The organism is Streptomyces sp. NPDC002958 (genome assembly GCF_055563255.1).
Genome location: NZ_JBVHDS010000015.1, coordinates 1 through 55,349 on the forward strand (window position 1 = coordinate 1; position 55,349 = coordinate 55,349).

50 protein-coding genes, 6 pseudogenes and 1 riboswitch (1 of these 57 running past the window's edge) are annotated in these 55,349 nt (G+C 70.4%); of the genes and pseudogenes, 33 read left to right on the forward strand and 23 right to left on the reverse strand.

What is annotated here, in order from left to right:
• Window positions 1-291 precede the first annotated feature (291 nt).
• Window positions 292-1,254, forward strand: coding sequence for a hypothetical protein (locus ACZ3IC_RS23410; RefSeq protein WP_467418798.1), 963 nt, complete (start codon window positions 292-294; stop codon window positions 1,252-1,254).
• A 316-nt stretch (window positions 1,255-1,570) separates the two neighbouring features.
• Entirely contained in the window at window positions 1,571-2,776 is a 1,206-nt protein-coding gene (locus tag ACZ3IC_RS23415; protein WP_467418800.1) for an FUSC family protein, read from the forward strand.
• A gap of 209 nt (window positions 2,777-2,985) precedes the next feature.
• On the opposite strand, the pseudogene ACZ3IC_RS23420 reads toward ACZ3IC_RS23415, so the two are convergent.
• A pseudogene (locus ACZ3IC_RS23420) lies at window positions 2,986-3,126 on the reverse strand (serine/threonine-protein phosphatase); the annotation flags it as partial.
• Window positions 3,127-3,596: 470 nt separating this feature from the next.
• Between ACZ3IC_RS23420 and ACZ3IC_RS23425 the strand changes: the two are divergent.
• Together ACZ3IC_RS23425 and ACZ3IC_RS23430 are read left to right on the forward strand one after the other, a co-directional pair.
• Window positions 3,597-4,601 (forward strand): alpha/beta fold hydrolase, encoded by a 1,005-nt coding sequence (locus tag ACZ3IC_RS23425; RefSeq protein ID WP_467418802.1) that lies wholly within the window; start codon window positions 3,597-3,599, stop codon window positions 4,599-4,601.
• A gap of 124 nt (window positions 4,602-4,725) precedes the next feature.
• On the forward strand, window positions 4,726-5,022 hold the full coding sequence (locus tag ACZ3IC_RS23430; protein ID WP_467418804.1) for an acetylxylan esterase: 297 nt from the start codon (window positions 4,726-4,728) through the stop codon (window positions 5,020-5,022).
• Here ACZ3IC_RS23430 and ACZ3IC_RS23435 read toward each other — a convergent pair.
• Together ACZ3IC_RS23435 and ACZ3IC_RS23440 are read right to left on the reverse strand one after the other, a co-directional pair.
• The gene (locus ACZ3IC_RS23435) at window positions 5,006-5,407 is read right to left on the reverse strand and encodes a substrate-binding domain-containing protein (RefSeq protein ID WP_467418805.1); all 402 of its coding nucleotides are present in this window, start codon (window positions 5,405-5,407) and stop codon (window positions 5,006-5,008) included. The two genes, ACZ3IC_RS23430 and ACZ3IC_RS23435, sit on opposite strands and share 17 nt — an antisense overlap.
• Window positions 5,408-5,456: 49 nt before the next feature.
• Window positions 5,457-5,648: a DUF6381 family protein gene (locus ACZ3IC_RS23440; RefSeq protein WP_467418807.1), complete on the reverse strand. Its 192-nt coding sequence runs from the start codon at window positions 5,646-5,648 to the stop codon at window positions 5,457-5,459.
• Window positions 5,649-5,780: 132 nt separating this feature from the next.
• On the opposite strand from ACZ3IC_RS23440, the gene ACZ3IC_RS23445 reads away from it, so the two are divergent.
• A complete protein-coding gene (locus ACZ3IC_RS23445; protein WP_467418809.1) occupies window positions 5,781-6,476 on the forward strand; it encodes a ribonuclease H family protein in 696 nt (231 codons plus the stop codon).
• 174 nt (window positions 6,477-6,650) lie between these two features.
• The gene (locus ACZ3IC_RS23450) at window positions 6,651-7,382 is read left to right on the forward strand and encodes a CDP-alcohol phosphatidyltransferase family protein (RefSeq protein ID WP_467418811.1); all 732 of its coding nucleotides are present in this window, start codon (window positions 6,651-6,653) and stop codon (window positions 7,380-7,382) included.
• Here the strand turns inward: ACZ3IC_RS23450 and ACZ3IC_RS23455 are convergent.
• Entirely contained in the window at window positions 7,348-7,797 is a 450-nt protein-coding gene (locus tag ACZ3IC_RS23455) for an FAD synthase family protein (protein ID WP_467418813.1), read from the reverse strand. The genes ACZ3IC_RS23450 and ACZ3IC_RS23455 overlap by 35 nt on opposite strands.
• A gap of 211 nt (window positions 7,798-8,008) precedes the next feature.
• Between ACZ3IC_RS23455 and ACZ3IC_RS23460 the strand changes: the two genes are divergently transcribed.
• Genes ACZ3IC_RS23460 through ACZ3IC_RS23470 form a run of 3 tightly spaced genes read left to right on the forward strand, consistent with a single transcriptional unit; the run spans window position 8,009 to window position 12,200 of the window.
• The gene (locus ACZ3IC_RS23460; protein ID WP_467418814.1) at window positions 8,009-9,274 is read left to right on the forward strand and encodes a glycosyltransferase; all 1,266 of its coding nucleotides are present in this window, start codon (window positions 8,009-8,011) and stop codon (window positions 9,272-9,274) included.
• Window positions 9,271-10,959 carry a P-loop NTPase family protein gene (locus ACZ3IC_RS23465; RefSeq protein WP_467418815.1) on the forward strand — a complete coding sequence of 563 codons (1,689 nt, stop codon included), beginning with the start codon at window positions 9,271-9,273 and terminating at the stop codon, window positions 10,957-10,959. The genes ACZ3IC_RS23460 and ACZ3IC_RS23465 overlap by 4 nt, the downstream gene beginning before the upstream one ends.
• Window positions 10,956-12,200 (forward strand): MATE family efflux transporter, encoded by a 1,245-nt coding sequence (locus tag ACZ3IC_RS23470; protein ID WP_467418817.1) that lies wholly within the window; start codon window positions 10,956-10,958, stop codon window positions 12,198-12,200. The genes ACZ3IC_RS23465 and ACZ3IC_RS23470 overlap by 4 nt, the downstream gene beginning before the upstream one ends.
• Here the strand turns inward: ACZ3IC_RS23470 and ACZ3IC_RS23475 are convergent.
• A complete protein-coding gene (locus tag ACZ3IC_RS23475; RefSeq protein ID WP_467418819.1) occupies window positions 12,169-13,683 on the reverse strand; it encodes a hypothetical protein in 1,515 nt (504 codons plus the stop codon). The two genes, ACZ3IC_RS23470 and ACZ3IC_RS23475, sit on opposite strands and share 32 nt — an antisense overlap.
• A 105-nt stretch (window positions 13,684-13,788) precedes the next feature.
• Between ACZ3IC_RS23475 and ACZ3IC_RS23480 the strand changes: the two genes are divergently transcribed.
• Window positions 13,789-14,949 carry a glycosyltransferase gene (locus tag ACZ3IC_RS23480; RefSeq protein ID WP_467418820.1) on the forward strand — a complete coding sequence of 387 codons (1,161 nt, stop codon included), beginning with the start codon at window positions 13,789-13,791 and terminating at the stop codon, window positions 14,947-14,949.
• 2 nt (window positions 14,950-14,951) lie between these two features.
• Here the strand turns inward: ACZ3IC_RS23480 and ACZ3IC_RS23485 are convergent, their stop codons facing one another.
• From ACZ3IC_RS23485 to gmd, 4 genes are all read right to left on the reverse strand, one after another.
• On the reverse strand, window positions 14,952-15,779 hold the full coding sequence (locus tag ACZ3IC_RS23485; protein ID WP_467418823.1) for a glycosyltransferase family 2 protein: 828 nt from the start codon (window positions 15,777-15,779) through the stop codon (window positions 14,952-14,954).
• Entirely contained in the window at window positions 15,776-16,471 is a 696-nt protein-coding gene (locus ACZ3IC_RS23490) for a hypothetical protein (protein WP_467418825.1), read from the reverse strand. Before ACZ3IC_RS23490 ends, ACZ3IC_RS23485 begins: the two co-directional genes overlap by 4 nt.
• Window positions 16,468-18,726 carry a LamG domain-containing protein gene (locus ACZ3IC_RS23495; protein WP_467418827.1) on the reverse strand — a complete coding sequence of 753 codons (2,259 nt, stop codon included), beginning with the start codon at window positions 18,724-18,726 and terminating at the stop codon, window positions 16,468-16,470. The genes ACZ3IC_RS23490 and ACZ3IC_RS23495 overlap by 4 nt, the downstream gene beginning before the upstream one ends.
• A gap of 304 nt (window positions 18,727-19,030) precedes the next feature.
• Entirely contained in the window at window positions 19,031-20,044 is a 1,014-nt protein-coding gene (gmd, locus tag ACZ3IC_RS23500; RefSeq protein WP_467418830.1) for a GDP-mannose 4,6-dehydratase, read from the reverse strand.
• A 114-nt stretch (window positions 20,045-20,158) separates the two neighbouring features.
• On the opposite strand from gmd, the gene ACZ3IC_RS23505 reads away from it, so the two are divergent.
• Complete coding sequence (locus tag ACZ3IC_RS23505; RefSeq protein ID WP_467418832.1) at window positions 20,159-21,148, forward strand: GDP-L-fucose synthase family protein; 990 nt, start codon at window positions 20,159-20,161, stop codon at window positions 21,146-21,148.
• A 114-nt stretch (window positions 21,149-21,262) separates the two neighbouring features.
• Here the strand turns inward: ACZ3IC_RS23505 and ACZ3IC_RS23510 are convergent, their stop codons facing one another.
• A complete protein-coding gene (locus tag ACZ3IC_RS23510; protein WP_467418833.1) occupies window positions 21,263-22,771 on the reverse strand; it encodes an exopolysaccharide biosynthesis polyprenyl glycosylphosphotransferase in 1,509 nt (502 codons plus the stop codon).
• An 821-nt stretch (window positions 22,772-23,592) separates the two neighbouring features.
• Between ACZ3IC_RS23510 and ACZ3IC_RS23515 the strand changes: the two genes are divergently transcribed.
• From ACZ3IC_RS23515 to ACZ3IC_RS23530, 4 genes are read left to right on the forward strand one after another with little or no spacing between them, the layout of a single operon-like run.
• Window positions 23,593-23,892 (forward strand): DUF1876 domain-containing protein, encoded by a 300-nt coding sequence (locus ACZ3IC_RS23515; protein WP_467418835.1) that lies wholly within the window; start codon window positions 23,593-23,595, stop codon window positions 23,890-23,892.
• A 16-nt stretch (window positions 23,893-23,908) separates the two neighbouring features.
• Window positions 23,909-24,046: a hypothetical protein gene (locus tag ACZ3IC_RS23520; RefSeq protein WP_467418838.1), complete on the forward strand. Its 138-nt coding sequence runs from the start codon at window positions 23,909-23,911 to the stop codon at window positions 24,044-24,046.
• Between the two features lie 3 nt (window positions 24,047-24,049).
• A complete protein-coding gene (locus tag ACZ3IC_RS23525) occupies window positions 24,050-24,289 on the forward strand; it encodes a hypothetical protein (protein WP_467418840.1) in 240 nt (79 codons plus the stop codon).
• Window positions 24,282-25,394: an XdhC family protein gene (locus ACZ3IC_RS23530; protein ID WP_467418842.1), complete on the forward strand. Its 1,113-nt coding sequence runs from the start codon at window positions 24,282-24,284 to the stop codon at window positions 25,392-25,394. Before ACZ3IC_RS23525 ends, ACZ3IC_RS23530 begins: the two co-directional genes overlap by 8 nt.
• Window positions 25,395-25,810: 416 nt before the next feature.
• Here ACZ3IC_RS23530 and ACZ3IC_RS23535 read toward each other — a convergent pair whose 3' ends face one another.
• The 5 genes and pseudogenes from ACZ3IC_RS23535 to ACZ3IC_RS23555 form a co-directional block, all read right to left on the reverse strand.
• The gene (locus ACZ3IC_RS23535; RefSeq protein ID WP_467418845.1) at window positions 25,811-27,514 is read right to left on the reverse strand and encodes an acyl-CoA dehydrogenase family protein; all 1,704 of its coding nucleotides are present in this window, start codon (window positions 27,512-27,514) and stop codon (window positions 25,811-25,813) included.
• A gap of 61 nt (window positions 27,515-27,575) precedes the next feature.
• The gene (locus ACZ3IC_RS23540) at window positions 27,576-28,187 is read right to left on the reverse strand and encodes a TetR/AcrR family transcriptional regulator (protein WP_467418847.1); all 612 of its coding nucleotides are present in this window, start codon (window positions 28,185-28,187) and stop codon (window positions 27,576-27,578) included.
• 277 nt (window positions 28,188-28,464) lie between these two features.
• Window positions 28,465-28,578 (reverse strand): annotated as a pseudogene (locus ACZ3IC_RS23545) (DUF6777 domain-containing protein); the annotation flags it as partial.
• A gap of 40 nt (window positions 28,579-28,618) precedes the next feature.
• Window positions 28,619-29,308, reverse strand: a complete 690-nt coding sequence (locus ACZ3IC_RS23550; protein WP_467418849.1) for an SH3 domain-containing protein — start codon at window positions 29,306-29,308, stop codon at window positions 28,619-28,621.
• 29 nt (window positions 29,309-29,337) lie between these two features.
• A pseudogene (locus ACZ3IC_RS23555) lies at window positions 29,338-29,643 on the reverse strand (ATP-binding cassette domain-containing protein); the annotation flags it as partial.
• 208 nt (window positions 29,644-29,851) lie between these two features.
• Here ACZ3IC_RS23555 and ACZ3IC_RS23560 point away from each other — a divergent pair.
• Window positions 29,852-30,096, forward strand: a pseudogene (locus ACZ3IC_RS23560) (histidinol-phosphatase); the annotation flags it as partial.
• A 127-nt stretch (window positions 30,097-30,223) separates the two neighbouring features.
• Here the strand turns inward: ACZ3IC_RS23560 and pgm are convergent.
• Window positions 30,224-31,864, reverse strand: a complete 1,641-nt coding sequence (pgm, locus tag ACZ3IC_RS23565) for a phosphoglucomutase (alpha-D-glucose-1,6-bisphosphate-dependent) (protein WP_467418851.1) — start codon at window positions 31,862-31,864, stop codon at window positions 30,224-30,226.
• Between the two features lie 246 nt (window positions 31,865-32,110).
• Here pgm and ACZ3IC_RS23570 point away from each other — a divergent pair, with 246 nt between their 5' ends.
• Together ACZ3IC_RS23570 and ACZ3IC_RS23575 are read left to right on the forward strand one after the other, a co-directional pair.
• On the forward strand, window positions 32,111-32,593 hold the full coding sequence (locus tag ACZ3IC_RS23570; RefSeq protein WP_467418854.1) for a GNAT family N-acetyltransferase: 483 nt from the start codon (window positions 32,111-32,113) through the stop codon (window positions 32,591-32,593).
• Window positions 32,594-32,705: 112 nt separating this feature from the next.
• Window positions 32,706-33,023: a cupin domain-containing protein gene (locus tag ACZ3IC_RS23575; protein ID WP_467418856.1), complete on the forward strand. Its 318-nt coding sequence runs from the start codon at window positions 32,706-32,708 to the stop codon at window positions 33,021-33,023.
• Here the strand turns inward: ACZ3IC_RS23575 and ACZ3IC_RS23580 are convergent.
• Entirely contained in the window at window positions 33,013-34,278 is a 1,266-nt protein-coding gene (locus ACZ3IC_RS23580; RefSeq protein ID WP_467418859.1) for an MFS transporter, read from the reverse strand. The two genes, ACZ3IC_RS23575 and ACZ3IC_RS23580, sit on opposite strands and share 11 nt — an antisense overlap.
• An 80-nt stretch (window positions 34,279-34,358) precedes the next feature.
• Here ACZ3IC_RS23580 and ACZ3IC_RS23585 point away from each other — a divergent pair, with 80 nt between their 5' ends.
• Both ACZ3IC_RS23585 and ACZ3IC_RS23590 read left to right on the forward strand, forming a co-directional pair.
• Window positions 34,359-35,234, forward strand: coding sequence for a LysR family transcriptional regulator (locus ACZ3IC_RS23585; RefSeq protein ID WP_467418862.1), 876 nt, complete (start codon window positions 34,359-34,361; stop codon window positions 35,232-35,234).
• Between the two features lie 502 nt (window positions 35,235-35,736).
• Complete coding sequence (locus ACZ3IC_RS23590) at window positions 35,737-36,669, forward strand: carbohydrate kinase family protein (RefSeq protein WP_467418864.1); 933 nt, start codon at window positions 35,737-35,739, stop codon at window positions 36,667-36,669.
• Between the two features lie 295 nt (window positions 36,670-36,964).
• On the opposite strand, the gene ACZ3IC_RS23595 is transcribed toward ACZ3IC_RS23590, so the two are convergent.
• A complete protein-coding gene (locus tag ACZ3IC_RS23595) occupies window positions 36,965-38,260 on the reverse strand; it encodes a hypothetical protein (protein WP_467418866.1) in 1,296 nt (431 codons plus the stop codon).
• 197 nt (window positions 38,261-38,457) lie between these two features.
• Here ACZ3IC_RS23595 and ACZ3IC_RS23600 point away from each other — a divergent pair, with 197 nt between their 5' ends.
• From ACZ3IC_RS23600 to ACZ3IC_RS23635, 8 genes are all read left to right on the forward strand, one after another.
• Window positions 38,458-39,735: a beta-ketoacyl-[acyl-carrier-protein] synthase family protein gene (locus ACZ3IC_RS23600; protein ID WP_467418867.1), complete on the forward strand. Its 1,278-nt coding sequence runs from the start codon at window positions 38,458-38,460 to the stop codon at window positions 39,733-39,735.
• A 13-nt stretch (window positions 39,736-39,748) separates the two neighbouring features.
• Entirely contained in the window at window positions 39,749-41,617 is a 1,869-nt protein-coding gene (locus ACZ3IC_RS23605) for an acyl-CoA dehydrogenase family protein (protein WP_467418869.1), read from the forward strand.
• A gap of 5 nt (window positions 41,618-41,622) precedes the next feature.
• A complete protein-coding gene (locus ACZ3IC_RS23610) occupies window positions 41,623-41,790 on the forward strand; it encodes a hypothetical protein (RefSeq protein ID WP_467418871.1) in 168 nt (55 codons plus the stop codon).
• A gap of 87 nt (window positions 41,791-41,877) precedes the next feature.
• On the forward strand, window positions 41,878-42,156 hold the full coding sequence (locus ACZ3IC_RS23615) for a phosphopantetheine-binding protein (RefSeq protein ID WP_467418872.1): 279 nt from the start codon (window positions 41,878-41,880) through the stop codon (window positions 42,154-42,156).
• Window positions 42,153-43,376 (forward strand): beta-ketoacyl-[acyl-carrier-protein] synthase family protein, encoded by a 1,224-nt coding sequence (locus ACZ3IC_RS23620; protein WP_467418873.1) that lies wholly within the window; start codon window positions 42,153-42,155, stop codon window positions 43,374-43,376. Before ACZ3IC_RS23615 ends, ACZ3IC_RS23620 begins: the two co-directional genes overlap by 4 nt.
• A gap of 76 nt (window positions 43,377-43,452) precedes the next feature.
• Window positions 43,453-43,641, forward strand: a riboswitch (cobalamin riboswitch).
• A 35-nt stretch (window positions 43,642-43,676) separates the two neighbouring features.
• Window positions 43,677-44,744 carry an ABC transporter substrate-binding protein gene (locus ACZ3IC_RS23625; protein ID WP_467418875.1) on the forward strand — a complete coding sequence of 356 codons (1,068 nt, stop codon included), beginning with the start codon at window positions 43,677-43,679 and terminating at the stop codon, window positions 44,742-44,744.
• On the forward strand, window positions 44,741-45,832 hold the full coding sequence (locus tag ACZ3IC_RS23630; protein ID WP_467418877.1) for a FecCD family ABC transporter permease: 1,092 nt from the start codon (window positions 44,741-44,743) through the stop codon (window positions 45,830-45,832). The genes ACZ3IC_RS23625 and ACZ3IC_RS23630 overlap by 4 nt, the downstream gene beginning before the upstream one ends.
• A complete protein-coding gene (locus tag ACZ3IC_RS23635; RefSeq protein WP_467418879.1) occupies window positions 45,829-46,671 on the forward strand; it encodes an ABC transporter ATP-binding protein in 843 nt (280 codons plus the stop codon). Before ACZ3IC_RS23630 ends, ACZ3IC_RS23635 begins: the two co-directional genes overlap by 4 nt.
• Window positions 46,672-46,809: 138 nt before the next feature.
• On the opposite strand, the gene ACZ3IC_RS23640 is transcribed toward ACZ3IC_RS23635, so the two are convergent.
• Window positions 46,810-47,799 (reverse strand): DUF2382 domain-containing protein, encoded by a 990-nt coding sequence (locus ACZ3IC_RS23640; protein ID WP_467418880.1) that lies wholly within the window; start codon window positions 47,797-47,799, stop codon window positions 46,810-46,812.
• A 276-nt stretch (window positions 47,800-48,075) separates the two neighbouring features.
• Here ACZ3IC_RS23640 and ACZ3IC_RS23645 point away from each other — a divergent pair, with 276 nt between their 5' ends.
• Together ACZ3IC_RS23645 and ACZ3IC_RS23650 are read left to right on the forward strand one after the other, a co-directional pair.
• Entirely contained in the window at window positions 48,076-48,474 is a 399-nt protein-coding gene (locus tag ACZ3IC_RS23645; protein ID WP_467418881.1) for a hypothetical protein, read from the forward strand.
• 35 nt (window positions 48,475-48,509) lie between these two features.
• A pseudogene (locus tag ACZ3IC_RS23650) lies at window positions 48,510-49,079 on the forward strand (adenosylcobinamide amidohydrolase); the annotation flags it as partial.
• 205 nt (window positions 49,080-49,284) lie between these two features.
• On the opposite strand, the gene ACZ3IC_RS23655 reads toward ACZ3IC_RS23650, so the two are convergent.
• From ACZ3IC_RS23655 to ACZ3IC_RS23670, 4 genes and pseudogenes are all read right to left on the reverse strand, one after another.
• Window positions 49,285-50,553 (reverse strand): sulfite oxidase, encoded by a 1,269-nt coding sequence (locus ACZ3IC_RS23655; protein WP_467418883.1) that lies wholly within the window; start codon window positions 50,551-50,553, stop codon window positions 49,285-49,287.
• A 43-nt stretch (window positions 50,554-50,596) separates the two neighbouring features.
• A pseudogene (locus tag ACZ3IC_RS23660) lies at window positions 50,597-50,847 on the reverse strand (homoserine O-acetyltransferase); the annotation flags it as partial.
• A gap of 160 nt (window positions 50,848-51,007) precedes the next feature.
• Window positions 51,008-51,913 carry an RNA polymerase sigma factor SigF gene (locus ACZ3IC_RS23665; protein ID WP_467418884.1) on the reverse strand — a complete coding sequence of 302 codons (906 nt, stop codon included), beginning with the start codon at window positions 51,911-51,913 and terminating at the stop codon, window positions 51,008-51,010.
• Between the two features lie 310 nt (window positions 51,914-52,223).
• Window positions 52,224-52,394, reverse strand: coding sequence for a helix-turn-helix domain-containing protein (locus tag ACZ3IC_RS23670; RefSeq protein ID WP_467418885.1), 171 nt, complete (start codon window positions 52,392-52,394; stop codon window positions 52,224-52,226).
• Window positions 52,395-52,771: 377 nt separating this feature from the next.
• Here ACZ3IC_RS23670 and ACZ3IC_RS23675 point away from each other — a divergent pair, with 377 nt between their 5' ends.
• From ACZ3IC_RS23675 to ACZ3IC_RS23685, 3 genes are all read left to right on the forward strand, one after another.
• On the forward strand, window positions 52,772-53,692 hold the full coding sequence (locus ACZ3IC_RS23675; protein ID WP_467418887.1) for an NADP-dependent oxidoreductase: 921 nt from the start codon (window positions 52,772-52,774) through the stop codon (window positions 53,690-53,692).
• Complete coding sequence (locus tag ACZ3IC_RS23680; RefSeq protein ID WP_467418888.1) at window positions 53,689-54,447, forward strand: GNAT family N-acetyltransferase; 759 nt, start codon at window positions 53,689-53,691, stop codon at window positions 54,445-54,447. Before ACZ3IC_RS23675 ends, ACZ3IC_RS23680 begins: the two co-directional genes overlap by 4 nt.
• A gap of 177 nt (window positions 54,448-54,624) precedes the next feature.
• On the forward strand, window positions 54,625-55,349 hold the 5' portion of the coding sequence (locus ACZ3IC_RS23685; RefSeq protein WP_467418889.1) for a PP2C family protein-serine/threonine phosphatase. 490 nt of this gene lie beyond the right edge of the window; only the first 725 of its 1,215 coding nucleotides appear in the window; its start codon is at window positions 54,625-54,627; its stop codon lies beyond the right edge, outside the window.

Consider the following 55,349-nt stretch of genomic DNA (forward strand, 5'->3'; position numbering starts at 1 on the left):
CTGGTCACGCTTCCGACGACGCAGCCAGGCCCGAGCCCGCCGCTCCCACTACAAACACCGAGGCCACATCCTCCAGATGCGGTTGCAGTACTAGCACGGCCAGGGCTGCCAGACAGCGCAGAGAACGTGGACGTTTCATCGGATTTCTCCCTCACGGGGTGGCGGTGCGCCGATGCTGGCAGTCGCGCCCGGGTGAATGGAAGATGATGAAGCTATTCATGCCTGACCATCGAAATCTGTACGGGTCCGAGCCCCGGTGGACGCGGACCCCGAACGGGAATGGGGCATCGCGTGCGACAACCACTCGGCCGACGTGTACTGCTGCTCGGCACCGGCGGCCTGCTGGCGGGTTCTGCTGCGGGCTGCTCCGCAAGTTCCCGGACACAGGTCGGCCCGTCCGCCCCCAAGTCGCCGTCCATGTCCTCGCGTTCGCCCTTGCCGAAGACCACCGCCTGGCGCCCCGACCGCGGTGACGTGGACCCCGACGTAAAGCTGCGGGCGGTACAGGTGGTAGAGGCGATCGGTGCCTGGCCTCCCGGACAGGGTGGTGCGGCCGCGGCGAAGAGGCGGGTCACCGCGCTGGGAGCGGCGTCGTCACTGGTGGACCGGGCCGGCCCGCTGAGGCCCGACGCGGACGAGGCCGCACTCCAGGTGATCGAGGCGCAGTACGGCGGGATTCTGGCGGACACGGCCAGTGTGATGGTGGCGTGCCGGCAATGGACCCCCGGGCATGCGGGCGGCACGACCGTCGACGTACGGCTGCGCCGGGCCCGGCCCCGCTGGGTGGTCACCGCGCTCCACCCGGGCCGCCCCGGTGCCGCCGTGGCGTCGCTGCCCACGGCGGCGCGGCAGGTGCTGGACAGCCCGCGGATCGGCCTGCCGCCCGCGGCGGAGGCCGACATCCGCAGTGGGCGCGTCCATCCGGCCGCGCTACGGGCCCTGCTGCGACTGGCCGGTACATACCGGATGGACATCACCGTGTTCCGTTCGGGGCATCCGTTGTACGTTTTCGGCACCGACCGACCCAGCGATCACCCATCGGGCCGGGCCTTCGACGTATGGCGCATCGACGGGCGCAAGGTCGTCGATCCGGCCACCCCGCGCCGGTTGACCGAGTCGTTCATGCGAGATGCGGCAGCGGCCGGTTCGTACAACGTCGGCGGGCCGATTCAGCTCTCCGGGGGCGCGACGGCGAATCAGTTCTTCACCGACAGGACCCATCACGACCATGTGCACGTGGGATTCGCGAGCTGACGCCCCGGAGAGCCGCACGGTCGCCACCGGTGCTGGTGCGTGTACCCGGGCAAGGCGCTGGAAACAGGCAGAAAGTGGGCCTGTGGACAGGGGCGGACGTACCTGGGCTCGGTCCTCGAGGAACCCTCGTACCGGCGCGGGCCGAGCGCCTGTCCGGCGAGATGCGGGCCACCGCCACGGCAGGGGAACTGATCGACACCCTCTGTCCACGCTCCTGAGCGGCACAGCCGCGCCCCGGCCACCGGCACGCACGTCCGTACGGTGGGTTCGGTGTGCCGGGGCGCTGTGGTGGCGTACGGGTGGGCATGGGAAAGAGATGCCACGAGTATCCGCACCCGTGATCAAGCTTGTCCGGCGTACGACCGAGCCCGTCGGAGCGCAGACCCTGCGTTCCACGGTGGCCGCCGTGATCGCCTACGTGGTGGCGATGTGGGCCCTTCCGCATCCGGCGCCGCTCACGGCGCCGCTCACCGCACTCCTCGTCGTACAGGTCACCCTCTACGCGACTCTCACCACGGGGATTCGCCGGGTGAACTCGGTCGTCGTCGGCGTGCTCATCGCCAGTGCGCTCAGCTCCCTGGTGGGGCTCAGCTGGTGGAGCCTGGGGCTGACGATCTTCGCCTCGTTGATCATCGGGCGGCTGGTGCGGGTCGATGAATTCGTACCCGAGGTGGCGATCAGCGCGATGCTCGTACTGGGCGTCTCTCAGGTCGCCTCCACCGCGTGGGACCGTGTGCTGGAGACACTGATCGGCGCGGGCGTGGGGCTGCTGTTCAACCTGCTCTTCGCGCCACCCGTGTGGGTGCAGACCGCGGGCGCCTCCATCGACAGTCTGGCCCGGGCGATGGCGCATCTGTTCCGCGCGATGGGAGAGGACGTGAGTGGTCACGTCTCCATCCAGCGGGCGGCTGACCGGCTCCACGAAGCCCGCAGGCTGGACCATGACATCGTGGAGGTCGACGCCTCGCTGCGACAGGCCGAGGAAAGCCTCACCCTCAATCCGCGCGTCCGGCAGGGACTGCTGTACCGGATCGTGCTGCGTACCGGTCTGGACACCCTGGAGATCTGTGCCGTGGTCCTGCGGGTGCTGGCACGCACCCTGACCGACCTGGCGAAGGCCCGTACCGAGGAGAGGCTGTTCCCCGCCGACGTGGCCGAATCCCTGAAGGAACTGTTCGGACAGATGGCCGGTGCCATCGAGAGTTTCTCGGAGCTGATCACCACCCCGGTCGCGGAGAACGCCGAGGAGGCGGAGTCCCGGCTGGCCCACGCACTCGCCGTCAGCCGCACGACCAGGGACCAGGTGGCGGATCTGCTCCTCGAAGACGTGCGGCAGCATCCCCGGCAGTGGCAGCTGCACGGTGCCCTGCTTGCCGAGGTCGACCGGATTCTGGACGAGCTCGACATCGACAAGCGCACGGAACGCCTGGGCAAGGAGCTCGACCGGCGCTCGGCGCAGGTGCACGAACGCCTTCCCTGGCTCCGTGCCGTATCGCGGCGGCTGCGAGGCGGTCGGACCTGAGGCGGCGCGGGTCGGCGGTGCGTCACTCGCAGGCCGGTAGCCGTTCGATGGCGATCAGTGCCGCGTCGTCGCCCAGGCGACCGCCGGCGTGGCGGACGAGGTCGTCGCACGGGATTCCAGCAGGGAGCCGGGTCCTTGCCGCACCGCGATGCGGCGCGTTCCGGGAGCGGATAGAAGACCCCTGACCGGTCCCGGGACTCGATGACACCGTCGGTGTACAGAAGCAGGGTGTCGCCGACGTCGAAGGTGAACGTCTCCGCCGTGTGTTCGGTGACCAGCAGATGCGTCAGACCGAGCGGCGGGGCGGGCGCCCGTACGGTGAGCGGGATCGCCTCTCCCGCGCGCAGCAAGGTCGTTGATGTTGGTGCGAGCGACGGTCACCAGGACCTGGGCCAGCACGGCGACCGCACCGACGAGAGCGGTCATGCGCGGCCCGCTGAACGAGGCCGCCACGGCGGGCGCTGCCACCAGGAACGGGCTGAGATGGACATCCGGTGGCGTGGCGATGTCCACCACTGTGACGACGGCTATCAGCGCGAACGGCATCGCCACGAGCGCGTTCCTGTGCCTTCGGGACTCGTGGAACAACTGCAGGAATCGCTGGGAAGCCACGCTTCCGGGATACCTCACCCGGTCCGCCACCGCTCCCCCTACGGCTGATCGGCAGCGGGCCGGGCACTTTTGCCCTCATCGCTCTGTGTCGCTCAACGCTCACTCGTACGGTCGGCCGCTTTCACTCCGCTGCATCGCGTGTCGCGCTGTTTCGGCCGGGTCCGGCAACGCTGAGCCCACAACCGCTCCTCGACGAAGAGAGAACAGCATGACCGCCTCGACCTTCTTCGCCCCGCGGATACGGATAGGCGGGCGTAGCGCGCAGACCATCGCCATGACGCTCACCACGGCCGCCCTTGCCGCAGCCGCTATACCCGCCGCAGCCGATGGCGGAGCCGGTCCGGGCGGCTCCAAGCCCACGGTGGTGTTGGTACACGGTGCTTTCGCCGATGCCTCGGGCTGGAACGGCGTGGTGGAACGCCTGCAGCGGAACGGGTACACCGTGATGGCCCCGGCCAATCCGTTGCGCGGGCTCGCCGGTGACTCCGCGTACATAGCCGGCGTGCTGAAGAGCATCAGGGGCCCGATCGTGCTGGCCGGGCATTCCTACGGCGGTGCGGTGATCAGCAACGCCGCCGCGGGGAACCCGCACGTGAAGTCGCTGGTGTTCGTGTCCGCGTTCATGCCGGATGCGGGGGAGAGACTGGCGGATCTGAGCGCGAAGTTCGCGGGCAGCGAGCTGAATACGGCTCTGAAGCCGGTGCCGTTCCCGGAGGCCGACGGCAGGGAGGGGGCCGACCTGTACATCCAGCGCGCCAAGTTCCACAACGTCTTCGCGTCGGACGTGCCGTCGGGCACCACGGCGGTGATGGCCGCCACCCAGCGCCCCATCAGCGGAGCCGCGTTCATGGACAGGGCGGCCGTGGCAGCCTGGAAGACCATTCCGTCCTGGGCGCTGGTCGCCACCCGGGACAAGGCCATCGCTCCGGATCTCGAACGCTTCGGGGCCAAGCGCGCCAAGTCGCACACCGTCGAGGTCGACTCCTCGCATGCCGCGATGATGTCGCACCCCGACGCCGTCGCCGATCTCATCCGGCAGGCCGCTGGAGACGGAACACCCGCGAAGACGGCCATGGCCTCGACGGGCACCAGCACCCTGGTCCTGGCCTGCCTCGGCGGACTCGCGGGCGTGACCGTTCTGGCAGGCGCGGGCCTCGTGGCGGCGTTCCGCAGACGCCGCGCCACCGGCGGCGAACCCGACACGACCCTCTGACCCGAATGCAGGGATGCACGAATGCACGAATGCGCGAATGCAGGGATGCACTCATGCAAGCGTCAGCGAGCACCCGGGAGCAGTCCGGACCCCGGGATCGGCGGCGCCCGTCCGGCACCGCGCCGTGACGGGCGCCGCCGATGAAACATCCCTCGGCAGCAGCCAGGGAGGCGGCATCACCCTCACGGTCGGCGGACCCGTCCCCGACCTGGCGGCCATCGCCGCCGATGTGCCGTTGCTCTGCCACTTCGGACGGACCGTCACCCTCACCGACGCCAACCCGTACGCGGCCCGTACCACCAGGCGCGACGGCACGGCGAGTGTGCGCGGCGAAGCCGTCGCGTCGCCGAGGGCCAGGAGCAGCGCCCGGCGGCCGATCTCTTCAAGCGGCAGCCGTACGGTGGTCAGTGCGGGGGCGTGACGTCGTAGGCCACCGGCAGATCGTCGAAGCCGACGACGGAGACATCGCCGGGCACGCTCCGCCCGAGGTCGTCACGGAGTGCCGCGAGCGCCCCGAGCGCCATGGCGTCATTGAGCGTGAAGAGTGCGGTGATCCCCGGCGACCTGCGAAACAGCCGCACTGCCGCGGCTTGCCCGCCGTTCCTGGTGAAGTCGGCCTCGACGCGATGGCGTTCCTGTACGGAGCACCCAGTTCGGCCGCCCGCTCGAAAGAGCCCTGCAGCCGGTCCTGTACGGAGACCAGAGCCAGCGGTCCGCAGATGATGCCGATCTCCGTGTGCCCCAGCTGGGCACACTGCCGGCGGGCGAGCCGCCCCGCCGCGACGAAGCGGCCGACGGCTTGCCACTCACTCATGGAAGAGGGGCAAGACGTCGGCCGTCGGCGCGAGGCAGGTTCTACTTTGGCGGGCGGATGTTCTCGCTGCCGATGTTGCCCTGCTGCTCACTCTGCTCCTGCAGCTTGCGGGCCTTCTCCTGGAGCCGCTGGCGCTGTTCAGGGTCGGTGGTGCGCTCAGCGGCCTCGGTCATGTGCCGGGCCTTGTCGCGCAGCTGCTGCGCACGGTCACCGGATTCACGTGCAACGCTCATCATCGCTCCTTGTGCGGTTGGGAAGAGCGGGCTCCATCAGAGAACCAGCGCCGCCCGTTCACCGCACCTCGAATCGTCACTCAACGTTACTGCGTGCCGTGGAGGCGGTGCGGCGCTGGCATGATCGAGGGCATGAACGAGAGCATCATCGCCGCGTGTGACGGGGCATCGAAGGGCAATCCGGGGCCTGCGGCCTGGGCATGGGTCGTGGCCGATGCGCAGGGGCGGCCGGAGCGCTGGGAAGCGGGGCCGCTGGGGACCGCCACCAACAATGTCGCCGAACTCACGGCGTTGCAGGAGCTGTTGGAGTCCACGGATCCGTCCGTGGCGATCGAAGTGCGGATGGATTCGCAGTACGCGATGAACGCCGTGACGAAGTGGCTGCCGGGATGGAAGCGCAACGGCTGGAAGACCTCGGCCGGAAAGCCGGTGGCCAACCGTGACCTGGTGGCCCGCATCGATGCCCTGCTGGCCGGCCGGACCGTGGACTTCGTCCATGTCCCCGCCCACCAGGTGGACGGGGATCCGCTCAACGCCCTCGCCGACCAGGCGGCCAGCGAGGCCGCGGTGGCGCAGCGGCCGGCCGGTACCGCGCACGGTTGCGCACAGCTGCCGACGCCCGCTCCCGCCCGGGCGACCGAGGGGCGAAGCAAGGGCGCTCCGGCGAAGAAGGCAGCGGGTGCCGCACGCCCCGCACGTGCCGGTGGAACGATCCGGGCCAGGTTCGCGGGCCGCTGTCACTGCGGAAAGCCTTATGCGGCACAGGAGATGATCGCCAAGAATCCGAACGGCTGGGGGCACCCGGAGTGCCGCACCGTACCCGCCTGAGTCACGGCCCCGTCCGGCCCGTGCGCATGGTGCGGGCCCGGCGGGCACGGACCGCCGGCCGGAGCGTGCGAGTGGCCACGCGAAGCGGGGCCCGCGTGCCATGATGCGGATCCGGCGGCGGTGTTCGCGGTGCTCTGTCGATGCCGTCGGCAATGGCGACACGCTGGGGGGCGTATGGGAAGCACGGGCACGGTTCTGCGCGAGCTGCGCGGTGCGCAGAAGACGGCCAAGGGGGTGTCGCTGTACTCGCGGTACGTGAACCGACCGGCCGGACGGGTGTTCGCGGCAGGCGCCTTCCGTATCGGGCTGACACCCAATCAAGTCACTTTGGTCAGCGCGGCATTCACCTTCGCCGCGCTTGCTTCGGTGGCGCTCGTCCGGCCGTCCTGGGGGCTCGCCGTCGCGGTGTACGCGGGCCTCGCCATCGGCTTCGCACTCGATTCGGCCGACGGGCAGCTGGCCAGGCTGACCGGGCGGGGAGGTCCGGACGGGGAGTGGTTGGACCATGTCGTGGACTGCGCCAAGATGATCCTCGTACACACCGCCGTGCTGATTTCGTTCCAGCGGTTCTTCGCCCTGCCGTCCGAGGGCTGGCTGATCCTGCCGCTGGGCTTCCTGTTCACCGCCGTGCTGACCTTCTGCGCCGGGCTGCTGCGCGAACAGCTGGGCAAGGCGGCCCTCCGGCCCATGGCGGGCAGCAGTGCCGCGCTCCCGGTGTCACGGGTGCGGGCCGTGGCACTGCTGCCCGCCGACTACGGGGTGTTCTGTCTGGTGTTCCTGCTGCTCGGGGACCTGACCGCGTTCCGCATCGGCTATGCCGTGCTCGCCGCCGTGCACGCACTGTTCCTGATGGCGTTCCTCGCCAAGTGGTTCAGGGAGCTGAAAGCGATCCGGACTGCGGACTGACGAGCGTGTCCAGCGCCCGGCGCAGCTGGGTGCTGGACGTGTGCACGGTGTACGGGAAGTAGACGACCTCCACGCCCACCTCGGCGAAGTCGCGCTCCAGCCGCTTGCCCTTCTCGGTGTCCCGCCAGTCGTCACCCTTGAAGATCACGTCGAACCTGACCTGCTGCCAGGTCTCGACCTTGTCGGGCACCGTCTCGACGAACGCCGCGTCCACGTAGCGGACGCTGCGCACGATCTCCAGGCGTTCCGGCAGAGGAATCACCGGCTTGTGGCCCTTGGCGAGCGCGGCCATCTCGTCCGAGACGACGCCGGCGACGAGGTAGTCGCACCGACTGCGGGCATGCCGCAAGATGTTGAGGTGCCCTATGTGGAACAGGTCGTAGACCCCCGGCGCGTAGCCGACCCTGTGCACCATCCGTTCTCTCCCCCCACGGTGAACGCGATATCCGTGTCCAGCGGCAGTTGTCCGGACATGGCATCCGGTGCTGCGGGATATCGGTATCGGTGTTGATGGTGCAACGACCTTACTGTGAAGACCACTTGCGCATCTCGTGAACGGATAAGCTCACTTTTGGGGCTGTTCCTTGGGGGAACACAGAATGTTCCGGGGGGAGAGGCGAGCGTCCATGTCCGATGCCGATCGTCACAAGCCGTTCGAAGGCCGCACTGTGCTGGTCGTCTCGACGAATTACGCGCCGGAGCTGACGGGCATCGGCCCGTACGCCGCGCAGCTCGCCGAGCACTGGGCCGCGTCCGGGGCCGAGACCCACGTACTGGCCGGTATGCCGCACTATCCGTCGTGGCGGACCGAGGCGGAGTACCGGGGCGTGTGGAGGGTCGCGGAGCAGCGGGCAGGGGTCACCGTCCACCGGCGAAGACACTATGTGCCGCCTCGTCAGACCGCCCTGCGCAGGGCTGCGTTCGAGGCCTCGGTGCTCGGGCACGGTCTGCTGTCGCCGCCGGTTTCGCGTCCGCCGGACGCGGTGATCTCTCAGCTGCCCAGCCTGGCGGGCGCTGTCATCGGGGCCCGGCTGGCCCGCCGTCATCGGGTCCCGTACATCCCGGTCGTACAGGATCTGATGGGTGCCGCCGCCGCGCAGAGCGGCATCCGGGGTGGGGGTCGGGCAGCAGCCGTCGCCTCGGCGGCCGAACGATACGCGCTGCGCGGTGCCACCCTCGTCGGAGTCATCCACGAGAGCTTCGTCCCCCGCGTCATCGCGTACGGCGTGGACCCGGGCCGCATCCGTACCGTCCCCAACTGGTCCCATGTACAGGCACCTTCGGCCGACCGCGCCGCCACCCGGGCAAAACTTGGCTGGAGCGAGGGCACCCCCGTGGTCCTGCACTCCGGGAACATGGGGCTCAAGCAGGGCCTGGAGGTCCTCGTCGACGCGGCCCGGCTCGCCCCGGAGGTGCGTGTCGTGCTGATGGGGGACGGGAATCAGCGCGCGGCGCTGCTGGGGCGCGCGGCGGGCCTGCGCAACCTCGACTTCCTGCCGCCGGCCGACGCCGACGAGTTCACGGACATCCTGGCCGCCGCCGACGTGCTCGCGGTGACCCAGCGGGCATCCGTGCTCGACATGAGTGTCCCGTCCAAACTCACCTCGTACTTCGTCTCGGGCCGCCCCGTCGTCGCCTCGGTCGCCGACGGGGGAGGCACCGCCCAGGAGGTCCACCGGTCCGGCGCCGGGGTCCTCGTCACACCCGAGGACCCCGCCGCACTGCTGTCAGCCGTACGCAAGCTCGTCGAAGCGCCGACCGACGCGGACCGGCTCGGCGCCAACGGGCCGCAGTACGTCGCACGTCACCTGAGCCGAGAGGCGGGTCTGGCCCGCTTCGACGCACTGCTCACCGAGGTCCTCGCGGACGCACAAGGGAGACCACGCCGATGACCCAGCCGATCCGCGCCTTGGAGGACCAGGACGAACCCGCACTGCTGAGGGACCAGTTCCGTCAGCTCCTGCGCTACCGTGCACTGCTCACCTCCGGTGTGGTCCTCGGGCTGCTCGGCGGCGGCTGGCTCGCCCTGAGCGGCGAGGAGAGCTACACCTCGACGGGCGAGGTGGTCGTACGCTCCGCCACATCGGACCCCTTCGCCGCGGGCGCCTCCGCCGACAAGGGCATCAACATCGGCTCCGAGCGGCAGACCGCCGTCAGCGACACCGTGGGCACCCTGGCCGTCGGCACCCTGGCCAGGCACGGCGACCGGGTGGAGACCGGGACGCTGCTGTCCGGTCTCCAGGTCACGAACCCGCCGAACACCCTTGTGCTCCGCTTCTCCTACACCGGCCGCACCCCCGCCCTGGCGAAGGCGCGGGCGGAGGCGCTCGCCGACGCCTATCTGGAGATCCGCCGACAGCGCACCGAAAACAGCATCGCCAACATGGCCGACGGCTACCGCGCCCAGCTGAAGCCGCTGACGGAACAGCGCGACCAGCTGGAGCAGGCCGGGGCGAGCAGCGACGTGACCAGCGCACGGGCCAACCTCGTGGTCTCGATATCCGAACTCAGCCGGAAGATCTCGGAGTTGCGCGCCCTGGACACCACCCCCGGCTACCTGACGAAGAAGCCCGTCGCACCGCGGGAGCCCACCGGTGCGGGACTGCCCCTGCTGTTGGGGCTCGGCGGTGTCGTCGGGCTCGCGCTCGGACTGCTGCTGTCGTGGGTACGCCTGGTCTTCGACCCGGCCGTGCGCTCCACCCGGGAGTTGGTCCGTTCCCTCGGCGCCCCACTGCTCGGCACCCTGCCCAGGGAGCGGGCCTCCGCCGGGACGCTGCTCGCCATCGGGCGGAGCGGGAGCCGCCTTGCCGAGGAGTACCGGGCGGTCGCCTTCCGGCTCGCCTACGACCCGTCGTTCGCCCAGCGCCGCAGACTCCTGGTCACGGCCCCGCGCGGAGACGGCGACCCGGCGGCCGCCGCCGCGGTCAACTTGGCGGCGGCCTTCGCCGAGATGGGACGCGACGTACTCCTGGTCGAGGCCGATCTGCGTACCCCCGCACTGGCCAGGGACCTCGGTCCGGCCGTGCAGGGCACCCGGCCGCGGTGGGCGACGGAGGGCGAACGGGCCTGGCCGTCGGACAGCCGGACGAATGTGGACGTACCAGGGTCAGGTGCCTTCACCCTGATAGCGGGCCGGCGCACGGACAACGTGCCGCGTGCGCTGACCTCCGCGCCCGTCGGACGGATCGTCGCCGAGGGCGACCGGCCCGGCGCCGTCGTCATCGTCCTGGCTCCGCCCGTGCTGTCGTACGCCGACGCCGTCGCGCTGATCGACCGGGTGGAGGGTGTCGTGGTGGTCTGCGACCCGCGAGAGGTGCACCGCAGCGACCTGGAGCGGATCCGCGAGATCATCGCAGCAGCCGGCGGCTCTGTGCTCGGCGCACTGCTGCACCCGGGCCAAAGCCGCTACGAGCGCCGGGCCCGCAAGAAGGCCGGCAGGCGCCGCGCGGGCGGCGGCCGGTCCGGTTCGGCCCCGGGCCGGTACGACGGCGACGGCCGTGGCGGCCCGGAGCAGACCGGTGACCCGGCCGAGACGCTCGGCCTGCGCACCTTCGACCCCACCGCCGGCCACAGATGAGGGCACGAACCGCGATCGTCTGCTCGGTCGCGGACCAGGGCGTGGCGGCGCTCACCAACATCCTGGTGCTGGTGGCGGCGGCCCGGCTCTCCACCGTGGCCGACTTCGCCCGCTTCTCGGCGGTCTATCTCGTCTTCACCGTGCTGCTGGGGGGCTGCGGCGCCTACACCGGGCAGCCGCTCGTGCTGCGGCGCGGCGAGAGCGACGAGGTACGGGGCGCGTGCCGGTCGGCGGTCGCCTTCACCCTGCTCGCCGCGGCCGCGCTCGGCGTCCTGCTCGCCGCCGTCTGTCTTCCGCTGCCGGGGCCCACCGCACGTGCCCTGATGGTGCTGGGGCTCGTCCTGCCGGTGGTCCTGGGACAGGACACGATGCGTTACGCCTTCTCCACCCTGCACCTGCCGCACCTGGCACTGGCGAGCGACGTGCTCAGGCTGGTCTGTGTGCTGGGCGCGCTGGCCGTACAGCCGTACGGTGCCCCGGCCGCCCGGCTCGTCACCGTCTGGGGGCTGTCCGCGCTGCCCGCCCTGATGCTGTCGGCCGCTTTGCTGCACCGCAGAGTGGCCGGCACACCGCTGCGGCCGGGAGGCCTGCTGCGGCGAGGGCATCTGGGGCGGCGCTTCGTGGTGGAGTTCGGGGTGGGCAACGCCACCAGCCAGCTCTCCGTGCTCGGGCTCGGCATGGTCGGCAACCCGCTGGTCGTCGGCGCCCTGCGCGGTGCGACCACCCTCTTCGGGCCGTTGAACGTGCTGTTCACCTCGGCCACCGGCTTCGGCCCACCACTGCTGGGACGGCTCGCTTCCGAACGGCGCAGGGTACGCGCCACGGCGACGCTCGCCGCCGTCCTGGCCGCCACAGCCGCCGGCTGGGCCACCGCACTGGCCCTGCTGCCCGACGGAATCGGCCGCCATCTGCTGGGCGACACCTGGCCCACGGCGGCCGCCCTGCTCCCGGCGACCGGCAGCCAGTACGCGGCGATGGCCGTCGGCACCTGCGGGCTGCTGGCGCTCCGGATGCTCGACCCCCGTACCACCCTCTCCATCCAGGTGGTCTTCTCGCTCGCCGCCGTCGCCTTCCTCACCAGTGGCTATGTGCTCGGCGGGGTACAGGGGGCGGCCTGGGGCCTGTGCCTGGGATCCGTCTGCAAAGCGGTGGCCACCTGGACGCGGGTGGCCCGGCTGAGACGTCGCACCGCGGTGGAACAGGCGCCCGTCAGCGCGAGCGCGGTGCGCCTTGGCTCCTGAAGCTGGTGATCAGCAGCAGACACAGCGCCGCGATCGCCAGCTTCCCGACGGACTGCAGCAGTGGACCGCGCAGCAGAATGAAGGTGTACCCGGCGATCAGCGGCGCGGCGACGGCCAGAACGCTGCCGGGGCCAGGACCGTCCCGGGAGACCGCGCGTGCGTAACGCCGGTCGGTGCGCGCGGCGACGTACCCGATCAGCGCGAGAGCGCCGACCATGCCCGGGGCACCGAAGTCGACCCACAGCTCGGTCCACAACGGTGCCGACAGGTTGGTCATGTTCATCCCCATCCACTGGCCGACGCGCACCCCCGTGTCCTCCGGCTTGCCGCTCCACATTGAACGGGGTACGAAGAAGAGCGCGGAGCCCGCCAATTGACGTCCATAGGTGTGGCCGTGGGTGTCGACCCAGGTGATGGTGTTGGCGAACATCACCGTCTGGTCGTAGTCCTTGGTGGCCAGCGGCTCGAAGACCGATGACGACTCCACCGGCCGGTATCCGGCACTGTCGTAACGGAACCGGTCCGCGTACGGGAACAGCACCAGCGCCCCGACCACCCCCATGGCCAGCACCGAGCGGTACATCGCCGCGCTGCTCGGGAACGCGGTGAACAGGAGCGAGACCAGCACGGTCAGGAACCAGTAACGGGCATTGGAGACCGGGTTGTTGACGATGACGTTGAGAATCAGCAGCGCACACCAGACCAGAACCGTCGAAGGAGAACGCCGGGCCCTGCGCGAGGTCACCAGCCGACGGGTGCAGAAGAGCAGCCCGAGCAGCGCAGGCACCGTACCGAAGCCCTTGAGGAAGGCCGACCCCACATTGGACTGGCTCGACGCCACCCCACTGACCGCGACCGAAGCGCTGATCTCCTGGCGGCTGGTGAAGAAGATGGCGGGGCCGCCGAGCTTCAGGATGTAGTAACCGCTCGCCGCGAACGCCAGCAGCACCAGCAGCCTGAGCCGCACCCGGTGCGCGGTGGCCGGACCGCTCCCGGAGCGTGCGGTGGCACGGTGGCGCAGCGGACGCCGGGACGCCAGCAGCGCCCCCAGGTCGAACGCGGCGCACCCCACCAGGATCAGAGCGATGGCCGTCATCAGATCCGACCGCGGCCCGACCATCGGCGTGGGGGTCTGCCCGATGACCGCCTGCGCGAACGGCGCCACCCCCATCGCGATGTACACGAACATCCAGAACACGCCCTGCAACAGGCGCCGCCGGGTGGACAGAATCATCGTGGCGAGCCGGGCCCCCGCATAACACGTCAGCACGAGTTGCAGCCAGTACGCGGTGTCCCGGAGGCCCGTGCCCGGCTGCGCGGCGATCACCGCGGGCAGGAAGCAGACCAGGCCGAGGATGAGAGGCACGGCCATGGCCCGCGACAGCATCGCCCACGACATGGGCTTCGCCGGCGGCTGGACCGGATCTTGCGGGCTGTGCTCCGGTACGGGTGCGGACGGCGCCGCCTCGTGCACGGACGTCATGTGCCCCCCGTTCCGTGGACCTGTGAACACTCTAACGAATCAACCCACTTGGGGGGTTTGGATGACTAGTCTGTAAAAGGCCGGCCGAGGTTGAGGGGAACCCTGGTGAAGATCCTGCACGTCGTCACACTGCACACCCCGGACCATGCGTTCGGCGGCCCGACGAGGGTGGCGCTCAACCTGTCCAAGGTCCAGCGGGCCGGGGGCGACGACGCCCGCATCATGGCTCTGGGCGACGGCTTCGAAGGACGACTGCCGCGCGAGGTCGAAGGCGTGCCGGTCCATCTCTTCCGGGCCCGCCATCTGCTTCCCATGTTCGAAGTCAGCGGAATCACCTCCGGCGCGCTCCTCGTCGCCGCTCGCCGCATGATGCGCGGCGCCGATCTCGTCCATGTCCATCTGATGCGAGACCTGGTCACGCTGCCTGCCGCGCTGCTCGCGCTGGCCTCCCGCACCCCCCTGATCGTCCAGACGCACGGCATGGTGGACCCCACCGAGAAGCGGGTCGCCCAGCTGACCGATCTGCTGGGCGTACGGAAGGTACTGCGCGAAGCCGACGCCGTGCTGCACCTGACCGAGACGGAACGCCTTGATGTGAACGCCGTCGCCGCACCGGTGCCGTTGACCCGCACCGTACGCCTGGTCAATGGCGTGCGGCCGCAGGAACGCAAGCCCGCCCGGGAGCCGGGGCGGCCGCCGACGGTCCTCTTCCTGGCCCGGATCCAGGAGCGCAAGCGCCCGGAGGACTTCGTCGCCGCCATGCCGGCGATCCTGGCCGAGCACCCGGACGCCCGGTTCGTGCTGGCCGGCCCCGACACCGGAGCGCTGCCCGCGACACTCGCACTCGCCCGACGGCTGGCGGTGATGGACTCCCTCGACCATGTGGGACCGCTCGACCATGAAGAGGTCCTGACTGCGGGCCGGCAGGCCGATGTGTACGTACTGCCGTCGATCGAGGAACCCCTGGGCGTATCCGTGCTCGAAGCGATGTCGGTCGGCACCCCTGTGGTCATCACCCGCACCTGCGGCCTCGGCCCCGATGTGGCGCGCGCCGGGGCCGGCCGGTTGATCGACAGCCGGGTCGGCGAGGACGGGAAGAACGCGCTCAAGGTAGCCCGCGCGGTGCTGGAACTCCTCGAACCCGAGGCCAACGCCCGAGCCGGGAAGGCCGCTTGGGACCTGGTCCATGAGGACTTCACCATCGAGGTCGTGGCCCGGACCCTCCGGCGGACCTACGAGGACGTGGTCCGCCGGAAGGGCCGTTGAGGTCAAACGGTTTTTCCTTCACGGGACTTGAGCGCAATCTGCCAGCGGTAGAAACTCATCGCCAGCGCGAAGTCGAAGCCCGCCCGCCCGTCGAGGAAACCCCGCCGGTAGACATACATGTACACGAACGACACCAGGGGCTTGAAGGGCGCCTTGTGGAACAGCTGCCCCTGGCGCGACTTCACCCTCCGCACCTGCTCCTTGACCTCCGGGTGGTGCTCCAGCCAGGCCTCCCAGTCCGAGTACCGGTTGTGCCGCTCGAACCAGGCCGTGACCGGGTCGAGATCCTGATGCTCGATCGGATTGCGGAGCGAGCCGACCGACTCGGCGACCGGCTGGTAGTGACCCTCGACCTCCCCGATGCCCGGCGCATCGAGATCCCCCACCTCCGGGTACCGGCAGCGGGTGCGGTCGGTCAGCGACCGCTTGCGGATGGTGTATCCGTGCCGCAGCCGCTTCCCGGAGAACCAGTAACCCAGCGGTATGTCGTACGCCGCCGGCTTCGGTGCGCCGGGATCGGCGAAGATCTGCCGCAGTTCGGCCAGCAGACCGGGGCTGAGCCGCTCGTCCCCGTCGAGCAGCAGGATCCAGTCCAGGTCCGTGCGGACATGGTCCAGACACCACTGCTTCTTGCGCGGATGACCCCCGTCCCAGCTGTACGTGACCACCTCGGCCCCGCACTCCTCGGCGATCTTCGCCGTGTCGTCCGTGCTGTGCGAGTCGACGACGACGACCGCCTCGAAGTGCCCGAGTACCGACCTCACCGCCTCGGCGATGTTCAGCCCCTCGTTCTTCGTGGGGATCGCCACGGCTACCGGCAGCTTGCTCATTCGTGCTCTCCTTCGGGCAGCCAGGCGTAGCAGCCTGTGGAGGTGAAGATGCGGGCCGCCTTCGGGACGGTGATCTCGGCCCGCTTCCCGGAGGTGGAGGAGCCCGACACCAGGTTCCTGCCGTTCGCCCCGGTGATCTGCCAGGTGCAGCTCTCGGTGGGAGTGACGTCGCGGTAGCGGCCTGGCCGGATCTGTTCGCCCTTGTACGTGCCGTCCGCGTACCCCTTCGAGGCCTCCCGTACCAGCTCCTTGTGCTGGGTGCAGAGGTGCTCGACTGCGGGTTCCGCGTCGGCGATCTCGCCCGTCACGAGCGCGCCCACCGCCGTGTCCCGGTCGACCTTCACGAGGTACGTCAGCTTGTCGCAGATCTCCTGACCGGTCTGGAGCACGGCCGCCGGATCCATGCCCTCGGGCACCCGGTCGACCAGGTACTTCTTCTGCTTCTTGTTGAAGGAGCCGGTGGCCGGGGTGAGTTCGTCGGTGGGCAGCTTCGGTGGTTCGCTCGTCCGCGGAGCCGAAGGGCCACTGGACGCGAGGGCGCCCGGCCCGGCCGAGGGGGCGGTGACAGCAGCCGGGGTGGCCGATGGCCCGGTACCGCTCGCCGTTTCATGCCCGTCGGGTGACGAGCCGCAGGCGGCCAGCGCCGCCGTCAGTACGACGACGGCGGCGCCGGCCCGGAACGAATACCTCATCCACCTGTCCTCAGGGCGTAGTGGGCACTGACCTGCGAACTGCTCAGCGCGGTCGGGTAGACGGCGGTCTCGTCGATCTGTCCGGCGAAGAAGTTGCTCGTCGGCCGGTTCGGCCAGTTGTTCAGGTTGTCCCCGCCCACCCGCCAGTAGCCGCTGTAACTCTCGCTGCCGGTGTACAGGATGTTCGAGGCGCGGAGCTGCCCGTCCACGTAGAGCGCCATGCCACCGGTGCCCTGCGTGGCGACGACATGGTGCCAGGCGCCGTCGTTGTACGCAGCGGGCGTGGTGATGGTTCTGGTGCCGCCGCTGCGCACCCCGAAGATCAGCCGCCCGTCGTTGCGCATGTACACATGCTTGTCGTACTGGGTGCTGTTCTGCATGGTCACATTGCCGAAGCCGATGATCTTCCCTCCTCTGGTGGTCGTCGTCTTGATCCAGGTCTCCACGGAGAACCTGGTGGGCCGCGCATGGCGCGTGTTGCTGTACGCGTACTGGCTCGATCCGTTGAAGCCGATCGCGGTCGAGGCACCCGCCACAGCGGCCGGAGTCTGCCGGTAGGCAGGCGAGTTGCGCAGGAATCCGTTGTCCAGACCGCTGCTGGTGTCGGCCGCGAAGGTCGATGTGCCTTCGTCGTACCGCCAGTACAGCGAAGCGCCGTCGGCCAGCACCCTGGCGGGGTATTTCTCGGCTGCGGGCGCCACGGTGACGGACAGGGCGGGCGACTTGGCGCTGGTGTTGGTGCCGTCGCTCGCACTGATCCGGTACGAGTGGGTCTCACCCGCCGCCACGTCCGTATCGGTCCACCTCAGCTGAGGCCGGTCCCAGAAGAGCGAGTACCCCGTCGTGGTGTGCACCGGGGTGCTCGCACCGTCCTTGTAGATCCGGTACGTGAGCTCCCCGTCGTCGGCGTCGAAGCTCGTCTGCCAGTTGACCTCCACCTTGCCCGCGGCGACGGTTGACAGGCTGACGTTCGGCACCCACGGCGCCCCGGTGTCGGGACCGTCGGCGAACCGGGTCAGGCCCTGCTGGGCGGAGCCGTTGACGGTGGTGAACTCGCCGCCCACCCACAGATAGTGATGGCCGCCCTTGTCGGTCTGCGCCATCACCCGCGGTCCGACCGGCTCCCCGATGCCGTCGTTGGTGTCCGGGAACCAGGGGAGCAGCTTCGGGTCGTCGACGGACTGGGCCAGCAGATGCTTGCGCGGCTGGTCGGGGAACTCGCCCATGCTGGCGCAGTCGTGCGCGTGACTTCCGCTGTACAGAACGCCGTTGTGCACCAAAACGGCCTGGGTGGCACCCAGGCAGGTGTCCCGCCAGCGCTGCTCGAAGGTGCTGAGGTCCAGCGCGATCCGCCCGTCGAAGACACCGCCTCCGGTGCCCTCATTGGCGGTGTAGAAGCCGGTGGCGTCCGTGGTCAGGTCCTGCACCGTGGAGGTGTTCGGAATGAAGCCGGCCGGGTAGCTTTTGGCAACGGCCCCGGTGGTGGCGTCCACGACGGCCAGCGCGTGCGAAGTGGTGCCGTTGACCGTGAAGAAGTCACCGCCGATCAGCACGTGTTCGCCGTCGGGCGTCAGCTCCACGGCCCGGCCCACCTCGTCGGTGTTGGCCTTCCACGGCTTCAGCGCGGCGCCCGTGGTGACCGCGGCGAACTTGTTCCGGGTCTGCCCCGCCACAGTGTTGAAGTCACCGCCGAGATAGACGGTGTCGGCCGTGACGGCCAGGGCCCGTACCGTCGCGGAGACGGAGACCTTGAAGTCCTGGCGCGGAGTGCAGGTCGCGGTGTCGATCGCGGCGATATTGCTCACTCCGACGCCGCTCACCGCCCCGAACTGCCCACCGACGTACAGGGTCTTCTGGTCCGGGGAGAGTGCGAGAGCCCGTACGGTCGCCGTCCCCGACGAGAGCGTGAACGACAGGCTGCAGCCGGTCGGCGCACCGGTGGCCGCATCGAACGCGGCGAAGTTCACCGCGGGCTGTTCGGAGGTTCCGGCGGCGGCGTCCGGCGGCCGGACGGTGGAGAAGGTGCCGCCGGCGTAGACGACACCGGCGTTCGACGCGGCCATCGACCAGACGATGCCATTGGTCTGCCAGGTGGTGAGATCGTCCGCGGTCAGCGAGACCGGCGGAGTGAGAGCCGCGGCCGGGGAGCCCCCGGACGCGGCGGCGGTCAGGGCTCCGGCGAGCAGGCAGAGCGCGGCGGCCGCGGCCCGTGCCCGGCCGCCTCCGATGGGTCTGCGCCCCGTACTTCCGTTCATTATTCAGCTCCGAGGGTGAGAACGAGCTGCGGCCGGAAGGCCGCAAATCCTGCCCCGCCCGACCGGCGGCGGAGACTTGCCGTCCCGCCGCCGGTGAGGGCGAGTGAGTGGTCCGGGCCCAGGGGTCGGACCGGTGCGGGCGCGCTCGGGTCCACCGGGCAGCCGGCGGAGACGGAGGTTGCGCCCGTGATGGTCCCCGGCGCGGTCGTGGGTTGTGACGGCCGGGTGCTGTGGGGGAGCGCCGACCCGGTCCACATGTCTGTGACCGGCACGACGCCGTGTTCGTCGCATGTGTCCTGATATCTCATCGGTCCACCCGCACGGCCGCTCCGGCGAGTTGGTCGGACAGCTGGCGGATGTCCGCCTCAACCATGATCCTGGCGAGCTCCTGCGACTTCACAGCCGGTTTCCAGCCGAGCAGTTCCTCGGCCTTGGCGGCATCGCCGATCAGCGCGTCGACCTCGCTCGGGCGCTCATACTTGGCGTCGTAGCGGACGTGCTCCCGCCAGTCCAGGCCCGCGTGTGCGAAGGCGTACTCAAGGAACTGCCGGACGCTGACCCCCTCACCGGTGGCCACCACATAGTCGTCCGGGCTGTCGCACTGCAACATCCGCCACATCGCGTCGACGTACTCGGGGGCGTAGCCCCAGTCGCGCACGGCGTCGAGATTGCCCAGATGGAGATGGGTCTGCAGACCCGCCTTGATCCTGGCCACCCCACGCGTGATCTTCCGGGTCACGAACGTCTCGCCGCGGCGCGGCGACTCGTGGTTGAAGAGAATCCCGTTGACCGCGAACATCCCATAGGCCTCGCGGTAGTTGACGGTTGCCCAATACGAATAGACCTTGGCGACGCTGTACGGGCTCCGCGGATGGAACGGGGTCTTCTCGTTCTGTGGCGGTGGGGTCGCGCCGAACATCTCGGAGGAGGACGCCTGGTAGATACGGGTGTCGATACCGCTCGCGCGGACGGCCTCCAGCAGCCGGATGGTGCCGAGACCGGTGATGTCACCGGTGTACAGCGGAGCGTCGAACGAGACGCGGACATGCGACTGCGCACCCAGGTTGTAGACCTCGTCCGGCCGGATGTCGCGCAGCAGGTTCACCAGTGCCACCCCGTCGGCGAGATCGGCGTGATGCAGGACGAACGAACGGTCCTCTTCCTCGGGGCCCTGGTAGATGTGATCGATCCGCTCGGTGTTGAAGCTCGACGAGCGGCGTATCAGCCCGTGGACCGTGTATCCCTTGTCGAGCAGCAGCTCGGACAGGTACGAACCGTCCTGTCCGGTCACGCCGGTGATGAGCGCGGTCTTCGCCACGACTCCCCCCTCTGTGTTCGCCTGAAAGGCTGTTGGTTCCCACCGAAATATCAGGATTGAGCGATCTGCGGTAAAACGTCACCGTGGCCTGCGGCTGCTGGCACAATCCGAGCCATGACGACTGATCTCCCCGGACCTCCACCTGCCCAGGAATCCGTCCGCCCCCTCCTACGACCCGGCGCCCGCATATTCGTCGCGGGCCACCGCGGTCTGGTCGGATCGGCTGTGATGCGCCGCCTCACCGCCGACGGACATGAGGTGATCACCCGCGATCGTGACCACCTCGATCTGCGCGACGCCGCGCGGACCGAGTCATTTCTCCGAGAGGTCCGCCCGGACGCCGTGGTGCTGGCCGCCGCCAAGGTCGGCGGGATCATGGCCAACAACACGTATCCGGTGCAGTTTCTCGAGGACAATCTGCGTATCCAGCTGAGCGTCATCGCCGGAGCTCATGCCGCCGGGGTCGAGCGGCTTCTCTTTCTCGGTTCGTCCTGCATCTATCCCAGGCGCGCCGCGCAGCCGATTCCCGAAAGCGCCCTGCTCACCGGCCCGTTGGAGGCGACCAACGAGGCATACGCACTGGCCAAGATCGCCGGTATCGTGCAGACCCGGTCCTATCGCCGGCAGTACGGCGCCTCGTACATCAGCGCCATGCCCACCAACCTCTACGGCCCGGGCGACAACTTCGACCTGGAGAGCTCGCACGTACTGCCCGCGTTGATCCGCCGTTTCCACGAGGCGCGACGGGACGGCTCGCCCGCGGTCACACTCTGGGGCTCCGGTAGCCCCCGCCGAGAATTCCTGCACGTCGACGATCTGGCCGTCGCGTGCCTGCTGCTGCTGGAGCGCTACGACGGTGACGAGCCCGTCAACATCGGCTTTGGTCAGGATCTTCCGATCCATGAACTCGCCGCTCTTGTCAAGGATGTGACGGAATATCAGGGCTCTGTCGAATGGGACACGACGAAGCCCGACGGTACCCCGCGCAAGCTGCTCGACGTCTCCCGGCTCACCTCCCTCGGCTTCACACCGCGGATTCCGCTGCGCGACGGGATCGCCAGTACCTACGCATGGTGGCTGGAACAGCAGGCCATACAGGTCTGAGCGGACCCGAAGGGCTGTTGGGCACGGGCCGGTCGCCGCAGCGCGGCGGCCCCCCGTCCCTCCGGCCCCGCGCGGCCGGTGGTTGTGCACACGTCGCATCGACGGCCGCCGCTCTCAGTACGCCCCGCGGCCGTCGGTGACGGCGCGCAGCGTACGGGCCATGAGTCCCATGTCCGTGGCCACCGACCAATTGTCGACATACCACAGGTCGAGCGAAACGGTCTCCTGCCAGGACAGGTCCGAGCGCCCGCTGACCTGCCACAGGCCGGTCAGCCCCGGCCTGACCGCGAGTCGCCTCAGCTCGCGCTCGTCGTAGCGGGACACCTCCTCCGGCAGCGGAGGCCGTGGGCCGACCAGCGACATGTCGCCCCGGAGCACATTGAGCAGTTGCGGCAGCTCGTCGAGAGATGTCCGGCGCAGCAGACGGCCGATTCCGGTCACCCGGGGGTCGCGGCGCATCTTGAACATCGGACCGTCGTTCTCGTTCGCCGTGAGCAGCTGTGCCTTGTGGCTTTCGGCGTCCACCACCATGGTCCGGAATTTCCACATGGTGAACGGTCGGCTGTGCTGCCCGTGGCGGATCTGGCGGTGGAGGACCGGCCCGTCGGAGCCGAGACGCACCGCCGCCGCGATCAGGAGCAGCAGGGGTGCCAGAACCAGCAGGCCGAGAGCGGCGCCGGTACGGTCCACTACGGCCTTCACGACCATCTGCGGTCCCCGGCGCAGCGGCGGCGCGATGTGCAGCAGGGTCAGCCCGGCCGCGGCGGTCGGCCGTACCCGGCCGGCCGCGATGCCCGAGAGCCCCGACAGCACGGACAGCGGAAGCCCGCCGTCGTGCAGCCCCCAGGAAAGCCGGCGAAGCCGCTCCTCGGAGAGCTGCGGCCCGGGCACCACCAGAGCCAGGTCGGCGTCATGGGCGAAGGCTCCGCCCAGCACTGTCGACGCATCGTCGTCGGCCGGTGCCGGTGCGAGCCGCCCCGGCACCTGAACCTCGCACTCCAGCGGCGCGGTCCCCACCGGTATGGCGGCCACGACCGCGTACGGGTGGTCCGCACGGGAACCGAGCAACTGCACCGCGCGTTCCACCCCAGGAGCCTCGCCGACCACCAGTACCCGCCGGACCGTACGCTGCCGCCGACCCGGCCACGGCAACCGCCGCACCCCCCACATGGCAATGCCCACCAGCAGGCCGGGCAGCAGGGCCACGACCGCCGTCGCAGCATCGGCCCAATCGCCCGTCACGGTCTGCAGTACGGCGAGTACGCCGATGAGCAGCAGCCAGTCGCCGGTCGTCCTCAGTGCCCCCGGCGCGTGGTCCGAAGCCCGGTCCGCGTACCGGCCGCGCGCGGCCCGCACACCCGACCACACCAGCGCGGCCACGACCGAGGCGACCGCGGCTCGCGACTGGCCTCCGGCCCGCAGGACGAGCCACGCCGGAATGCCGAGGCCGAGGAGTTCGGCCCCGATGACAACCAGCAGACGCCGGCCCGTTCTTCTCTTCGCCCCAACCGGTCGTCCCGAACGTTCGCGCTGTACGGTCGGTGCCCTCCACAGATCGTCGAGTTCCTTGCTGTGAGGCCGATTTGGAGCAGTCCGTGGACGAGACGTTTCCGCCAGTCCCACAGGTCCTGATCTGTCCGAATCGGGTAGCTCGACATGCCCCATGAACCCCCCAGTCACAGTTGCATCGCCATAAACGGGACGCATCCGCCGATCCCGTGGACTGACGGATGCGCCCTCGCTCGGTGCACGATATCCACACACGTGCCATTTTGCTGGAGTTCCAGTGAAGTTCAGACATGCACACTGACTCGGAACTCGTCCCGTTCCGTGCTGGATCTCTTGGTCTGTGGGTGACTGTTCGCATTTGGAGGGTGCCGGAATCGGATGGTGTGCGGACATGTACGTCACCGGTTGCGTGGGTTCGCCAGCAGGTTCGTCCGGGAGGATGCGGCGTCGGGATACGACGCCCGGCCATGAGTGGGAGTGGGGACGTGCGGTGACTCCCGCGGGGAAGAACTGGGCCGGAAACACCACGTTCGGGGCGCGGCGCCTGCGTGTGCCCCGTTCCGAGGCCGAGCTGCGGGAGACCGCGGCCGGCTCGGCCGCGGTACACGCGCTCGGCACCCGGCGGGGAGTATCTCGCGTTGCGGCGCCTCGGGCGGTTCCACCCGCGCCCGTTGCAGCTCACCTCACGGCGTGCCCGTGAGGCGAGCTGTTGCAGAGCGGTGAGCAGTCCCTCGGCGCTCGCCGAACGGCCAGGACGATGCCGGTTCATGGGCCGCTCCGCACTCGGTGGAAGTGACTTACCGCATCCTAATTCGGCGGTGTGATCCCCGCAGGACGAGCCGGAACGCGCGAACGGGCCCGGCCGGGTGGATCCTGGTGGCAGGACCGCGTCGTGGCGGCGCGCCGGGGCCGGGCGCGGTCGCAGGAGGTGCGCGATGACTCGCACGCTGGAGTGGAAGGTCCGCGTCGGCCTGTCCGAGGAGGACGGTACGACCAGGGCGGAGGCGGTGCTGGACACCGGCTCCGAAAAGCTCGTCGGACACGGGGTCGCCCGCTGCAACCCGCAGGACGTGGACATTCCCGCCATCGGAGACGAACTCGCGGCGAGCCGCGCCATGAAGGACCTTGCCGCGCAGTTGATGAGGGCCGCCGACCAGGACCTGGAAACGGTCGGAGCCGGACCCGCGAGCGGGCCCGTCGCACCACCGTACGCGTGGTCCGACACCACGGCCTGAGCCCTGGGGAGGGCATATGACCCGCATCTCGATGACGGTGGACGGCAAGCGGTACGAGGACGAGGTCGAGCCCGGCCTTCTACTGGGCCCGGCGCCTTTTCTCGATCTATCCGCGGTCCTCCTGTCCGCGGTCCTCGTGGCGAGGGGAGCATGAGCCGTGCCCACCGCAGCCGCAGCCGCCGCCGGGCTCACCCCGGCGTTGCGTGCGGCCGGAGCCGTCACCGGCCCTGACCGCACCCAGATATTTCTGTGCGCGTTCGGCGGCCTGCTGCGCCCCGCACTCCGCTCCGACGTCTGCTGGGCGGGCCGGCTCGCCCTGTACGGCAGCCAGGACGATCTGGAACGGTACGACCGCGTATTCGCCGCCCGGGTGCGAGGGGCGGCGGCCGATGCGTGAGATCCTCCCGGCGCTCAGCCGCTGGTACACGGCCGGGGAGCCGTTCGGGCTCGCAACCGTCGTCGCGGTCAGCCGCAGCGCACCGCGCGGCCCCGGCGCGGCGATGGCCGTGGGCCCGGACGACGAGGTCGTGGGCAGCGTCTCCGGCGGCTGTGTCGAGGGCGCGGTGTTCGAACTGGCCAAGGAGGTCGTGGAAACGGGCCGGGCCCGGCTCCAGACCTTCGGTTACAGCGACGAGGACGCCTTCGCCGTCGGCCTCACCTGCGGGGGCGAGATCACACTCCTCGTACGCCCGGTGACGGCGGTGTACGACACCTCCTTCGGCGAGGTCGCCGCATCGGTCGCCGGACACCGCCCGGTGGTGGTCGCCACCGTGACCGACGGCCCCGCCCCGCGCGGCGCCGCCCTCGCAGTCTGGCCGGACACCGTCTCCGGTTCCCTGGGCGCGAGCGGCCTCGATGCCGCCGTCACCGCCGACGCACGAGGAGAACTCGCCCAAGGAGCAACCGGCTTGCGGCACTACGGCCCCAACGGCGAACGGCGCGAGGACGACGTCACCGTATTCCTCCAGTCGTTCGCCCCGCCGCCCCGGATGCTGGTCTTCGGCGCGATCGACTTCGCTGCGGCGGTGGCAAGGATCGGTGCGTTCCTCGGCTACCGCGTCACCGTCTGCGACGCCCGCCCCGCCTTCGCCGACCCCCGACGCTTCCCGGACGGTGCGGAGGTGGTCGTCGACTGGCCGCACCGGTATCTGCGCGACACGGAGATCGATGGGCGGACCGTGATGTGCGTACTCACCCACGACCCGAAGTTCGACGTCCCTCTGCTGGAGGTGGCCTTGCGTACCCCGGCCGCGTACATCGGGGTGATGGGCAGCCGCCGGACCCACGAGGACCGCCTGGCCCGGCTGCGTGAGACCGGTCTCGGCGAAGCGGAACTGGCGCGACTGCGCTCTCCCATCGGCCTCGACCTCGGCGCGCGTACCCCCGAGGAGGTGGCCGTGTCGATCGCGGCGGAGATCGTCGCACTGCGCTGGGGCGGCACCGGTAGCCCGCTCGCGGACACGGCCGGGGCGATCCACCGGCCGCGGCTCGAGTCCATCTGACCGAGGGATCCGTATCAGGAGCAGACCGTGCCGTGCAGCTGCAGAACTCATTCACCGTGCCCGTCCCGGTCGACGAGGCCCGGCGGGCGCTCCTCGACATCGATGCGACTCGCACTGCATGCCGGGCGCGACCGTGGAGGAGCCGCAGCCGCAGTCGTTGCCGCTGCGCCGGAGCGTGCCAGGTGCCGCGGGGCAGGCGGGACTTTCGAAACACGCCCTGGATGCGCCGGGGCAGCTTGCTCGGGCGCGGGAAGCGCAGCGGCTTCGCCTCCAGCACCTGACGGGGCCGCGGCTCCATGGGAGCCGGCCCGACGCCCACCGCACCGGATACGCGGTACGACGACGGGCGGGAGGGCCCCTCTTCGGCCTCTGCCCGCCCGTACCGCCCACCGGGGGAGCGGCGGTGGTGACTGCCCTCAGCCGGTCCCGCCGAAGTGCCGCTCCACGATCGCCGCGGTGTCGGTGCCGCGCGGCAGGATGCCGTACTGGTGGCCACGGGCCTCGCCGATCCGGGCGGCGACGAACGCCTCGGCCGAAGCCGCGGGAGCGTGACGCAGCATCAGCGAGGACTGGAGGGCCAGCGCCATGCCCTCGACCGTCGCCCGGGCGCGGGTCTGTGCGGCGAACGGGTCGCGCAGGTCCTCGGCCAGGTCCTGGCGTACCCGACGGATGTGCGCGTCCAGTACGGAACTGGCACCGGCCGTGGTCTCCAGTTCGGCCCAGTACGCGTCCAGCGACTGCGGGGTCCTGGCGATGCCCCGCAGGACATCAAGGGCGATGACGTTTCCGGAGCCCTCCCACACCGCCATCACCGGCTGCTCGCGGTAGCGCCGGGCCAGCGGCCAGTCCTCGGTGTAGCCGTTGCCGCCCAGGCACTCCAGCGCCTCGTAGGCGTGGTGCGGGCCGCGCTTGCAGATCCAGTACTTGGACACCGCGGTGGCCAGTCGCCGGAACATCGCCTCGGACTCGCCGCTGTCGCTCTCGTACGCATGGGCCAGGCGCAGTGAGGTCCAGGTCGCTGCCTCCGTCTCCAGCGCCAGATCGGCGAGGACCGCTGTCATGGCCGGCTGGTCGACCAGCCGGGCACCGAACGCGCTGCGGTGCTGCGCGTGCCAGATCGCCTCGGACACCGACTGGCGCATACCCGCGGTGGTACCGAGCACGCAGTCGAGCCGGGTGTGGTTGACCATCTCGATGATGGTGGGGACACCGCGGCCGGGCTCGCCGACCCGTACGGCCCAGGTGCCGTCGAACTCCACCTCGGAGGAGGCGTTCGACTTGTTGCCCAGCTTGTTCTTCAGCCGCTGGACACGGACGGTGTTACGGGTGCCGTCGGCCAGTACCCGCGGTACCAGGAAGCAGGTGAGCCCGGCCTCGGCCTGGGCCAGGACGAGGAAGGCGTCCGACTGCGGGGCCGAGAAGAACCACTTGTGGCCGGTCAGCAGATGGACCCGCCCCTCGGGGTCGGAGGCCAGCGGGACGGCTCGCGTGGTGTTGGCGCGGACGTCGGAGCCGCCCTGCTTCTCCGTCATCCCCATGCCGAACGTCAGCCCGGACTTGCTGCCCGGAGCGATCAGCCGGGGGTCGTACGAGCGGCTGAGCAGGCCCGGCAGCCAGTCCCGTCCCACGTCCGGATCGCGCTGGAGGACCGGGACCACGGCATGTGACATGGACATCGGGCAGGCATGGCCGGGCTCGATCTGGGCGAACAGCATGAACGACGCCGCCCGCGCGACCGCCGCTCCGGGCTTCGGGTCGGCCCAGCCCGCGGTGTGCGTGCCATGACGCACCGCCGCGCCGATGACCTCGTGGTAAGCGGGGTGGAAGTCGATCTCGTCGACGCGGTTGCCGTAACGGTCATGGGTGCGCAGGACGGGCGGGAAGGCGTGGGCGAGCTCCGCACTGGTCTGGAACCGCTCGGAGCCGACCAGGGTTCCGATGTCGTGCAGCTCCGGCTCGTGCCAGGCAGCGCCGAAGGTACGGACGGCCTGGGTGAGCGGCAGATTGGTGCCGTACTCGTCGAGGCCGGTCCGGGGCGGCACCTGGTTGGTGACCTCGTGGGTGGGGTGCGGCGCGGGGGCCCCGGGCCGAAGTCCGGTCCGGTGCGGTGTGACGATCATCGCGGGTTCCTGTTCCGGTCGATGGGCGGGGGAGCGGGTGCGGGTGGTGTGCGGCTCTCGGTCAGGTGCCGTCGGCTCCTACCGCTCTCAGACACAGCGTGGTGATGCCCTCCACGACCGGTCCCGGGTCGGTCCGCTCGCCGACCGGCGACAGCGGGCCGAGCAGCGCCTCGCCGACTGCCCCGATCACGGCGGCGGCCGACAGTTGTGCGTTCTGCGGGGGTAGATCACCTGCGGCGATACCTGCGGCGATGGCCGACTCGGCGAGGGCGTGATAGCCGCGCCGGTAGGTCAGTCGCTCCTGCTCGACGAGCGGATCGACCGGTTCGGCCAGCAATGCCCAGGCCGTACGGGGGGTGCGCAGCGCACGGTACGAGAAGACCTCGACCAGGGCGCGCAGCTGCTCGACGGCCCCGCTCCGCGCCCGCACGGCCTCCTGCACCGCGCTGAGCTCATGACCTGCGACATGGCGGAAGACCGCGGCGAGCAGCTCCTGCTTGGAGGAGAAGTGGTTGTAGACGCTTCCGGTGGCGACGCCGGCCCGGTCGGCGAGCGCGGAGATGCTGGCCGCCGCGTATCCGCCCTCGGCCAGCAGGTGCCGTGCGGCGTCCAGCAGCCGTTCACGGTGAGCGATCCGGGTCGCCTCCGTGCGGGCGGTGGGTCGATAGGCCATGATGCTCTGAACCTCGATTCATATCTTCCATTGCCACTCAACCACCGTTGTTCGCCCGGTGCAACGGTTCGCGGCAGAACTGTCTTTCTCCTTTTCGTGGGTAAGGGAACGGGGTTCAGGCTGTGCGCGCGGAGGCTGTTACGGATTTCGCGGGCCGCTCGCGTGGGGTGCGCGTGGGTGTGAGCCGGGTGCTTGGTGCCACCGCGGAGTGCATGGGTGCGGTGTCGCGCGGATGGGTGCAGCCGACAGGGGTTGACAGGTACTGCAGGCGCGCGCCGGCCGCGCCGGCCTGGAGCACCGACTGATAGCCGGTGGGTGCACCGTTGCGGTACCCGTGGTTGGTGACCCGGGCGTCCAGCCGCAGCTGGACCGGGTTCAGTGAGCGCGGGGTGCGCGGCAGCCGGGGGCCGGGGGGCGGGGCTCGCGATCCATCACGCGCCGCCCCGCGGGGTGGGCGGATGCGCGGCGGGCGGGCCGGGTTCGTCGACCGGGCGGACGATCTGCGTCAGCTCCGCGTCCGCCGCGTCGGCCGGGTCCGGCTGCCGCTCCCCGGCCGTCGGCCCGGGAGCGACGACCTGCGTCGCATCCGCTTCGACCGGCTCCGCCGGTGCGTTCGCCGGGGCGCTGCTCGGTCGGCCCGGTCCGGCCGAGGCCGTGCAGGTGCTCAGCCGCGTCCCGTCGCAGTACACCCAGCGCTCGTGTTCGGCGTCGTACAGCCATACCGCCTGGCCGTCCACGACCATGCCCACCCGCAGCCCCTGCGTACGGCGGCGGAACGTCTCCCCGTCGATACGCTCATCGGCCAGTTCCTCCGCGGCGCGTCGGTACTGGGCCAGGGACTCCTGGATCCGGGCCAGCAGCGGGCGCGGGTCCGCCGTGCGCGCGAGGGGCTGCCCGGCCAGTGGCGGCCCGTGCGGTACGGAGACGAGCAGGCGGCCGTCGACCCAGGCCGACCAGCCGTTGGCGCACAGGATCTGCCCCCAGTCGCCGCGCCGGTCGATGAGCTGGACCGGGAGCAGCGGGTCGAGCGGATCCGTGGGGCGGGACACGTCCGGCGCCTCCCATGCGGGCAGACCGCCTCGGGGGACGACATGGGTCGGGCGGAACTCCGGAGTCACCATGGGCGTCTGCCTCCGCTGCTTCCGCATGACGGCGGGTTCATGCCGGCGCGACAGCCGGGCGACCGCGAATCCGGCAGCCGGTCGCACACCTCCGTGCTGAGCACACTGTGGGTGACGACGATGACCGTTCGCCCCTCGTCGGCGAGGCCGCGCAGCACATGTGTGGCGGAGCGGTCCATGCCCGGGTCGAGCCCGGACGTCGGCTCGTGGAGAAAGAGCAGCGACGGTTGCGTCAGCAGTTCCGGCGCGACACTCACCCGCTTGCGCTGGCCTCCCGACAGGCTGTGGATCGGCTGATCGGCGCGCTGTTCGAGGCCCAGCTCGCGTATGACTTCGGGCGCGGTCGGCGCAACAGGCCGTTCTCCCATGCCCAAATTCTAGCGATGCGTGCCGTTATATGCCCGAAATGTCGGGCTGAACGGATCCCGCTCAGCCGGTCCGCAGACCGCTGTTGCTGCCGCTGCCCACGCCGGCCCAACAGCCGGGGAGGCCGGTCCCACGGGCACGGGCAGGGACACGGTGATAATCACGCCCCCGACCTAGCTGGTCGGTGACCACCACAACCACTCCGTCCACAGCCATGACGCCGAGTACACCTTCTCCCAACTTGCCTCGGCAGGACAGGATTTCGTTCTCGATTGGATGGTCTTCATTGAGCAAAGCAGCATCGGCCACGCCGAGCTCGGCGCGGCTCAGGAACACCGGGAGATCATCGAGGCGCGCCGGGAACAAGCGAGGTCGATCTCCTCACCCGCTTCGAGGAAGCCTTCGACGGCAAGCTGCGCGGTGCACCGCCGGTGCCCAGCCGCACCCCGACGGCCGGTCTTCGTGGACATCGTGCGCTGAGCCCGCCGAATGACCACAGCCGCCCCGGACCTGTCTCGTCGGACCGGCCCGGGGCGGCTGTGGCCGTGCTCAGGCGTCCAGCGCCGCGGAGACCACGGCCTTGGCCTCCTCCTGCACCCGGCCGAGATGGCCGGTGCCCAGGAACGACTCGGCGTAGATCTTGTAGACGTCCTCGGTGCCCGAGGGGCGGGCGGCGAACCAGGCGTTCTCGGTGGTCACCTTGATGCCGCCGATCGGTGCGCCGTTGCCGGGTGCCTCTGTGAGCACGGCCGTGACCGGTTCTCCGGCCAGGGTGTCGGCCGTGACCTGCTCGGGGGAGAGGCGCCCGAGAACCGCCTTCTGCTCGCGGTCGGCAGGAGCGTCGATCCGGGCGTATGCCGGTTCGCCGAACCGGGCGGTGAGCGCGGTGTAGTGCTCCGACGGGGACTCGCCCGTCACCGCGAGGATCTCGGCGGCGAGCAGCGCCAGGACGATGCCGTCCTTGTCGGTCGTCCACACCGCTCCGTCACGGCGCAGGAACGAGGCCCCGGCGGACTCCTCGCCGCCGAACCCGAGCGATCCGTCGACCAGTCCGTCCACGAACCACTTGAAGCCGACCGGTACCTCGACCAGTTCACGGCCGAGATCGGCGGCGACCCGGTCGATCATTCCCGAGGAGACCAGCGTCTTGCCGATGCCTGCGGCGGCCGGCCACTGCTCGCGGTGGGCGTACAGGTAGTTGATGGCGACGGCGAGATAGTGATTCGGGTTCATCAGCCCGGCGTCGGGGGTGACGATGCCGTGCCGGTCGGCGTCGGCGTCGTTCCCGGTCGCGATCCGGTAGCGGTCGCGCTGCCCGATCAGCGAGGCCATCGCGTACGGCGAGGAGCAGTCCATCCGGATCTTCCCGTCCCAGTCCAGCGTCATGAACCGCCAGGTGGGGTCGGTCAGGGGATTGACCACGGTCAGATCGAGCCGGTGCTGCTCGGCGATACGGCCCCAGTACGCGACCGACGCGCCGCCCAGCGGGTCGGCACCGATCCGTACCCCGGCCGAGCGGATCGCGTCCAGGTCGAGCACGGACGGCAGGTCCGCCACATAGCTGCCGAGGAAGTCGTACGTCCCGGTGGTCGACGCCGCCCGTGCGCGGGCGTAGGGCAGCCGACGCACGTCCTTCATACCGGCCGCGATGATCTCGTTGGCCCGCTCCTGAATCCAGCCGGTGGCCTCGGATCCGGCCGGGCCGCCGTTCGGCGGGTTGTACTTGAACCCGCCGTCACCGGGCGGGTTGTGGGACGGAGTGACCACCACCCCGTCGGCGAGGTTGGACGTCCGGTCCCGGTTGTGGGTGAGGATGGCGTGCGACACCGCCGGGGTCGGGGTGTAGCCGTCGGCCGGATCGATGAGCACGGTCACGTCGTTGGCGGCGAACACCTCTATGGCGGTGGCCCGGGCCGGTTCCGACAGCGCATGGGTGTCGGCGCCGAGGAAGAGCGGCCCGCTCGTGCCCTGCTGTGCCCGGTACTCGCTGATGGCCTGGCTGGTGGCGGCGATGTGGTCCTCGTTGAACGCGGTGGCCGTGGACGATCCGCGATGACCGGAGGTACCGAACGCGACCCGCTGGTCAGGCTCAGCCGGATCCGGATGCAGTGTGTAATACGCGGTCACCAGCCGGGCCACGTCCGTAAGATCCTCCGGCCGGGCCGGCTGTCCAGCTCGTTCGTGCGGCATCTGCCCACTCCTCCGTATCGGTCGGTCGTTGTGATCTTCCCCTCCGCCATCTTCGCGGGTGGTCGTCATCGGCCCGCGACTGCCCCGCCGTGGACCCGGCCGGCGCGGTGGGGAGGGCCGGCCCGAACGAACAGCGCCAATTCAGTGGAGGCGCCGACGGGCCCTGGCATAGGTTCGTCCACGAGGAAGAGCAGCCCACCGCGGAGTGCGACATGTGGCGGTTCCGACCGGAGGGGAAGAGACGAGATGGCACCGAACGAGTACGCAGCGGCTGACCGCATCCTGCTGCGAGAGGCCGCCGCCGAGGACGCGGAGCGGCTCACCCGGCTCTTCCTCGACTCCCGCGCCGCGGCCATGCCGTACCTGCCGAAGGTGCACAGCGACGAGGACACGCTCGCCTGGATGACTCATGTCGTCCTGCCCACAACGACGGTGTGGATCGCCGGGACCGGGACCGGGGAGGTGCTGGGGTTCGTCTCCCTCGACGGAACCGAGCTGGAACACCTGTATCTGCGACCCGATGTACGGCGCCGGGGCATCGGGTCGCTGCTCCTGGCCAAGGCGCGCGAGATCGCCCCCGACGAGCTCACCCTGTACGTCTTCCAGCGCAACACCGACGCCAGGGCCTTCTACGAGCGGTACGGATTCACCGCGGTCGGGTTCGACGACGGCAGCCGCAACGAGGAGAAGGAGCCGGACGTCGCATACAGGTGGACCGCGAACGGCTGATGGTGTCCGCCGTCCGGTACGAAGGCGCTGGAACATCTGCGTCACGGCTCAATCCGTGCGGTGGGTCCCCGGCAGGATCGCGGGGGGACGAGGGCTGCGGCACAGTGGGCATATGGACGATCTGAATGCCCTCGCCGACGAGCATCTGGCAGCGGCCCGCGCCTCCGCACACGGCCGCAGCGCCCACCGCCTGCTGCATGAGGAAGCCCTGCGCCAGACCGTCATCGCCCTCACCGCGGGCTCGGCCCTCGACGAACACAACGCACCCGCCGCGGCCTCACTCCAGGTGCTCCGCGGCAGGGTCCGCCTCACGGCGGCCTCGGGTGATGTGGAGCTGAGCGCCGGAGGACTCCACCCGATCCCGCAGGAACGGCACGGGCTGCTCGCGCTGGAGGACGCCGTGGTGCTGCTGACGGCCGTCAACGACTGACGGCGACAGCCCCGCGACGTGCGGCGGAGGCCATCCTGAGGCGCTCCAGGACCCACAGCACGAGGCTTCCGGCGGCCAGCGAACCGCCCAGCACGCAGATGCCGCTCCAGCCCGCCCGCGACCAGACCACCGAAGCGAGTGCGGCTCCGGCCGCCCCGCCCGTGAAGAAGAGCGTCATGAATCCGGAGTTGATCCGGTTGCGGGCCTCCGGGCGGAGTGCGTAGATCACGTTCTGACTGCTGTTGAGCCCCGCCTGCTGGGCGATGTTCAGCGAGACCACCCCGACCGCCAGCCAGAGCAGCGAGGTCTCGCCGGCCAGCAGCGGCAGCCAGGAGAGGGTGAGGAGCGCGGCCGCCGTCCCCGACACCGCCTGCACCCGGCCGCGGTCGCTCAACCGGGCCGCGAAGTTCATGCCCACCACACCGATGACGCCCACCAGACCGAAAAGTCCGATGGCGGCCGCGCTCCAGCCGAAGGGCGGACTGGTCAGCAGAAAAGTCAACGCGGTCAGCTGCACGCTGTACGAGGCCATGGAGAACGCGCCGATGGCTGCCCGCCAGCGCAGCAGGGGCTCCTGCCGCAGCAGGGACAGCGTGGAGCGCAGAAGCCCGGTGTACGACATGGGCGCCGCTTCGTGCGACCGGGGCAGCCGGGGGAGCCGGTTGTGCAGAAGTATCGCCATGACGGCCATGAGCAGCGCGTTCACCCAGTACGCGGTCCGCCAGCCGCCGAGCTCGGACAGTGCGCCGGAGGCCAGCCGTCCGAACAGCCCGCCGAGTAGAACACCGGACATGACGACACCGACGATCCTGCCCCGTTCGGCCGGAGCCGCGAGGGTCGCCGCGAACGGCACCACGACCTGTGCCCCGACGGAGGTCAGCGCGGTGAGCAGGGTCCCGACGATCAGCAGCGGGCCGGTCGGGGCCGCGGCTGTCACCAGGAGAAAGAAGGCGGTGAGCGCGAACAGGCTCACGGCGAGCCGCCGTCGTTCCATGACGTCCCCGAGGGGAACGAGCAGGATCAGGCCCAGCGCGTACCCGGCCTGGGCAGCGGTCACGATCAGCCCCGCCGCGGTGACACCTATGTGCAGATCCTGCTCGATGACGTCCAGCAGCGGCTGCGCGAAATAGTTTCCGGCGGCCGACAGCCCGGCAGCGAGGGCCATCAGCAGGACCAGGCCGCGCCCGAGCGCGGGCGAATCGGGGAGGGTGTGCGGGACAGCCCGGTGTCGGGTCCCGTGTGTGGAATGAGCCATGCCTCTCAGCGTCGGGGATCCACCATCCATGAGTCCAACACATGTTTTTCATTCCATCGATCGTGGTTCACGATGGATGGATGGAACTTCAGCAGATGCGGTACGTCGTCGCGGTGGCGGAACTGGGGAACTTCACACGCGCCGCGAAGAGGTGCCTGGTCGTCCAGTCCGCGTTGAGCCATCAGATCGCCCGGCTGGAGAAGGAGCTGGGGGCCCGGCTCTTCGACCGCACCAGCCGTCAGGTGCGACTCACCGCAGCGGGCGAAGCGTTCCTGCCGGAGGCCAGGCAGGCGCTGGACGCGGCGGAGCGGGCCCGTGCCGAGGTCGCCGCCACGGCGGGGGAGGTGCGCGGCCGCCTGGCGGTCGGTGCCATTCCGACCGTTGCCGCGGTCGACATCCCGGCCGCGCTGCGGGCGTTTCACCTCCGCTACCCGAAGGTGCACATCGTCCTGCGGGACGGGGCGAGCAAGGACCTGGTCCAGGACGTGCGGGACGGCACGCTCGACGTGGCGTTCCTGGGCGTGCTGCCGAGCTACCGGCCGAAGGGTGTGAGCGATCACGAACTCGCCACGGGCGAACTGGTCGCCGTCGTCGCCCCCACCCACCCACTGGCCGGGGAGACGCAAGTGGGTCTGGAACGGCTGGCGAAGGAGATGTTCGTCGATCACCCCGACGGCACCGCGGCCCGGGCGCAGTCGGAGGAGGCGTTCGCGGCGATGGGGCTCACCCGCGAGGTGGCGTTCGAGGTCAGCGGCGCCGACTTCATCGTCCGGCTGGTCCGCAGCGGGCTCGGCGTCGCCATGCTGCCGGCCGCCTTCGCGGCGGAACTGACCGGCGTACATGTGCTGTCCGTCCGCGATGCACCCGCCCGCACGGAGCGGCTGGTCTGGAGCCGATTTCGCCCCACGCCCGCTGCTGCGGCTTTCCTGACCGGACTCGGTGTCGACGCCGGCTGACGGCCTCGTTCAGTCCTCGGGCCGGGCCCGACGGCAACGCCACAGGAGTCCTGCTCGGCCTTGTTCTCCGCGCGGTCGGCGGTGGCGTGGTACGCCGCCGCGTCGTCGACGGGCTCGCCCTTCTCGGCCTGGGCCCGCAGGTGGTGGGCCGTCAGCAGCCGGGTCGGCCGTCCTCGTCGGCAGCGCTCCGTACCGGCCGGCGGACGACGATCCCGGATCGATCAGCCATGGCATCAGCATCACATGCGCGCCCTCAGCTGAAGCGCTCGCCGAGCGCGGAAGCGAGCCGGCGCGGAGGTCCTCGACCGGACCGGGATCCGGACCGGGCGTGTTCGCCCCGGCCGTGCGCGGGCGGGCGGATCGAGGCGCTCGTCGACGGCCGGCCGGTCATCGATGTGACCGATACCCGCTGTGGACGCGGCAGGATCGGGCTCAATGTGTTCGGAGGCCGCACCGCCTACCAGGACACCTTCGTCACCGCACTCCAGGAGACCCCACCCATATGCTTGACAGAATCGACCTGCTGGTCATCGGTGAATGCGTCGCCGACATCGTCCGGCTGCCGGGTTCGGCCGACCAGGTCCACCCGGGAGGCAGCCCGGCCAACGTCGCGTACGGTCTGGCCCGGCTAGGGCACGGCGCCGCCCTGTTCACCCAGCTCGGCCCGGACGACCACGGGCGGCTGATCAGGGACCACCTGTCCGGCGCCGGGGTCGAGGTCCGCACGGACGGTGCCACGTCCCCCACCCCGTCCGCCGCCGTGACCCTGGACGGCAGCGGCCGGGCCGCGTACATCTTCGAGATCACCTGGACAGTCGAGCCGGTCTTCCTGGACCGGCCGCCCCGCCATGTCCACACCGGCTCCATCGCGACGGTGATGGAACCTGGTGCGACCACCGTCCTCGCCGCCGTCGAGTCGCTGCGGACGTCCGCGACCGTCAGTTACGACCCCAATGTGCGGCCCGAGTTGATGGGGGACCACGACGCAGCCGTTCGGAAGGTGGAGCGCTGTGTCGCGCTCAGTGATGTGGCCAAGGCCAGCGACGAGGACCTGGAGTGGCTGTATCCGGACCAGGAGCCCGGGGAGGTCGCCGAGCGGTGGCTCGCCACCGGCCCGGCCGTCGTCCTCGTCACCCGGGGAGGCGACGGTGCCCTGGCCGTCCTGCCCGACGGGCAGGTGACGGTCGACGCGCTGCCCACTGCCGTCGTCGACACGGTGGGGGCGGGCGATGCCTTCATGTCGGGCACCCTGCACGCCCTCGCCTCGCACGGGCTGCTCGGCGCGGACGGCCGCGAACGGCTGCGCTCGCTGGACCGGGCCACCGTGACCGATGTCCTGCGTCACGCCGCGGCCTCCGCAGCCGTGACCGTCGCACGAGCCGGTGCCAACCCGCCGGACGGGCCGGAGTTGAAGGCGGCACTCGCCCGGGGCTGAACACGACGGTGCCGCCAACCCCTCGCGGGAACGGTGGCACCGTCGTGTCGTCGGCGCGGCGTCAACTGACCGGGACGGCGCGTCCTTCCGCGCTCGGCGAGCGCCAGGGCCTTCAGCAGCCGGCGAGCGCTCGGCCTGTGTCACCAGCCCTGCGCCGCGTGCGTCCCACCGGACCGCACGCGGAATCCGCTGAGCAACCGGATGGTGAAGTCCTGACTCACCGATGGCGTCACCGGAGTCCCTCCGTATGCTGGGCAATGACGCCGGGAGATGGTAGGAAGCGTCCACTACCCGTTCATTGCCCGGGCGCCGCCAGGTGCGTGCTGCCGTCGTCGTCGAGGAACTCGATGACGGCGAGGCCGAACAGCGCGCACAGCGCGATCCACACGGTGACCAGACCCGTCGGCCGGTCCCACACCACCAGGACCGCCGCGGCCACCACGACCACCGTCCAGTTCAGCCAGTGCCTGGCGCGGTGCACCCACCCGCCGACCGGGCCGCCGGTGACACCGGCCGCGTCCCGTACGGCACCGATGCCGCCGCTCCACATCGCCTGGACGTGGGCCGCGGCGCGGCCGTCACCGGTGAGCCATGCGGCGAGGGCCACCACGATGCCGAGCGTGACGACCAGTCGGACCAGGGTGCGCACGTGGCCTGCCAGGGCGTCGAAGACGGAACCGGCCGCCGGCTGCGACACCCCGGGCGGAAGACTGTCGAGATAGAACGCGCGGCCCACCCACACGGCCAGCCCGAGCACCGCGGCACCCGCCGCGACCGAGAGCGCCGTCATGACCAGTGCGCGACGGCGACGCACCGCGAGAAGCACTCCGCCCGCGGCCGACACCAGCGTGACCAACGGCAGCCAGAAGCCGATGATCTGGAGGGCGCGGAGCCACTTCTGGGTCTTGCCGACCGAGGCGGAAGTCAGCACCGTGAAGTCGGTGTGGAGCTCCGGGATCTTCGCGGCGATCGTCACCCCCCGGTCGACGAGGCGTTGCTTGACCCGGTCGATGACCGGTGCGAGGTCGATGGTGACGGTGTCGTCGGTGAGCTCGACCGCCCCGCCGCCGCTCCCGGTCAGTGCCTTCATCGCTGCGGACTGGGCGGTCCGGTTGAGGTCGGTCCAGATCGTCTCGAAGGCGTCGCTGGTGACGAACTTCTCCACGGTCCCGTGCACGAAGTCCGTAACTCCCGTGGTGAGGAGGGCGCTCAGCGGTGAGAGCGCCTCGTCGACGACCGGCCGGTCCGCAGGGGCGACGTCGGCCAGCAGCGCCTTCATATCGAGGTGTTTCATGACGGCGTCGGTGACGCGATGGGTCACCGCGGACTGCACATCGGGATCGGATGCGAGCGGCGCCATCATCGCCACATAGTTGTCGGTGTCGCCGATCTCGTTCTTCGCCCAGGTGGACACGATGCTCAGCGGCGTGAGGACGACCGCGACGAGGATGAGCAGCGCGGCGAAGAACGAACGGGCCCGCGGCCGGTGCCGAGCCGGGGCATGGGCCTCCAGCACCGCCACCCTGGCGCGCAGCGCCTCCAGTTCCGCGCCCGCTTCCGGGGGCTTCGACCGGTTACCGTCCGCTTCCATGTCCCCAGGGGATGCCCTGCCGGTGCGCACAGCGCGGCGGACTGCTGCGGACGGGTGAACGCGGTCACCGGACGCGCGGCGCGGGTCGGTCCACCCGGCCCATCGGTGACCCGTTCGGCTCAGGGACCGCATCCTTGCCGGGGCTACTGCCGTTCGACAACCGGTAGGCGTGATCGATTACGGAGAAAGGGCCGAACATGGGGCGGGCCGACATGGGCGTCGCGGTGACGGGAGTAGGGGTGGTGACTCCCGCAGGCACGGACGAGCACACCTTCTGGGCGGGACTGTGCTCCGGTGTGTCCGTGGCCCGGAGCTGCGAGGAACTGGCCGGGCTGCCGGTCGACTTCGCCTGTCCGGTGGACGGGATCGACCTGGACGAGGCCGTCGGCGGACGCTCGGTGTGGCGGATGGCACGGTTCGTGAAGATGGCGCTGGTCGCCGCCCGTCAGGCGGTGGCGGACGCCGGGCTGTCACCGGAGCGGTGGGACGGCGACCGGGTGGGCGTGGTGCTGGGCGTCGGTGTGGGCGGGGTGTCGGTGCTCGTCGACAATCTGCGCAGGCTGGACGAGGGCGGAGCCGAGGCGGTGTCGCCGCTCCTGGTCCCGATGATGATGCCCAACGCCGCCGCCGGGGAGGTGGCCATCGCCCTGCGGGCCCACGGCCCCAGTCTGGCACCGGCTACGGCGTGTGCGTCCGGGGCGACCGCGATCGCCGTGGCCCGTGATCTGCTGACCAGCGGCCGGTGCGATGTGGTGGTGGCAGGTGGCGCGGAGTCCGTACTGACTCCGCTGGTGGTCAGTGCCTTCGCGGGAATGGGAGCGCTCTCCCTGCGTACCGGCGATCCGGCGGGCGCGTCGCGGCCGTTCGCCGCGGACCGGGACGGGTTCGTGATCGGTGAGGGGGCCGCCGTGCTCGTGCTGGAGCGGGCGCTCGATGCGCACGCCCGTGGCGGACGGGCACGCGCGCTGCTGACCGGTGCGGGCTCCGGCACCGATGCCCACCACCCCACGGCCCCGGACCCGGGCGGTGCCGGTGCGCGCAGGGCCGTGGAGGCGGCGCTGCACGAGGCGGACTGGGCGGCCCACGAGGTCGACCACATCAATGCGCACGGCACATCGACCCCGTTGAACGACGCGATGGAGACCGAGCTCATCTCGGGGATGTTCCCCCACCGTCCGTCGGTGACCGCCCCGAAGGGTGTGCTCGGGCACACCCTCGCCGCGTCCGGGGCGATCGAAGCGGTGGCCACCGTACTGACGCTGGAGCACGGTCTCGTCCCGCCGATCGCCAACCTGGACGCCCTGCCGGACGGGTTCGACCTCGACTGTGTGGTCAAGGAGCCGCGCACGCAGCACGTCGAGCGGGCGCTCAGCCACTCCTTCGGCTTCGGCGGTCACAACGTCGCGCTCGCCTTCCAACGCGTCGAAGCGGACGGCCCAGCGCAGCTGGCCCCCGGTGTCCTCGCCGTTCGCTGATCGTTCTTCTCTCATGACCGCAATGATCGACAGCCCCTCCACCGAACGGTCCGTGGAACTTCTCACCGGTGTGCTCTTCGGCGACAACTTCCGCCGGGAGCACGGCTTCTGGCAGCGGCTGATCAGCACAGAACCGTTCCGCCGCCCCGACCGCCCCACTTCCGACGAGCGCCTGCACCTCGCGTACGAGCGGCTGCGGATCCTCAACGAATGCCTCGACAGCGGCGCCCGGCTCGCCGCCGACCCACGTGCCCTCGCGGCCCTGCACGAATGGCTCGGCCCGGTCGACCCGGCCCTCACCACGGTGGCGGGCATCCACTACAACCTCTTTCTCGGCAGCCTCATCGACCACGACGGCGACAGCCACCGCGATCTGTCGGGTTTTCTCCGGCTGCGGAGCATCGGCACCTTTCTCTGTACAGAGGTGGCGCACGGCAACGACGCGGCGGCTGTCGAGACCACAGCCTCCTACGACCGCGAACGCGACGGGTTTGTGCTGCACACGCCGCATGCCGGCGCCCAGAAATTCATGCCCAACACCAGTCCGGCCGGAGGCCCCAAGACCGGTCTCGTGGCCGCGCGTCTGCTCGCCGACGGCGCCGATCACGGGGTCTTCCTCTTCCTCGTACCGCTCACCGATGCCGTACGGGCCCTGCCCGGTGTACGGGTCCGCCGACTTCCCGCACGCATGGGAAGCCCGGTGGACCACTGCCTGACCTCCTTCGACCAGGTCTTCGTGGGGCGCGACGCGCTGCTCGGCGGGGACCACGGACGGATCGGAGACGACGGTGCGTTCAGCAGCACCATCGGTAACCGCAGGCGCCGCCTTCTCGCGTCGATCGGGCGCGTCACCTCCGGCAAGATCTCGATGAGCGCCTGTGCGGTCGGCTCCGCGCGCGCGACGCTGGCCGTCGCGGTCCGATACGGCGGTCACCGGTACATCTCCGGACCCCGCGGCTCGTGGCAGGTACCGGTGATCGCCCACCGCAGCCATCACGGCCCCCTCGCCCTGGCCATGGCCACCGTCTTCGCGATGAGTCTGCTGCACCGCAGGGCCCTGGACCGCTGGGAGAGGCGGGAGGACGGCTCGGGTGCGGGCCGTCAGGAGGCGGAGCGGCTGGTCGCGGTCGCCAAGGGGTGGATCACCTGGCAGGCCAGGTCCGTGATCGTCGAATGCCGTGAACGGTGCGGTGCCCAGGCACTTCTGGAGAACAATGGCATGAGCGACCTCATCACCGGGGTGGAGGGCGCCATCACCGCCGAGGGCGACAACCTGGCCATTCACGCCAAGGCCGCCGCGGAAATGCTCTTCGCCACCGAACCGGCCGGGTACGACGCCTCCGGCGGCGAATCCGGTGATCTCACCGACCCCGGTCTCCTCGTCCGGCTCCTGGCGGCCGTGGAGCAGATCTGGTTCGCCCGTGCCCGGGATCGGATGGGCCGCGCACCGCACGGCGATCCGCTGGAGCGGTGGAACGCCGCAGCCGGTCCCGCCCTGCGCGGCGTCGAGGCCCACGCCCACCGGCAGGCGGCCGAGGCGTACACGGACGCAGTGGCCGGTCTGCCGGACGGGCCCGCCCGTGAGCGACTGGCCGAGCTGCAGCGGCTGTTCGCACTCGACCGGATCGCCCGCAACTGCGGTGATCTGCTGGCCGCAGGGCAGTTGACGGCAGACCAGGTAAACAGTCTGCCGGACGCCGTGGAACAGCTGATCACCGCCGTGGCCCCTCATCTGCCCGCCCTCGTCGACTCCTTCGCACTGCCGCGGGAACTGCTCGCCGACTGGCCCATCGCGGGGGTCGACTACGTCGATGCGTACGACGATCCGGCGGCCGCCTGGCAGACGGACGGGGGCCGGGCGACCGTTGCGGGAAAGAGGTGAGGGCTGTGACAAGGGCGGCAACAGCCGTACGGACCCGGCGGGTGCGGGAGGCGGCCGGGGCCCTCGGTGTCCGTGCCGTGCTGCTGGCCTTCTGGGGTACGGCAGCCGTCCTGGCCCGGTGGTGCACAGAGCCGCACCAGGGCGGTGGCGAATCGGTTCGCCACAAGGCGTAACTGGAGGCACGCCACCCAGTTGATTCGGCGTCGGGACCGTCCCCGCACCGTCGCCGACAGACGTACCCAGTAATGGAGAGGAAGCTCATGAGTACGATTCATCCCAAGATCACCGAGGTTCTGACACACACCTTCAAAGTGCCCGCCGCCGAGATCCGCCCGGACTCCACGATGGACAGCCTGGAGATGGACTCCCTGGCCGTTGCCGAGTTCGCCGTCCTCGTCAGGGAGACGGTGGGCGGCGACGGGGGCTTCGACAAGCTCCCCAAGGACGCCACCCTGGCCGACATCACGCGGTTCATCGACGTGACAGCCGGCAGAGGGGCACTGGTGGGCGGCGAGGCACCGATGAGCAACGCCCGATGAACGAGCGAGCCATCGCCGTCACCGGCCTGGGAATGATCACCCCGGTCGGCAACGACACCGAATCCACCTGGAAGGGTGTGTGCGCCGGAGTCTCGCCGGCCCGCACCGTCGCGGAGCTCGAAGGATGCGCGATCGACTTCGCCTGCATGGTCGACGGAATCGACCTGGACGCGGCGATCGGCGGCCGTACGTCCTTCCGGATGGGGAAGTACGTCAAGTTCGCCGTTCTCGCCGCCCGGGAGGCGGTCGCCGACGCCGGGCTCGAACCGGGGCAGTGGGACGGCAGCCGGGTCGCGGTGGTCGTCGGCACCAGCAGCGGAGGTTCCGCCTCGCTGACCGAGCAGGCCGTCGTGCTCGACCGGCTCGGACCGGATGCCACCTCACCGTCGGGCATTCTGCTCACCATTCCGAACATGCCCGCGGCCGAGATCGCCATCCAGCTGCGGGCCACCGGTCCCAGTCTGGCGCCGTGCACCGCCTGTTCGTCCGGTGTCACCGCGCTGTCCGTCGCCCGCGATCTGCTGGTCACCGGGCAGTGCGACATCGCGATCGCCGGAGCCACCGAGTCGATCGTGTACCCGGTCGCCATGGCCGGGTTCGCCAGGTCCGGAGCCGGGGCCCGGACGGACGGCGACCCGGCCCTGCTGTGCCGGCCCTTCGCGGCCGACCGTGCCGGGCTGGTCATGGGCGAGGGCGCCGCCGTCATGGTGCTGGAACGGGCGGACGCCGCCGCAGCCCGGGGCGCCGTGCCACGGGCCCTGCTCGCGGGCACCGGCGCCACCACCGACGCCCACCACCCCACCAGCCCGCACCCGTCCGGCGCGGTCGCCCAGGCAGCGGTCGAGGCCGCACTGCGCGACGCGGGCTGGGCGGCCGAGGACGTCGAGCACGTCAACGCACACGGCACGGCGACACCGAGCAACGACGCCACCGAGGCCGCCCTCATCGGCCGGGTATACCCGCACCGGCCGCCCGTCACCGCCCCGAAGGGCGTACTGGGGCACTGCATGGGGGCGGCCGGAGCGATCGAGGCAGGGCTGACCGTCCTGACGCTCCAACGCGGAGTCGTACCGCCGATCGCGAACCTGGACGCCCCGGCGCCCGAGTTCGACATCAACTGCGTGACCGGGCAACCGCTGCGGAAGCCCATCCGGCGCGCCGTCAGCCACTCCTTCGGCTTCGGCGGACACAACGCCGTGATCGCTCTTCAGCGTCCGTAGGCATCAGGCAGGTGGTGCGACGGGACACAGCCCGGCGTACCACCGGCCCACCGCCCGCGAGCTGCGCAGAGGCTCGTGATAGCTTGCCGGAGCCAGTCGAACTCCACGTAGGGGTCAGGGAATCCGGTGAGAATCCGGAACTGACGCGCAGCGGTGAGGGGGACGGGCGGGGCCACGGCCACTGGGACCACCCTCGGGTGTCCTGGGAAGGCGTCCCGTCCGTAGGAACCCGAGTCCGAAGACCTGCTGGCACCTGCGACCCGGTACCGGGCGCAGGAATTCGTACAGCGGGCTCCGCGCATGAGCCCAGAGACGCAGAGGGACTTTGTGCCGTCCATAGCCAGCCCCGTCCGCACCATGGCCCTGTTCTCGGCGGGACTCGTTTTGCTGACCGCTTGCGGGGGCGGAACGAACAGATCCGCCGCGAAGTCCGGCCCCGCCGACGGATACCCGGTCACGCTGAAGAACTGCGGACGCACCGTCACCGTCGAAGCCGCACCGCACCACGCCGTCTCGGTCGACCAGGGATCGACGGAGATCCTCCTCTCCCTCGGCCTCGCCGACCGGATGGCCGCCACCTCGACCTGGACCGACCCGGTGATGAAGGGCCTGGAGAAGGCCAACGCCGAGGTGCCCAGGATCGCGGACAACCGGCCGTCGTCGGAAAAGGTCCTCGACCAGGAACCCGACTTCATCAGCGCGTCGTTCGAGTCGACACTCGCCAAGGGCGGCGTCGCACCCCGCGAACAGTTCGAGGAACTCGGCGTCCCCACCTATGTCTCGCCCGCCGACTGCACCGGCAAGGACAACAGCGGCGGCGGCGACGGGGCCCGCACGGCGCCACTGACCATGGACAGCGTCTACGGCGAAGTGCGCGACCTGGCCAGGGTGTTCGGTGTGCAAAAACGCGGCGAGACGCTCGTGGCGCAGCTGCGGGCCCGGGTGAAGAAGGCGACCGAGGGCGTCGACGCCTCTGATGCCACCCTCCTCTACTGGTTCTCCGACTCAAACGCCCCGTACCTGGCCGGCTGCTGCGGAGCACCCGGCATCATCACCAGGGAACTCGGCGCGAAGAACGTCTTCGACGACACCCATGAGGAATGGCCCCAGATCAGCTGGGAAACCGTCGCCGACCGCAACCCCGACGTCCTGGTCATCGGCGATTTGACCCGTAAGGCACAGACCGCCGAGAGCGCCGCGAAGAAGATCGAGTTCCTGGAGTCCAACCCCGTCACGAAGAACATGGACGCTGTCAGGCACAAGCGGTACGTCCTGCTGAGCGGCCAGGCCATGAACCCGTCCATCCGGACGGTCGAGGGTGTGGAACGCGTCGCCGCCGGGCTGCGCACGTTCGGTCTCACGGGGTGACGGACACCGAACGGGCCACGGCCGTGGACGTACCGCGGGCCTCCGAGGCGTCCGCGCGCCGTGGGAAGGGGGTGCGGAAGCTGCGCGGCGGGGCCCTGTGGCTCTGCGGCATCGCGCTGCTCGTGCTGTCCGTCGCGGTCGCCGTCACCGTCGGCCCCGCCCGGATCTCCGTGGCCGACGTCTGGTCCACAGTCGCCTCCCACCTCGGCTGGGGCCGGTCACGGCTCACCCCGATCCGGGACGGCATCATCTGGAACCTGCGTATGCCGCGCACCCTGTTCGCCGCGGTGTGCGGTGCCGGGCTCGCGGTGTGCGGCACCGTCATGCAGTCCCTGCTCCGCAACCCGCTCGCCGACCCGTTCGTCCTCGGTGTCTCCTCCGGCGCGTCCACCGGCGCGGTCGTGGTCGTCGTCCTCGGGGTCGGCGGGGGAGCGGTCTCGATCTCGACCGGCGCGTTCATCGGCGCACTGTGCTCGTTCGCCCTCGTCCTGCTGCTGAGTCACACCCTGGGCGGCACGACCGACCGGGTCGTCCTCTCCGGTGTCGCGGCCATGCAGTTGTTCTCCGCGCTCACTTCCTTCGTCGTGATGACCTCCGCCGATGCCGAGCAGGCCCGCGGGGTGCTGTTCTGGCTGCTCGGCTCGCTCAGCGGGGTCGGCTGGACCGATGTGTGGATCTGCTCCGTCGTTCTCGTCGTGACGCTGCTGATCTGCCTCGGCCATGCCCGTACGCTCGACGCCTTCGCGTTCGGCCAGGACGCCGCCGCCACGCTCGGCGTCCATGTCGCACGCACCCGGCTCGTGTTGCTCTGCACGACCGCGCTGCTGACCGCCGTCCTCGTCAGCGCGGCCGGCGCCATCGGCTTCGTCGGCCTGGTGCTGCCGCACGCCGCCCGGGCGCTCGCCGGCTCCGGACACCGGCGGCTGCTGCCGGTCACCGCACTGGCCGGGGCTGTGTTCCTGGTCTGGGTCGACACCCTGGCCAGGACGGTACTCGACCCGCAGGAGGTGCCCGTGGGCGTTGTCACCGCACTCATCGGCGTACCCGCGTTCGTCCTGGTCCTGTACCGCACCCGGAGGATCACATGACGGGTGGAGCCACCGAGGGGCTGCGTGCCGAACGGGTCAGCCGGGAGGCGGGCGGCCGTCTCATCCTCGACGGGGTCCGTCTCGCCCCGCCGCCCGGCGCAACCGTCGGGCTGCTCGGGCCGAACGGCTCCGGCAAGTCCACCCTGTTGCGGGTGCTTGCGGGAGTCCTCGTCCCGGAGACGGGCGTGGTCACCCTCGACGGCCGCCGACTCGACGAGATCGGCCGCAGGGCCGTGGCCCAGCGGGTCGCCGTGGTCGACCAGCATGCCGTCACCCAGGTCGAGTTGAGCGTGCTGGACGTGGTACGCCTCGGGCGCGTCCCGCACCGCAGGGCCTGGTCGGCGCCCGGCCGGGCGGATGACGACGCGGTGCGCGAAGCGCTGGAGCGGACCGGTCTCGCCGACCGAGGCGACCAGTCCTGGCACACCCTCTCCGGAGGCGAGCGGCAACGTGTCCAGATCGCGCGCGCACTGGCCCAGCAGCCGCGTGAACTGCTGCTCGACGAGCCGACGAACCACCTCGACATCCAGCACCAGCTGGAACTGCTGGCGCTCATCACCTCGCTGCCCCTCACCGGGGTGATCGCTCTGCACGACCTCAATCTGGCCGCGATGTTCTGCGATCGGATCGTCGTCATGAAGGAGGGGCGGGTGGTGGCCGCCGGGACTCCGTCGGAAGTGATCACCGAGCGGCTCATCGCCGATGTCTACCGCGTCAGGGCGCGGGTCACCCCGGACGGCCCCGACGGGCGGCCGTCGGTGCGCTTCCTGCCGGAGCGGCCGTTGGGGCCGACGTGGCGGACAGGGCCGACGGTGCAGGAGGGGAACGTGCGGCCGTAGCGGCGGGTGCCCTGGCCGTGACGGTGCCTGCACGGCGAGCGGCCCGGTTCTCGACGCCGAGAGGGCGGACCCTGGTGCAACACGGGTCCACCCCTCACTCGCGGTCTCGGCGCGGCTGTCCGCCGCGGTGCGCGGGGGTCAGCCGCGGCGTCCCTGGCCGAAATCGCCACCCATGTCCTTGCCACCCATGTCCTTGCCACCGGTGTTCTTGCCGTCTGTGTAGTCGATCTGCTCCTTGCGGAGGTCGGCGGAGACCTCCTTCTGCTCGGTCACCTTCTTGGTCTCCATCCGCACCCGCTCGATGGGCACAGTCTCCTTGCGCGTGGTGGTGCGCTCGGCGTGCAGGGTGACCTCGACATCCTGCTCACGGATGTGGGCAGGCCCCGTCGCCCTGTTGCCGGGCTGCAGCGGTTCACGGATCACACGTACCTCTTCGTGAGACACCGGCACCGTCCTGGTGACGTGCTCGGTGACGACGTACTTGTGCAGGCGTGCCTTGCCGCTTACGTACTCCTCGGTGCCGACGTGCAGTTGCTCCTCGGAGCGGATCATCTCCTCCTTGCCGCCCAGGTCGGCGGCGGACCGCTCGGAGCCTGCCCCGGCACCGACGAGGGGACGGGCCGTGCCCGCCGTCTCGGTGTCGCGGTGCCTGCCGGTGCCCGTACCGGAGGGAGAGGTGCCGGCCATGGTCGGCTTGTCGCTCCCGGTGGTGCGCCCGGTGCCGGCCGCGCCCATGGCCGTGGTGTCGGTCCCGGACGCCTGCGTGGTTCCCGTGTCCGACCGGCCGCCGAGCCTTGCGGTGGTGTTCCTGGCAAGGCCGTAGTGGCGGTAGAGCTCTTCCTCCTCAGCCACGGACAGATGCGCGTCCGCGTCCACCCGGGGGGCTTCCTTGACGCGGTTCTTGGGATGCGAGATGTGCAGGTCGGAGCCCACACGACGGGCCCCGGCAAGAGGAACGAAACTCTCCTTCATGCCGAACAGGCCGGTCTTCACCGTGATCCAGTCCGGGCGGCCGGTGTTGTCGTCGATATACACCCGGCCCACACTGCCGATCTTCTCGCCCGCGGTGTCGTACACCGTCAGGCCGTCCAGCTCTCCGGAATCCGTGAAACCGTCAGCGGCTCCCATGGCCGATTCCTCCTCGCCCGGGCGCGTCCTGTGGCTGGGGCCATCAGGGGAGGCGCGTCCGATTTCCATGGCGCCTCACCCGGATGGACGCTGCAACCTCCCCGCATCTGGAGGTCGGCCGCCATGTGCGCGGCGCTTCGGCGGTGGCAGCCCGTCACGGCGGTGCGCACACCGCTCTTCCGTTAGGCCATTCGGGTGAGGCGTGGAAGGTATGCGCTCGGAATTCGGACACGAGAACCGGGGCTGAGCGGCCGAAGGGCGCGACACTGGTTCGACATGACCAGGCCGGCCGGGGCCGCCGCTGCCCCGGCCCCACTCTCGCTCGGCCACGGACCGCACTACTGCCGGGGCGTGCCGCTCGCCCGGATGGAGGCCACGATCGCCCTGGAGCAGCTGTTCACCCGCTTCCCGGGGCTGGACCTCGCCGTCCCCGGGACCGCGCTGCCCCACCGTGCGGGCTTCGTCGGCAACAGCGCGACGACGCTTCGGGTACGGCTTCGGCCCTGCTGTCCACCACCGGGGGAACGGAACTGCTCCGCGGCACCGCTCCGGGTCGCCGAATCCCCGGCGCATATGATCGACCGGCCGACTGCTGAACTCGTCCTGCCGTGCCACCGGGGGTGCCCATCCGTTCCGTACGCGTCCGGCTGCCCGAGCAGCGCGGTGAACTGCTGACCCGGCACGAGGACGGTCTGGACCTCCACCATCTGGTGTGGCGACTCGGGCCGGGGTGGCGGGTGTGCAGCAGCGCCGTGCTCGGCGGGGGCATCGGTCCGCGTGCCTGGATCCTCAACGCCCAGGTGCCCGGCGGTTATCCACGTCTGGACCCCGACCACCACCTCGCCGAGATCGCCGCCGCGGAACACCTCACCGGACCCGGTGCCGGGCTGATGACGGCCGCCGATGTCACCGCGTACACCGCCGCGACCGACGAGGGGGTGACGGCGACCGCCACCTGCGGACTCGGTGTACGCGGCTGGGCCGCCGCCCCGGCCGGGGGAACCGAGGGACCGCCCCGGCCGGGCACGGTCAATATCGTCGTCACCCTGCCGGTGGCACTCTCCGACGCCGCACTCGTCAATGCGGTCGCCACGGCCACCGAGGCCAAGGTCCAGGCACTCCTGGACGCGGGTCTCGACTGCTCCGGCACGCCCACCGACGCTGTCTGTATCGCCGCCCCCTCCCCGGGACCCGCCCCCGGCGAACCCTTCGCGGGACCCCGTTCCCGCTGGGGTGCGCGACTCGCCAGGGCCGTGCACACTGCCGTCCGCGACGGTGCGCTGCGGCAGCACACGGACGTCGAGTCCGGCCCGCAGCAGATTCCGGGCCCATGCGAATCCCATGATTCCGGTACCGAGGACGGGCGCGGTGGCGAGGACATGATCGCCACCTACTACGCGGGCCGCGCCATGGAGAAGGGCGGCGACTGAGCCCCGGTCCGGCCGGCCGGACCGGGGTGCCGGAGCGATCCGGCCACATGGCTCGTCAGACGACCCGCACCTCGTGCCGTACCACGGCGTCGAACAGGTAGCCCTGCGTGTTGTGGGCGGCAACCTCCGGCTGGGTACGGCCCGTTCGGTCCGTGGCCCGCGCCAGCAGGACGGCCGGCCCGCGGTCTCTCGGCAGCCAGTCGGCCGACCAGCGGACCCAGCTCCCGATCCTCGGCTCGTCGCGCAGCCGTGCGCGCCGCCACCGGACGCCCCCGTCGGTGCTGACCTCGACCGTACGCACAGGTGCCCCGCCCGACCATGAGCGTCCCGTCAGCACATGGTGTTGTCGGGCGGGGAACGACGCACCGGGCGCCACCTCGAAGGCGCTCTTCAGCGTCGGCCGGGTCAGCGGAGCACTGCCCTCCGGCGGGTAGGCGGGGCCGAACAGCCGGTAGAGACTGGTGTTCCACGGGGAGAGCAGGGGCTCCGCGCTCACCTCGATGTCGCCGACCCACTTGATGTTCGCGATGCCGACCCAGGACGGCACGATCAGCCGCACCGGATGGCCGTGATCGGGCGGCAGCGGCTCCCCGTTCATCTCGTACGCGAGCAGTACGTCGTCCAGCGCCTTCGTCACCGGCAGCGGTCTGCGCACCCGGCCCAGATTGATCCCGTCGCTGATCACGTCGTCGTCCAGACCGCGTGGCAGCACATCCACCGCGTCCGTGCCGAGTCCCGCACTGCGCAGCACATCGGCGAGCCGCACCCCGCGCCAGCGGGCCGTGCCGATCGCGCCAAGGGTCCAGGCGGTGCCACTGACCTGCTGGTTCTGCTGGGTCGTGTAGAAGCTGCGGGCGTTGCCCGCGCACTCGACGAACGCGGTACGGGTGACCGAAGGCAGCGCCCGCAGCTCGTCGTACGTGAACTCCACGGCCGGGCCCCTCAGACCGCTGCCCCAGACGGTGAGCTTCCAGTGCGCCGCGGCGATCCGCGGGGTGCCGGTGTGATTGCGTACGAAGAAACGGTCGGCCGGTGTGAGCAGCCCGGTCTGGCGCAACGCCGCGAAGTTCGTCTCGGCGTTGGTGCCGCGCACGGTGAACACGTCGGGCGGCAGCGGCTTTACGATCCCCGGCGCGGGTGAGGCCGCGGTGGCCGCCGCGTGCGCGGGAGCGGCGAGCCCGGCCAGAGGCCCGGACGCCGCGGCGGCCGTCACCAGTTTCAGCAGATCACGGCGCTCGATACCGGCAGACCGTGCGGCACCGCGCGACCACTGGCGCAGCCGCATCCCGTCGTACGCGGCCTCGGACGGTGGAATGGATCTCATGAACGACTCCAGAGGGCGAGGTCAGAGGGACAGTGGTGGTGAATCAGGGGCCCGGGACGTCGGGCCGAGCGGACAGCAGCTCCCGTACCAGGGCCCCGACCTGACGCGTCTCGATCAGGAACCCGTCGTGCCATGGACAGACTCCACGGCCCTGAGCCGGTCCGTACCCGGCAGCAGCGACGCCAACCCTGCCTGCTGCGACGGGGGATGGAGCCGGTCGGAGTCGACGCCCGCGATCAGTGCGGGCATCCGCGCACGGCGCAGCGCCTGCCTGCCGCCCATCGATCCACCGATCAGCGCAGCCCACCGCTCGATGGACAGCGCCTCGCGGGCTGCGGAGCGGCCGGCGAGGGCACCCGATGTCATTCGGCCGCCATGTATGAGCACGATTGCCGGGCAGACGAGTGAGGGGGACACAGGTCGACGTATCAGCCCAAGACCGTGTCCACCCAGGTCACTCATCGACGAACATCCCGCTGCGGAGCTTGCGCAGAATCCTGCTGATCAGCCGCGACACGTGCATCTGCGAGATGCCGAGCTCCGCGCCGATCTGGGACTGGGTCATCTCCCGGCCGAAACGCAGGTCGATGATGCGACGCTCACGTTCGTCGAGATCGCCCAGCAGCGGTGCGAGCGTGTGCAGATTCTCGACCGTCTCCATGGCGGGATCGGGTCCGCCCAGGACATCGGCGAAGGTGCGCCCCGGTGCGTTGCGCCGACCCGTGTCCGCCGTGTCGGCCGGCATGTCCAGTGACCCTGCCGTGTACCCATTGGCCGCCACGATGCCCTCGGAGACCTCGTCCTCGCTGAGCCCCAGCTGTTCGGCGAGCTCGGGAACGGTGGGGGCGCGGTCGAGCTCCGTGGCCAGGGACTCCTTGGTCCTGGCGATGTCGACCCGCAACTCCTGCAGCCGGCGCGGGACATGCACCGCCCAGCTGGTGTCGCGGAAGAACCGTTTTATCTCGCCGGTGATGTACGGGACCGCGAAGGAGGTGAACTCGACCTCGCGGGAGAGATCGAACCGGTCGATGGCCTTGATCAGCCCGATGGTGCCGACCTGGACTATGTCCTCCATGTCGCCGCCGCTCCGGTTCCGGAACCGTCCGGCGGCGAACCGGACGAGGGAGAGGTTCATCTCGATGAGGGTGCTGCGCGCGTACTGATGGGCGGGGGTTCCCTCCTCCAGGACCTGGAGCCGGTCGAAGAACAGCCGGGACAGTGCGCGCGCATCCGCCGGGGCGACCTTTCCCGCGTCCTCGATCCACGGCAGGTCGCCGGTGTCGGCCGGCACGCCTGTCGGTGTCGACCGTGCACTCTCCGCTCGCTCCGCATCGGCGGTCCGCGCAGTGTGCGCCGTCATCTCGTCACGCTCCCCGGGTCGTAGGTGAGGTGTATGCGTCTGCCCCCGGAGGAAGCTCCCATGCGGAAAAGCGGAAGTTGATCAGGTTGCACGGCACGAATGGCCGGGAATTGTTGTGGCCCTCCGTCATATCGGCGCAGGCGAGACACACCGGACAGCGGAACCGCCCCACCGGTACGGGGGAGCCCGGTGGGGCGGTTGCCTTCAGACTGCCACAGCCGACGGCACATCGGGGGCCGACCGGCCTGTATCCAGCGGTAGTTGAGTCGAAATCGACGGTGGTTCGACCACGGGGCGGAACCCGGACGCCTCAGCCGTGCGAGTAGCCGATGGCGATCTCCGGCCGCAGCAGCGGCCGACGGAGTAGATCTGTGCAGCTGGTGTCCAGCACATCGGCAATCCGTATCTGCACATCGACGGTCGGATTGGCTTCGGCGCGTTCGAGCTGGGACAGCGGCCCCTTGCTGATACCGGTCGCCACGACAGTTCGCGCAGGCTCCGACCACGGGCCCGGCCGAATGCGGTTGAGATTTCCGGCCAATGCCGTCCGCGCGCCGTCCACGGCGGACTGCTGTGCCTCCGGTGGACGCGGGGATGTGGGCAGACCGACCGTGACGTGGACCGATCGCCCGGGAACGGACGAGGCTGCTCGAACTCCTCGTGAACAAGATCGTGGATCCGGTCACGGGCGGCGTCCGCGGACAATGCGGCCAGACGAACACTTCACCGGCCCGGGAATAGGTGCACGGAAAAAGACCTTCCTGCTGCTGTGGCGATCGGTGACCGGCCGGACCGCAGGCGCCATGGACCATCCCGTGCCGTGAACCGGCGGTGCCACGAACAGGAGAGAGGGAGCTCATGCCCAAGGCGTACGTGTTCACCCGCAACGGCGGACCGGAGGTGGAGGCCCTCATTGAGCAGGACGCGCCGGTGCCGGGCCCCGGCGAGCTCCTCGTCGCCGTCCGGGCGGCCGGAGTGAACCCGGTCGACTGGAAGCTGCGCACGGGGTACATCAGGCCTGGCAGTGAGCCGCAGCCGTTCCCCACCGTCTTCGGCAGCGAAGCCGCCGGAGTCGTCGAGGGCGTGGGCCCGGGTGTCGAAGGATTCGCGGTCGGGGACGAGGTCTTCGGCAACTCGGTGACCGGCGGGTACGCCGAGTACACGCTGCTGCCCGTCGCTGTGACCGCGCACAGGCCCGCCGGTCTGTCGTTCACCGACGCGGCCGTGCTGCCGGTCGCGGCGGCCACCGCGTACGACGGCGTGCGCCAGCTCGGTACCGCCCCCGGCTCGACGCTGCTGATCACCGGTGCCGGAGGCGGTGTCGGAACCATCGCGGCACAGCTCGCACGGAATGCCGGTGTCCATGTCATCGGCGCCGCGAGCGCGGCCAAGAAGGACTTCGTCGAGTCCCTCGGCGCGGTGCACGTCGCATCCGGTCCGGGTCTCGCCGACCGGGTGCGGGCAGCGGCTCCCGACGGCATCGACGCGGTCTTCGACCTGGTCGGCGGCGACACCCTGAGGTCCGTGGCCCCGCTGCTCGCGGCCCCGGCCGCACTGATCAGCGCCGGCGGCAAGCCACTGGCGGAGGAACTCGGCGGGGCTGCAGTCGCTCGGGCCCGCACCGCGGTCGTCCTCGACGAGGTGGCGAACCTCGTCGTCACCGGAGCCCTGCGGACACATGTGACCCGGACGTTCCCGCTCGCCGAGGCGGGAGAAGCGCTGCGCGCCGTGGAGAGCGGACATGCGCGCGGGAAGATCGTGATCGAGGTGACCGCATGAGCGCGCCGCAGGCCCCTGCTGCCGCTGACGCGCACCCGCTGGACGACCCGGTCCGCGCCGCGCTGACCGGCCCGCACGCCCACTTCGCCGAGCGCCGCGGCCGTGTCCTGCGCTACCCGGCGGACGTGGCCCCCTGGGTCGCGATCCCGGACGCGCCGGAGGCTGAGGACTGGGCCGACGCCGCAGCGCTCGCCGGACCCGGTGGCGCCGTCACCATCACCGCCTTCCGTGAACCGCCGCCGGACGGCTGGATGATCACCTTCCACGCCGAGGGCGTCCAGCTCGTCGACGCCGGGATCGCGGCGGCCCCGTTTCCGGAGGCCGTACGGCTCGGACCCGCCGATGTGCCCGAGATGCTCGACCTGGTCGCCCGCACCCGCCCGGGGCCGTTCCTGCCCCGTACGGTCGAAATCGGCACCTACCTCGGCGTACGGCGCGAAGGGGCGCTCGTCGCGATGGCGGGCGAACGTCTGCACCCACCCGGCTGGAGCGAGATCAGCGGCGTCTGCACGGATGAGTCCGTGCGCGGGCAGGGGCTCGGCAGCGCGCTCGTCCTCGCCGTCGCCCACGAGATCAAGGACCGCGGCGAAACACCGTTCCTGCACGCTTCCGCCTCCAACACCAACGCTGTCCGGCTCTACGAATCGCTGGGATTCGTGCTCCGCCGCCGGACGTCCTTTCTCTCCGCGGTCGTACCGGAGCACCCGCCGACGCACCTGTCGGGGGCCGACGGACGTACGGCAGCCGTGCGCTGACCCGCGATACAGGACCTTCGGCCCGGGACTTCCGGGCCGAAGGTCACTGCCATCTCCCGTTTCGGGACCTTCGGCGCACTCCGAGAGGCCGTAAGCCTCGTGTGCTGCCTCCCGTGCTCCGGTGGACTTGGGAATGAACGCCGGCGCCGGGCCGGCAGATCCCGGGAGGAATGGGCCGTGACGATCGGGCTCCAGCGCGAGGAGGCGACGCGTGGAGCGACGCTCCCGGGTATGGATGCGGGGGAGGCGGCAGTCTATGCTCCCCGGGTCGGGAACGGGGCGTTGTTCGGCGGTCTGATACTGCTGACCGCCCTGGTCTGCATGCTCGACATCCCGATCGGTGAGGAACTGCGCCTCATTCCGCTCATGGTGGTCGTGCCCGCGCTCGTCTCCGTCTTCGGAACGATCCGGCAGACCATGGGCGTCGCCTCATGGATCATGACCGTCGTCGTCTTCTCACGGCTGCTGACCGGGGGATCGTTCTGGGACGTCACCAGCAGCGTCGTCTTCACCGTGCTGGCCTGCTTTCTGGGTGTCGGTGCCTGCGCGCTGCGGCTCCGCCATGCCTCCGAGATAGCCAGGCTGCGCCGCGCCGCCGTCGCGCTCCAGCGGCAGATTCTGCGCCCTCTGCCCATCCTGACCGACCGGATCTTCGCCCATGGCATATATACGCCGATCGAGGAGGACCACCTGGTCGGCGGAGACATCTACGAGGTCGTCCAGTCGCCCTACGGAACCCGGGTGATCATCGGGGATGTCCAGGGCAAGGGGCTCCCCGCGATCGGGGCGGGCTTCGCCGTGCTCGGAGCGTTCCGGGAAGCGGCGATTCGCGAGCCCACCCTGACCGGAGTGGTCGATGCCCTGGAGGACGCGGTCGCCCGGCACAACGAATTCTCCTCCCA

Bases quoted from the DNA above. Each gene is read 5' to 3' on its own strand.
- ACZ3IC_RS23595 (WP_467418866.1), bottom strand. From the start codon at position 38,260: ATGGAAGCGGACGGTAACCGGTCGAAGCCCCCGGAAGCGGGCGCGGAA.
- ACZ3IC_RS23590 (WP_467418864.1), top strand. From the start codon at position 35,737: ATGCTTGACAGAATCGACCTGCTGGTCATCGGTGAATGCGTCGCCGAC.
- ACZ3IC_RS23485 (WP_467418823.1), bottom strand. From the start codon at position 15,779: ATGAGCAAGCTGCCGGTAGCCGTGGCGATCCCCACGAAGAACGAGGGG.
- ACZ3IC_RS23665 (WP_467418884.1), bottom strand. From the start codon at position 51,913: ATGACGGCGCACACTGCGCGGACCGCCGATGCGGAGCGAGCGGAGAGT.
- ACZ3IC_RS23580 (WP_467418859.1), bottom strand. From the start codon at position 34,278: ATGGCTCATTCCACACACGGGACCCGACACCGGGCTGTCCCGCACACC.
- ACZ3IC_RS23515 (WP_467418835.1), top strand. From the start codon at position 23,593: ATGACTCGCACGCTGGAGTGGAAGGTCCGCGTCGGCCTGTCCGAGGAG.
- ACZ3IC_RS23460 (WP_467418814.1), top strand. From the start codon at position 8,009: ATGTCCGATGCCGATCGTCACAAGCCGTTCGAAGGCCGCACTGTGCTG.
- ACZ3IC_RS23530 (WP_467418842.1), top strand. From the start codon at position 24,282: ATGCGTGAGATCCTCCCGGCGCTCAGCCGCTGGTACACGGCCGGGGAG.
- ACZ3IC_RS23495 (WP_467418827.1), bottom strand. From the start codon at position 18,726: ATGAACGGAAGTACGGGGCGCAGACCCATCGGAGGCGGCCGGGCACGG.
- ACZ3IC_RS23605 (WP_467418869.1), top strand. From the start codon at position 39,749: ATGACCGCAATGATCGACAGCCCCTCCACCGAACGGTCCGTGGAACTT.
- ACZ3IC_RS23655 (WP_467418883.1), bottom strand. From the start codon at position 50,553: ATGAGATCCATTCCACCGTCCGAGGCCGCGTACGACGGGATGCGGCTG.
- ACZ3IC_RS23680 (WP_467418888.1), top strand. From the start codon at position 53,689: ATGAGCGCGCCGCAGGCCCCTGCTGCCGCTGACGCGCACCCGCTGGAC.
- ACZ3IC_RS23540 (WP_467418847.1), bottom strand. From the start codon at position 28,187: ATGGCCTATCGACCCACCGCCCGCACGGAGGCGACCCGGATCGCTCAC.
- pgm (WP_467418851.1), bottom strand. From the start codon at position 31,864: ATGCCGCACGAACGAGCTGGACAGCCGGCCCGGCCGGAGGATCTTACG.
- ACZ3IC_RS23635 (WP_467418879.1), top strand. From the start codon at position 45,829: ATGACGGGTGGAGCCACCGAGGGGCTGCGTGCCGAACGGGTCAGCCGG.
- ACZ3IC_RS23440 (WP_467418807.1), bottom strand. From the start codon at position 5,648: ATGAGCGTTGCACGTGAATCCGGTGACCGTGCGCAGCAGCTGCGCGAC.
- ACZ3IC_RS23550 (WP_467418849.1), bottom strand. From the start codon at position 29,308: ATGGTGACTCCGGAGTTCCGCCCGACCCATGTCGTCCCCCGAGGCGGT.
- ACZ3IC_RS23615 (WP_467418872.1), top strand. From the start codon at position 41,878: ATGAGTACGATTCATCCCAAGATCACCGAGGTTCTGACACACACCTTC.
- ACZ3IC_RS23475 (WP_467418819.1), bottom strand. From the start codon at position 13,683: ATGACGTCCGTGCACGAGGCGGCGCCGTCCGCACCCGTACCGGAGCAC.
- ACZ3IC_RS23505 (WP_467418832.1), top strand. From the start codon at position 20,159: ATGACGACTGATCTCCCCGGACCTCCACCTGCCCAGGAATCCGTCCGC.
- ACZ3IC_RS23585 (WP_467418862.1), top strand. From the start codon at position 34,359: ATGGAACTTCAGCAGATGCGGTACGTCGTCGCGGTGGCGGAACTGGGG.
- ACZ3IC_RS23415 (WP_467418800.1), top strand. From the start codon at position 1,571: ATGCCACGAGTATCCGCACCCGTGATCAAGCTTGTCCGGCGTACGACC.
- ACZ3IC_RS23675 (WP_467418887.1), top strand. From the start codon at position 52,772: ATGCCCAAGGCGTACGTGTTCACCCGCAACGGCGGACCGGAGGTGGAG.
- ACZ3IC_RS23490 (WP_467418825.1), bottom strand. From the start codon at position 16,471: ATGAGGTATTCGTTCCGGGCCGGCGCCGCCGTCGTCGTACTGACGGCG.
- ACZ3IC_RS23450 (WP_467418811.1), top strand. From the start codon at position 6,651: ATGGGAAGCACGGGCACGGTTCTGCGCGAGCTGCGCGGTGCGCAGAAG.
- ACZ3IC_RS23575 (WP_467418856.1), top strand. From the start codon at position 32,706: ATGGACGATCTGAATGCCCTCGCCGACGAGCATCTGGCAGCGGCCCGC.
- ACZ3IC_RS23520 (WP_467418838.1), top strand. From the start codon at position 23,909: ATGACCCGCATCTCGATGACGGTGGACGGCAAGCGGTACGAGGACGAG.
- ACZ3IC_RS23570 (WP_467418854.1), top strand. From the start codon at position 32,111: ATGGCACCGAACGAGTACGCAGCGGCTGACCGCATCCTGCTGCGAGAG.
- ACZ3IC_RS23455 (WP_467418813.1), bottom strand. From the start codon at position 7,797: ATGGTGCACAGGGTCGGCTACGCGCCGGGGGTCTACGACCTGTTCCAC.
- ACZ3IC_RS23640 (WP_467418880.1), bottom strand. From the start codon at position 47,799: ATGGGAGCCGCTGACGGTTTCACGGATTCCGGAGAGCTGGACGGCCTG.
- ACZ3IC_RS23600 (WP_467418867.1), top strand. From the start codon at position 38,458: ATGGGGCGGGCCGACATGGGCGTCGCGGTGACGGGAGTAGGGGTGGTG.
- ACZ3IC_RS23535 (WP_467418845.1), bottom strand. From the start codon at position 27,514: ATGATCGTCACACCGCACCGGACCGGACTTCGGCCCGGGGCCCCCGCG.
- ACZ3IC_RS23445 (WP_467418809.1), top strand. From the start codon at position 5,781: ATGAACGAGAGCATCATCGCCGCGTGTGACGGGGCATCGAAGGGCAAT.
- ACZ3IC_RS23470 (WP_467418817.1), top strand. From the start codon at position 10,956: ATGAGGGCACGAACCGCGATCGTCTGCTCGGTCGCGGACCAGGGCGTG.
- ACZ3IC_RS23625 (WP_467418875.1), top strand. From the start codon at position 43,677: ATGAGCCCAGAGACGCAGAGGGACTTTGTGCCGTCCATAGCCAGCCCC.
- ACZ3IC_RS23645 (WP_467418881.1), top strand. From the start codon at position 48,076: ATGACCAGGCCGGCCGGGGCCGCCGCTGCCCCGGCCCCACTCTCGCTC.
- ACZ3IC_RS23620 (WP_467418873.1), top strand. From the start codon at position 42,153: ATGAACGAGCGAGCCATCGCCGTCACCGGCCTGGGAATGATCACCCCG.
- ACZ3IC_RS23425 (WP_467418802.1), top strand. From the start codon at position 3,597: ATGACCGCCTCGACCTTCTTCGCCCCGCGGATACGGATAGGCGGGCGT.
- ACZ3IC_RS23465 (WP_467418815.1), top strand. From the start codon at position 9,271: ATGACCCAGCCGATCCGCGCCTTGGAGGACCAGGACGAACCCGCACTG.